Source organism: Streptomyces sp. NPDC005805, from assembly GCF_040630445.1.
In the GTDB taxonomy this organism is placed as follows: domain Bacteria; phylum Actinomycetota; class Actinomycetes; order Streptomycetales; family Streptomycetaceae; genus Streptomyces.
Window position 1 is genome coordinate 173015 of the sequence record NZ_JBEXXN010000002.1, and the last position, 55587, is coordinate 228601.

General features: G+C 72.6%; 54 protein-coding genes and 3 pseudogenes (2 of these 57 only partly in view). 24 read left to right on the forward strand and 33 right to left on the reverse strand.

The features are described from left to right. From ABZ457_RS02355 to ABZ457_RS02380, 6 genes are all read right to left on the reverse strand, one after another. A protein-coding gene (locus ABZ457_RS02355) for a carbohydrate-binding module family 20 domain-containing protein (protein ID WP_359152970.1) crosses the window boundary here: on the reverse strand, positions 1 to 75 show its beginning. Its footprint begins 1626 nt before the window's first position; the window shows 75 of its 1701 coding nt (coding positions 1-75); the start codon lies at positions 73 to 75; its stop codon lies off the left edge, out of view. A gap of 376 nt (positions 76 to 451) precedes the next feature. After that, positions 452 to 1510, reverse strand: a complete 1059-nt coding sequence (locus ABZ457_RS02360) for a LacI family DNA-binding transcriptional regulator (RefSeq protein WP_359152972.1) — start codon at positions 1508 to 1510, stop codon at positions 452 to 454. Further along, positions 1498 to 3147, reverse strand: a complete 1650-nt coding sequence (locus tag ABZ457_RS02365) for a glycoside hydrolase family 13 protein (protein WP_359152974.1) — start codon at positions 3145 to 3147, stop codon at positions 1498 to 1500. Before ABZ457_RS02365 ends, ABZ457_RS02360 begins: the two co-directional genes overlap by 13 nt. 103 nt (positions 3148 to 3250) lie before the next feature. After that, positions 3251 to 4135, reverse strand: a complete 885-nt coding sequence (locus tag ABZ457_RS02370) for a carbohydrate ABC transporter permease (protein WP_359152976.1) — start codon at positions 4133 to 4135, stop codon at positions 3251 to 3253. After that, on the reverse strand, positions 4132 to 5142 hold the full coding sequence (locus ABZ457_RS02375; protein ID WP_359152978.1) for a sugar ABC transporter permease: 1011 nt from the start codon (positions 5140 to 5142) through the stop codon (positions 4132 to 4134). Before ABZ457_RS02375 ends, ABZ457_RS02370 begins: the two co-directional genes overlap by 4 nt. 54 nt (positions 5143 to 5196) lie before the next feature. Beyond that, the gene (locus ABZ457_RS02380; protein ID WP_359152980.1) at positions 5197 to 6471 is read right to left on the reverse strand and encodes an extracellular solute-binding protein; all 1275 of its coding nucleotides are present in this window, start codon (positions 6469 to 6471) and stop codon (positions 5197 to 5199) included. Between the two features lie 433 nt (positions 6472 to 6904). On the opposite strand from ABZ457_RS02380, the gene ABZ457_RS02385 reads away from it, so the two are divergent. Further along, a complete protein-coding gene (locus tag ABZ457_RS02385; protein ID WP_359152982.1) occupies positions 6905 to 7927 on the forward strand; it encodes a LacI family DNA-binding transcriptional regulator in 1023 nt (340 codons plus the stop codon). Between the two features lie 66 nt (positions 7928 to 7993). Here ABZ457_RS02385 and ABZ457_RS02390 read toward each other — a convergent pair whose 3' ends face one another. The 5 genes from ABZ457_RS02390 to ABZ457_RS02410 form a co-directional block, all read right to left on the reverse strand. Then, positions 7994 to 10810: a hypothetical protein gene (locus ABZ457_RS02390; RefSeq protein ID WP_359152984.1), complete on the reverse strand. Its 2817-nt coding sequence runs from the start codon at positions 10808 to 10810 to the stop codon at positions 7994 to 7996. Beyond that, positions 10807 to 11931 carry an AAA family ATPase gene (locus tag ABZ457_RS02395; RefSeq protein ID WP_359152986.1) on the reverse strand — a complete coding sequence of 375 codons (1125 nt, stop codon included), beginning with the start codon at positions 11929 to 11931 and terminating at the stop codon, positions 10807 to 10809. The genes ABZ457_RS02390 and ABZ457_RS02395 overlap by 4 nt, the downstream gene beginning before the upstream one ends. 129 nt (positions 11932 to 12060) lie before the next feature. After that, positions 12061 to 13602 (reverse strand): VWA domain-containing protein, encoded by a 1542-nt coding sequence (locus tag ABZ457_RS02400; protein WP_359152988.1) that lies wholly within the window; start codon positions 13600 to 13602, stop codon positions 12061 to 12063. Further along, positions 13599 to 15029: a hypothetical protein gene (locus ABZ457_RS02405; protein WP_359152990.1), complete on the reverse strand. Its 1431-nt coding sequence runs from the start codon at positions 15027 to 15029 to the stop codon at positions 13599 to 13601. Before ABZ457_RS02405 ends, ABZ457_RS02400 begins: the two co-directional genes overlap by 4 nt. Continuing rightward, positions 14999 to 15514 (reverse strand): hypothetical protein, encoded by a 516-nt coding sequence (locus ABZ457_RS02410; RefSeq protein ID WP_359152992.1) that lies wholly within the window; start codon positions 15512 to 15514, stop codon positions 14999 to 15001. Before ABZ457_RS02410 ends, ABZ457_RS02405 begins: the two co-directional genes overlap by 31 nt. 244 nt (positions 15515 to 15758) lie before the next feature. On the opposite strand from ABZ457_RS02410, the gene ABZ457_RS02415 reads away from it, so the two are divergent. Beyond that, positions 15759 to 16295, forward strand: a complete 537-nt coding sequence (locus tag ABZ457_RS02415; RefSeq protein WP_359152994.1) for a hypothetical protein — start codon at positions 15759 to 15761, stop codon at positions 16293 to 16295. Between the two features lie 19 nt (positions 16296 to 16314). Here ABZ457_RS02415 and ABZ457_RS02420 read toward each other — a convergent pair whose 3' ends face one another. From ABZ457_RS02420 to ABZ457_RS02435, 4 genes are all read right to left on the reverse strand, one after another. Beyond that, complete coding sequence (locus tag ABZ457_RS02420) at positions 16315 to 17160, reverse strand: MBL fold metallo-hydrolase (protein WP_359152996.1); 846 nt, start codon at positions 17158 to 17160, stop codon at positions 16315 to 16317. A 112-nt stretch (positions 17161 to 17272) separates the two neighbouring features. Further along, complete coding sequence (locus tag ABZ457_RS02425; protein WP_359152998.1) at positions 17273 to 18217, reverse strand: carbohydrate ABC transporter permease; 945 nt, start codon at positions 18215 to 18217, stop codon at positions 17273 to 17275. Continuing rightward, positions 18214 to 19290, reverse strand: a complete 1077-nt coding sequence (locus tag ABZ457_RS02430) for a sugar ABC transporter permease (RefSeq protein ID WP_359153001.1) — start codon at positions 19288 to 19290, stop codon at positions 18214 to 18216. The genes ABZ457_RS02425 and ABZ457_RS02430 overlap by 4 nt, the downstream gene beginning before the upstream one ends. Before the next feature lie 91 nt (positions 19291 to 19381). Further along, a complete protein-coding gene (locus tag ABZ457_RS02435; protein WP_359153003.1) occupies positions 19382 to 20731 on the reverse strand; it encodes an ABC transporter substrate-binding protein in 1350 nt (449 codons plus the stop codon). A gap of 433 nt (positions 20732 to 21164) precedes the next feature. Here ABZ457_RS02435 and ABZ457_RS02440 point away from each other — a divergent pair, with 433 nt between their 5' ends. The 3 genes from ABZ457_RS02440 to ABZ457_RS02450 all read left to right on the forward strand — a co-directional run bounded on the left by ABZ457_RS02440 (position 21165) and on the right by ABZ457_RS02450 (position 25010). Continuing rightward, entirely contained in the window at positions 21165 to 22190 is a 1026-nt protein-coding gene (locus ABZ457_RS02440) for a LacI family DNA-binding transcriptional regulator (protein WP_359153005.1), read from the forward strand. 358 nt (positions 22191 to 22548) lie between these two features. Next, positions 22549 to 23964: a GH1 family beta-glucosidase gene (locus ABZ457_RS02445; RefSeq protein ID WP_359153007.1), complete on the forward strand. Its 1416-nt coding sequence runs from the start codon at positions 22549 to 22551 to the stop codon at positions 23962 to 23964. A gap of 146 nt (positions 23965 to 24110) precedes the next feature. Further along, on the forward strand, positions 24111 to 25010 hold the full coding sequence (locus ABZ457_RS02450; RefSeq protein ID WP_359153009.1) for an endo alpha-1,4 polygalactosaminidase: 900 nt from the start codon (positions 24111 to 24113) through the stop codon (positions 25008 to 25010). 24 nt (positions 25011 to 25034) lie between these two features. On the opposite strand, the gene gdhA is transcribed toward ABZ457_RS02450, so the two are convergent. Further along, positions 25035 to 26390, reverse strand: a complete 1356-nt coding sequence (gdhA, locus tag ABZ457_RS02455; protein ID WP_359153011.1) for an NADP-specific glutamate dehydrogenase — start codon at positions 26388 to 26390, stop codon at positions 25035 to 25037. Between the two features lie 300 nt (positions 26391 to 26690). Next, positions 26691 to 28352, reverse strand: coding sequence for an FAD-dependent monooxygenase (locus ABZ457_RS02460; RefSeq protein ID WP_359153013.1), 1662 nt, complete (start codon positions 28350 to 28352; stop codon positions 26691 to 26693). Positions 28353 to 28593: 241 nt separating this feature from the next. On the opposite strand from ABZ457_RS02460, the gene ABZ457_RS02465 reads away from it, so the two are divergent. The 7 genes from ABZ457_RS02465 (at position 28594) to ABZ457_RS02495 (ending at position 33966) form a co-directional block, all read left to right on the forward strand. Further along, entirely contained in the window at positions 28594 to 29715 is a 1122-nt protein-coding gene (locus ABZ457_RS02465) for a SchA/CurD-like domain-containing protein (protein ID WP_359153015.1), read from the forward strand. A gap of 134 nt (positions 29716 to 29849) precedes the next feature. Further along, positions 29850 to 30278, forward strand: coding sequence for a cupin domain-containing protein (locus ABZ457_RS02470; protein ID WP_018848005.1), 429 nt, complete (start codon positions 29850 to 29852; stop codon positions 30276 to 30278). Beyond that, positions 30275 to 31543: a beta-ketoacyl-[acyl-carrier-protein] synthase family protein gene (locus tag ABZ457_RS02475; RefSeq protein ID WP_359153018.1), complete on the forward strand. Its 1269-nt coding sequence runs from the start codon at positions 30275 to 30277 to the stop codon at positions 31541 to 31543. Before ABZ457_RS02470 ends, ABZ457_RS02475 begins: the two co-directional genes overlap by 4 nt. Further along, positions 31540 to 32790, forward strand: a complete 1251-nt coding sequence (locus tag ABZ457_RS02480; RefSeq protein WP_359153020.1) for a beta-ketoacyl synthase N-terminal-like domain-containing protein — start codon at positions 31540 to 31542, stop codon at positions 32788 to 32790. The genes ABZ457_RS02475 and ABZ457_RS02480 overlap by 4 nt, the downstream gene beginning before the upstream one ends. Before the next feature lie 51 nt (positions 32791 to 32841). Next, complete coding sequence (locus ABZ457_RS02485; protein WP_359153022.1) at positions 32842 to 33099, forward strand: acyl carrier protein; 258 nt, start codon at positions 32842 to 32844, stop codon at positions 33097 to 33099. 1 nt (position 33100) lies between these two features. Continuing rightward, the gene (locus ABZ457_RS02490) at positions 33101 to 33583 is read left to right on the forward strand and encodes an SRPBCC family protein (RefSeq protein WP_359153024.1); all 483 of its coding nucleotides are present in this window, start codon (positions 33101 to 33103) and stop codon (positions 33581 to 33583) included. A 47-nt stretch (positions 33584 to 33630) separates the two neighbouring features. Beyond that, on the forward strand, positions 33631 to 33966 hold the full coding sequence (locus ABZ457_RS02495; RefSeq protein WP_359153026.1) for a TcmI family type II polyketide cyclase: 336 nt from the start codon (positions 33631 to 33633) through the stop codon (positions 33964 to 33966). Positions 33967 to 34072: 106 nt separating this feature from the next. Here ABZ457_RS02495 and ABZ457_RS02500 read toward each other — a convergent pair whose 3' ends face one another. Both ABZ457_RS02500 and ABZ457_RS02505 read right to left on the reverse strand, forming a co-directional pair. Beyond that, entirely contained in the window at positions 34073 to 35101 is a 1029-nt protein-coding gene (locus ABZ457_RS02500) for a methyltransferase (RefSeq protein ID WP_359153028.1), read from the reverse strand. 23 nt (positions 35102 to 35124) lie between these two features. Beyond that, positions 35125 to 36210, reverse strand: a complete 1086-nt coding sequence (locus ABZ457_RS02505) for a right-handed parallel beta-helix repeat-containing protein (RefSeq protein WP_359153030.1) — start codon at positions 36208 to 36210, stop codon at positions 35125 to 35127. Positions 36211 to 36406: 196 nt separating this feature from the next. On the opposite strand from ABZ457_RS02505, the gene hemC reads away from it, so the two are divergent. Then, on the forward strand, positions 36407 to 37357 hold the full coding sequence (gene hemC, locus ABZ457_RS02510) for a hydroxymethylbilane synthase (protein ID WP_359153032.1): 951 nt from the start codon (positions 36407 to 36409) through the stop codon (positions 37355 to 37357). Between the two features lie 92 nt (positions 37358 to 37449). Here the strand turns inward: hemC and ABZ457_RS02515 are convergent, their stop codons facing one another. Together ABZ457_RS02515 and ABZ457_RS02520 are read right to left on the reverse strand one after the other, a co-directional pair. Further along, positions 37450 to 38016, reverse strand: coding sequence for a nuclear transport factor 2 family protein (locus tag ABZ457_RS02515; protein ID WP_359153034.1), 567 nt, complete (start codon positions 38014 to 38016; stop codon positions 37450 to 37452). 198 nt (positions 38017 to 38214) lie between these two features. Next, the gene (locus tag ABZ457_RS02520) at positions 38215 to 38802 is read right to left on the reverse strand and encodes a hypothetical protein (protein WP_359153036.1); all 588 of its coding nucleotides are present in this window, start codon (positions 38800 to 38802) and stop codon (positions 38215 to 38217) included. 191 nt (positions 38803 to 38993) lie between these two features. Between ABZ457_RS02520 and ABZ457_RS02525 the strand changes: the two genes are divergently transcribed. Beyond that, complete coding sequence (locus ABZ457_RS02525; protein ID WP_359153038.1) at positions 38994 to 39686, forward strand: 4'-phosphopantetheinyl transferase superfamily protein; 693 nt, start codon at positions 38994 to 38996, stop codon at positions 39684 to 39686. A gap of 83 nt (positions 39687 to 39769) precedes the next feature. Here the strand turns inward: ABZ457_RS02525 and ABZ457_RS02530 are convergent, their stop codons facing one another. Together ABZ457_RS02530 and ABZ457_RS02535 are read right to left on the reverse strand one after the other, a co-directional pair. After that, complete coding sequence (locus tag ABZ457_RS02530; protein ID WP_359153040.1) at positions 39770 to 40528, reverse strand: chitinase; 759 nt, start codon at positions 40526 to 40528, stop codon at positions 39770 to 39772. 140 nt (positions 40529 to 40668) lie between these two features. After that, on the reverse strand, positions 40669 to 40800 hold the full coding sequence (locus ABZ457_RS02535; protein ID WP_359153042.1) for a hypothetical protein: 132 nt from the start codon (positions 40798 to 40800) through the stop codon (positions 40669 to 40671). Positions 40801 to 41248: 448 nt separating this feature from the next. On the opposite strand from ABZ457_RS02535, the gene ABZ457_RS02540 reads away from it, so the two are divergent. Beyond that, positions 41249 to 41653: a PPOX class F420-dependent oxidoreductase gene (locus ABZ457_RS02540; protein WP_359153044.1), complete on the forward strand. Its 405-nt coding sequence runs from the start codon at positions 41249 to 41251 to the stop codon at positions 41651 to 41653. Between the two features lie 75 nt (positions 41654 to 41728). Here ABZ457_RS02540 and ABZ457_RS02545 read toward each other — a convergent pair whose 3' ends face one another. The 3 genes from ABZ457_RS02545 to ABZ457_RS02555 all read right to left on the reverse strand — a co-directional run bounded on the left by ABZ457_RS02545 (position 41729) and on the right by ABZ457_RS02555 (position 43708). After that, positions 41729 to 42169 (reverse strand): VOC family protein, encoded by a 441-nt coding sequence (locus tag ABZ457_RS02545; RefSeq protein WP_359153046.1) that lies wholly within the window; start codon positions 42167 to 42169, stop codon positions 41729 to 41731. A 341-nt stretch (positions 42170 to 42510) separates the two neighbouring features. Beyond that, a complete protein-coding gene (locus ABZ457_RS02550; RefSeq protein ID WP_359153048.1) occupies positions 42511 to 42990 on the reverse strand; it encodes a hypothetical protein in 480 nt (159 codons plus the stop codon). 199 nt (positions 42991 to 43189) lie between these two features. Then, complete coding sequence (locus tag ABZ457_RS02555) at positions 43190 to 43708, reverse strand: hypothetical protein (protein ID WP_359153050.1); 519 nt, start codon at positions 43706 to 43708, stop codon at positions 43190 to 43192. Between the two features lie 94 nt (positions 43709 to 43802). Here ABZ457_RS02555 and ABZ457_RS02560 point away from each other — a divergent pair, with 94 nt between their 5' ends. Further along, positions 43803 to 44144, forward strand: a complete 342-nt coding sequence (locus tag ABZ457_RS02560) for a helix-turn-helix transcriptional regulator (RefSeq protein WP_359153052.1) — start codon at positions 43803 to 43805, stop codon at positions 44142 to 44144. Then, positions 44141 to 44791 (forward strand): permease prefix domain 1-containing protein, encoded by a 651-nt coding sequence (locus ABZ457_RS02565; protein ID WP_359153054.1) that lies wholly within the window; start codon positions 44141 to 44143, stop codon positions 44789 to 44791. The genes ABZ457_RS02560 and ABZ457_RS02565 overlap by 4 nt, the downstream gene beginning before the upstream one ends. Positions 44792 to 44809: 18 nt before the next feature. Here ABZ457_RS02565 and ABZ457_RS02570 read toward each other — a convergent pair. After that, positions 44810 to 45244: pseudogene (locus tag ABZ457_RS02570) on the reverse strand (ATP-binding protein); the annotation flags it as partial. A 192-nt stretch (positions 45245 to 45436) separates the two neighbouring features. On the opposite strand from ABZ457_RS02570, the gene ABZ457_RS02575 reads away from it, so the two are divergent. Then, the gene (locus ABZ457_RS02575; protein ID WP_359153056.1) at positions 45437 to 46312 is read left to right on the forward strand and encodes a helix-turn-helix transcriptional regulator; all 876 of its coding nucleotides are present in this window, start codon (positions 45437 to 45439) and stop codon (positions 46310 to 46312) included. Beyond that, positions 46309 to 46506, forward strand: a complete 198-nt coding sequence (locus ABZ457_RS02580) for a DUF397 domain-containing protein (protein WP_359153058.1) — start codon at positions 46309 to 46311, stop codon at positions 46504 to 46506. The genes ABZ457_RS02575 and ABZ457_RS02580 overlap by 4 nt, the downstream gene beginning before the upstream one ends. Positions 46507 to 46586: 80 nt before the next feature. On the opposite strand, the gene ABZ457_RS02585 is transcribed toward ABZ457_RS02580, so the two are convergent. Together ABZ457_RS02585 and ABZ457_RS02590 are read right to left on the reverse strand one after the other, a co-directional pair. Then, on the reverse strand, positions 46587 to 47048 hold the full coding sequence (locus tag ABZ457_RS02585) for a hypothetical protein (protein ID WP_359153060.1): 462 nt from the start codon (positions 47046 to 47048) through the stop codon (positions 46587 to 46589). After that, positions 47045 to 47551: a hypothetical protein gene (locus ABZ457_RS02590; protein WP_359153062.1), complete on the reverse strand. Its 507-nt coding sequence runs from the start codon at positions 47549 to 47551 to the stop codon at positions 47045 to 47047. Before ABZ457_RS02590 ends, ABZ457_RS02585 begins: the two co-directional genes overlap by 4 nt. 365 nt (positions 47552 to 47916) lie before the next feature. On the opposite strand from ABZ457_RS02590, the gene ABZ457_RS02595 reads away from it, so the two are divergent. Further along, entirely contained in the window at positions 47917 to 48381 is a 465-nt protein-coding gene (locus ABZ457_RS02595; RefSeq protein WP_359153064.1) for a hypothetical protein, read from the forward strand. A gap of 69 nt (positions 48382 to 48450) precedes the next feature. Here the strand turns inward: ABZ457_RS02595 and ABZ457_RS02600 are convergent, their stop codons facing one another. Continuing rightward, positions 48451 to 48609, reverse strand: a complete 159-nt coding sequence (locus tag ABZ457_RS02600; protein ID WP_359153066.1) for a hypothetical protein — start codon at positions 48607 to 48609, stop codon at positions 48451 to 48453. A 73-nt stretch (positions 48610 to 48682) separates the two neighbouring features. On the opposite strand from ABZ457_RS02600, the pseudogene ABZ457_RS02605 reads away from it, so the two are divergent. Continuing rightward, positions 48683 to 48837: pseudogene (locus ABZ457_RS02605) on the forward strand (IS5/IS1182 family transposase); the annotation flags it as partial. Positions 48838 to 48988: 151 nt separating this feature from the next. On the opposite strand, the pseudogene ABZ457_RS02610 reads toward ABZ457_RS02605, so the two are convergent. Both ABZ457_RS02610 and ABZ457_RS02615 read right to left on the reverse strand, forming a co-directional pair. Continuing rightward, positions 48989 to 49851: pseudogene (locus ABZ457_RS02610) on the reverse strand (alpha/beta hydrolase). An 82-nt stretch (positions 49852 to 49933) separates the two neighbouring features. Continuing rightward, positions 49934 to 50269: a hypothetical protein gene (locus ABZ457_RS02615; protein WP_359153068.1), complete on the reverse strand. Its 336-nt coding sequence runs from the start codon at positions 50267 to 50269 to the stop codon at positions 49934 to 49936. 331 nt (positions 50270 to 50600) lie between these two features. Here ABZ457_RS02615 and ABZ457_RS02620 point away from each other — a divergent pair, with 331 nt between their 5' ends. After that, on the forward strand, positions 50601 to 51593 hold the full coding sequence (locus ABZ457_RS02620) for a hypothetical protein (protein WP_359153070.1): 993 nt from the start codon (positions 50601 to 50603) through the stop codon (positions 51591 to 51593). A 28-nt stretch (positions 51594 to 51621) separates the two neighbouring features. Here the strand turns inward: ABZ457_RS02620 and ABZ457_RS02625 are convergent, their stop codons facing one another. Then, on the reverse strand, positions 51622 to 53034 hold the full coding sequence (locus ABZ457_RS02625; protein ID WP_359153072.1) for a short-chain fatty acyl-CoA regulator family protein: 1413 nt from the start codon (positions 53032 to 53034) through the stop codon (positions 51622 to 51624). Positions 53035 to 53568: 534 nt separating this feature from the next. Between ABZ457_RS02625 and aceA the strand changes: the two genes are divergently transcribed. Both aceA and aceB read left to right on the forward strand, forming a co-directional pair. Further along, entirely contained in the window at positions 53569 to 54855 is a 1287-nt protein-coding gene (gene aceA, locus ABZ457_RS02630; protein ID WP_359153074.1) for an isocitrate lyase, read from the forward strand. A 379-nt stretch (positions 54856 to 55234) separates the two neighbouring features. Next, on the forward strand, positions 55235 to 55587 hold the beginning of the coding sequence (aceB, locus tag ABZ457_RS02635; protein WP_359153076.1) for a malate synthase A. It continues 1297 nt past the right edge of the window; the window shows 353 of its 1650 coding nt (coding positions 1-353); its start codon is at positions 55235 to 55237; the stop codon falls past the right edge of the window.

Consider the following 55587-nt stretch of genomic DNA (forward strand, 5'->3'; position numbering starts at 1 on the left):
GGGGGCGGGCGCGGTCACGGCGAGGGCGGCTCCTGCGGTGACGGCGAGTGCCACGGCCATGGTTCTGCTGGCCATTGTTTCCTCCTGCTGCGGGGGAGGTGCGGGTGACGTGTGGGGGGGGTGGGGGCAGCCTCGTGCGGCAACGCGCCATGCCCGCAAGGCCATTGAAGATGTTTTCGCAAGAAGTCTGAAACTTGTTGCGGTCGAGACCGTACGACCCGCCCGGGCCTCGGTCAAGCCTTCGAACCAAGCTTGGCCCAGGGCTTTGTGACGACGGGGAAACGTGGCCGTTCCGTGTCCGCAAACTCTTTCGCAAGTCATTGCAGCGGTGTTACGTTCAACCACGACTCCGGTCCGGTCGGCCGGTGGCGCCGGTCCGTACCGGCGCCTCACGCGCCCGGCCGGCCGGACCGGTCCCCCGGCAGGGCCCCACCGGGCCCCAGGGGGAACCTCAGTGGCGCGGCGCACCCGTGGAACCGCGCACCACCAGCTCCGGCTGGAAGACGAACTCCGTGCGCTGGACCGGGTTTCCGCCGATCTCCTCGATCAGGGCGTCCACCGCCGCCGTCGCCATCGCCTGCACCGGCTGGCGCACCGTCGTCAGCGGCGGGTCCGTGAACGCGATCAGCGGGGAGTCGTCGAAGCCGACCACCGACACGTCCGCCGGCACATCCAGCCCCCGGGCCCGCACCGCACGCACCGCGCCCAACGCCATCAGGTCGCTCGCGCAGACGATGCCCGTGCAGCCCTCGTCGAGCAGGGCGCCCGCGGCGACCTGGCCGCCCTCCACGCTGAACAGGGTGGACCTGACGAACCGTCCGGCCTCCTCGTGCGACAGCCCCGACTCGGCGTGCAGCGCGGCGAGGAAGCCCTCCGTCTTGCGCCGGGAGGGCACATACCGGGTGGGCCCGACGGCCAGCCCGATCCGCTCGTGCCCCAGGTCCGCCAGGTGCCGCACCGCCATCCGGGCCGCCGAGCGGTCGTCGGGCGAGACGAAGTGCGCGTCGATCCGCTCGTTGTAGCCGTTGATCAGCACGAACGGCACCCCGCGCGCGGACAGCCGGGCATAGCGCCCCGGATCCTCGGCGGTGTCCGCGTGCAGACCCGACATGAAGATGATGCCGGTGACCCCGCGCTCCTCCAGCTGCTCGACCAGCTCGTCCTCGGTGGCCCCGCCGGGCATCTGGGTGCACAGCACCGGCGTGTACCCGTGCCCGCCCAGGACCTGCTCGATGACCTGGGCGAACGCCGGGAAGATGGGGTTCGTCAGCTCGGGGATGACCAGGCCGACCAAGCCCGCGCTGCGCTGTTTCAGCCGCACGGGCCGCTCGTAGCCGAGGACGTCCAGGGCGGCCAGGACCCGGTGGCGGGTCGGCGCGGCGACGCCCGCCTTGCCGTTGAGCACCCGGCTGACGGTCGCCTCGCTGACCCCGGCCTGGAGCGCGAGGTCGGCCAGCCGCGGGACGGCGTGGGCGCCGTCCCGGGGCAGGGGGAGCGTCACACCGCCCACCAGACGGTGGTGTCCGCCGGCAGTTCGGCCTCGCCGCCGGTGATGTGCACCGTGTCGTTGGCGAGCAGCACCCGGCCGGGCGCCGGGACGCGCACCGGGGCGCCGGTGGTGTTGGCCGTGCACACGAAGCCGTCGCGGGCGAAGGAGAGCACACCCTCGGGCGCGTCCAGCCACTCGACGGACTCGCCCGCGCCCATGCCCGGCTGGACCCGGCGCACGGCGAGCGCGCTGCGGTACAGCTCCAGGGTGGAGCCGGGGTCGCCGGTCTGGGTCTCGACGCTCAGCTCGGCCCACTGCGCGGGCTGGGGCAGCCAGCTCCCGCCGCTGCCGAAGCCGTACGAGGAGCCCTCCGCCGTCCACGGGATCGGCACCCGGCAGCCGTCGCGGAAGCCGTCCTGGCCGCTGGCCCGCCCGAACGAGGGGTCCTGGCGGACCTCGTCCGGGAGGTCGGTGACGTCCGGGAGGCCGAGTTCCTCGCCCTGGTAGAGGTAGGCGGAGCCGGGCAGGGCCAGCATCAGCAGGGTCGCGGCACGGGCGCGGCGCAGGCCGAGTTCCCGGTCGCCCGCCTCGCGGAGCTGGGTGCCGAGGCCGGCCGGGTTGGCGAACCGGGTCGCGTGGCGGGTCACGTCGTGGTTGGAGAGCACCCAGGTGGTGGGGGCGCCGACCGGGCGCATCGCCTCCAGGGAGGCGTCGATGACCTTGCGCAGCTCGGCGGCGTCCCAGTGGGTGCCCAGGTACTGGAAGTTGAACGCCTGGTGCATCTCGTCGGGGCGCACATAGTTGGCGGTGCGCTCGACGGTGGGCGTCCACGCCTCGGCGACCAGGACGCGGTCGTCGCCGTACTCGGCGAGGACCCGGCGCCAGCTGCGGTAGACCTCGTGCACGCCGTCCTGGTCGAAGAAGGGCATGACATCGTTTCCGAGCAGCTTCAGCTGGTCGTGGCCGCCGATGTCGGGCAGCCCCTCGGCCTTGACCAGGCCGTGTGCCACGTCGACCCGGAAGCCGTCGACGCCCATGTCCAGCCAGAAGCGCAGGATCGAGCGGAACTCGTCGCGGACGGCCGGGTGCTCCCAGTTGAAGTCGGGCTGCTCCGGGGCGAACAGGTGGAGGTACCACTCGCCGTCGGCCACCCGGGTCCAGGCCGGACCGCCGAAGATGGACTCCCAGTCGTTGGGCGGCAGTTCGCCGCCCGCGCCCTTGCCGGGGCGGAAGTGGTAGCGCTCGCGCAGCGGGGAGCCGGGGCCCTCGGCCAGGGCGCGCTGGAACCACTCGTGCTGGTCGGAGGAGTGGTTGGGGACCAGGTCGACGATGATCCGCAGGCCGAGGCCGTGGGCCTCGCGGATGAGGGCGTCGGCGTCCAGCAGGCTGCCGAACATCGGGTCGATGGCGCGGTAGTCGGCGACGTCGTAGCCGGCGTCGGCCTGCGGGGAGGCGTAGAAGGGGCTCAGCCACACGGCGTCGACACCGAGGTCCCGCAGATACGGCAGCCGGCTGCGGATGCCCTCCAGATCGCCCATGCCGTCGCCGTTTCCGTCGGCGAAGCTGCGGGGGTAGACCTGGTAGATCACCGCGTCGCGCCACCAGCCGGTGTCCGTGCCGGAGGTGGGGGCGGCGGGGGCGGCAAGGTGCTGGGTCATGTCATCCCTGGAAGTCATGGGGTGGGGTGCGGCGCCGGCCCGGGGTACAGGCACGGACCGGCGCCGCGGCTTCATACGCGTGGTGGGCGCTCGGTGCCGCCGCTCAGCCCTTGACGGCGCCGGCGGACATGCCGGTCACCAGGTGGCGCTGGGCGAACAGGAACACGATCGCCGCGGGGACCGCGATGAGCACCGAGGCGGCGGTCATCGGGCCCCACTGGGCGCCGTACTGGTTGACGAACTTCTGGAGGCCGCCCGCGAGGGTGAGGTTCTCGTCGCCGATCATGAAGGCGGAGGCGTAGGCGACCTCGCCCCAGGCGGTGATGAAGGAGTAGAACGCGGTCACCGCGATGCCCGGCTTGGCGAGCGGGAGGATCAGCCGCCAGAAGGTGCCGAACGGGGTGAGGCCGTCGACCTGGCCCGACTCGTCGATCTCCGTCGGGATGGTGTCGAAGAAGCCCTTCATCATCCAGGCGCAGAACGGGACGGCGATGGTCAGATAGGTGATGACCAGGCCGGCGGGCTCGTTCAGCAGGCCCATCGACGACATGATGTTGTAGATCGGCACGATCAGGACGGCGACCGGGAACATCTGCGTGATCAGCAGGGTCCACATCAGGCCCCGCTTGCCCGGGAAGCGGAAGCGGCTGACCGCGTAGCCGGTCGTCGAGGCGACGAACACGCCGAGCACGGTCGTCAGCCCGGCGACCAGGAGCGAGTTCCCGAACCAGGTCAGGAACGGGGTGTCCGCCAGCAGCTTCGTGTAGTTCTCGAGGGTCGTCTCCTTCACGAAGTCGGTGGTGGTCGCGTACTGCGCCGGCTTCAGCGAGGTCAGCAGGACCCACAGCACCGGGAAGACGGCGATCACGGACGCCGTGATCAGCGTGGCGTGCAGCCCGAAGGAGGCGAGCGGCGAACGGGTGCCGCGGGGGCGGTGCTTCACGGGGGCGGGCTTCGCCCGCCGGGAGGTTCCGACAGCGGTGGTCACCAGACTTCTCCCTGCTTGCGGAGGACTCGCCGGTAGACCGCGGCGAAGACCATCAGGAGCACGAGGATCAGCACGCCCCAGGTGGAGGACTGCGCGAAGTCGCGCGGGCTGATCTCGAACGAGAACTTGTACGCCTGGGTCACGAGGATCTGTGTCGCCTCGCCCGGCCCGCCCCTGGTGAGCAGGAAGATCACCGGGAACATGTTGAACGTCCAGATGGTGCTCAGCAGGATCACGGTGGTGCTGACCGAGCGCAGCCCGGGGAGCGTGATGTTGCGGAACCGCTGCCAGGGGCCGGCGCCGTCCATCTCGGCGGCCTCGTACAGCTCGCCGGGTATGGACTGCAGACCGCCGAGCAGGGCGACCATCATGAAGGGCACGCCGAGCCAGACGTTGACGGCGATGACGGAGAACTTCGCCCAGGTGGGGTCGTTGAGCCAGGGCAGGGCGTCGATGCCGGCGCCGCCGAGCATCTGGTTGAGCAGGCCGCGGCGCTCGTCGTAGAGGAAGCGCCAGGCGAACACCGACACGAAGCCCGGTACCGCCCACGGCAGGATGAGGAACATCCGGTAGAAGGAGCGGCCGGCGATGCGCCGGTTGAGCATGTTGGCGAGGGCCATGCCGAGGGCGAAGGTGATCGCCACACAGGAGACCGTCCACACCAGTGTCCAGCCCAGGGTGTCCAGGAACTGCGAGCCGGTGAGCGCTTCCTTGTAGTTCTCCAGCCCCACGAACTCGTAGGTGGCCGGGATCTCGTTGACGCCGATGGACCGCGCGACGTTGCGCTCGTTCGCGTCGGTGAGCGACAGATAGACACCGCGCACCAGCGGGTATCCGATGATCACTCCCAGCACGACGACCACGGGGGCGACCATCGCCCACGCGTACCAGTGCGTGGAGAAGGAACGGCGGAGCTTGCGCTCGGGCCCGCCAGCACGGCGGCTCCGGCCGCGGGCGCTCTCGCCCGCGGCCTTCACCACCGACTGGCTGCTGGTGTCCACAGCCATCAGCCGGTCAACCTTCCTTGTTCTTCCTCGTACTTCCTGGCTTTCCGGTACCGGTTACTTCCAGTCCTTGAGGAGCTTGCGGTACTCCTCGGCCGTGGCCTTGGCACCCTTCTCCGGGGTGGTCTGGCCGGTGAGGACCTTGGTGTACTCGGTCACCAGCGGCGCGAAGAGGGAACCGGTCTCGGGGATCCAGGGGCGCTCGACCGCCTTGTCGACGACCGGGCGGAAGAAGCCGATGATCTCGTTGGAGGCGACACCGGGCTGCGAGTAGACCGAGTTGCGGGTCGGCAGCAGGCTGAGCTCCTTGGCGACCTTGGCCTGGGACTCGGCGGAGGTCATGTACTCGGTGAACGCGTAGGAGGCGTCCAGGTTCTTGGAGCCCGCGTACACGGCGAGGTTGTGGCCGCCCTGGGGAGCGCCCTGGCCGGCGGAGCCGGCGGGCACGGGGGCGATGCCGAGGTTGGCCTTGTCGGTGAACTCGGCGCCCGCGTAGGTGTCGGCGACGGCCCACGGGCCGTTGATCATCATGGCGACCTTGCCGTCCTTGAAGGACGCCTGCATGTTGTCCCAGCCGTTGGTCGCGTCGGTGATCGCGGTCTTGGAGTCGACCAGGTCCTTGACGGTCTCCAGGGCCTTGACGCCGGCCTCGCCGTCGATGGTGACCTTCTTCTCCTTGGCGTCGACCAGGTCGCCGCCCTCGCCGTAGAGGAAGGAGAGGAACCAGTAGGCGTCGTCGCCGCGGAGGTAGAGGCCGGTCTTGCCGGTCTTGTCCTTGATGGTGGCGGAGACGGTCTTCAGCTCGTCGATGGTCTTGGGGACCTCGACACCGGCCTCCTTGAAGATCTTCTTGTTGTAGAAGATGCCCATGGAGTCGATGACCTGGGGCACGGCGTAGGTCTTGCCGTCGTACTGGGTGGAGGCGGCGGCCTGCTTGAGGAAGTCGTCCTCGTTCTTCAGCGCGGCGGTGCCGTCGAGGGGGGCCAGGTAGCCGAGGTCCGCGAACTCGGGGGTCCAGGCGACCTCGGAGCGGATGACGTCGGGAGCGCCGGAGCCGGACTGGGCGGCGTTCTTGAACTTGTTCTGCGCCTCACCGAACGGCACGTTGACGTAGTTGACCTTCACCTTGGGGTGGAGCTTGGTGAAGTCCTGCGCGAGCTTCTTGAAGACCTTGTCCTCGCTGCCGACGCTGGAGGTGTCCCACCAGGTCACGGTGCCGCTGAGCTCGCCCGAGCCCTTGCTGCCACCGTTGCCGCCGTCGTCCCCGCCGCACGCCGTCGCCGACACGGCCAGTGCCGCGACCAGAGCGGTGGCCGCTATGCCACGCCGCATGTGAACTCCTTCAGTGAAGCCCGGAAGGGCGGAGGCACAGCTCTCGGCCTCCCGCCGTCCGCTCCCTCGCGGTGCCGGGTTGCCAGGAACGTAACAGGGCTGAAAACCATCGGAAAGACCTTGCGGCAAATTTCTGCAAGGACGGGTGATCGTTACATCCGCGTGTCCGGAGAGTTGCCGACGCATCGCTTGACACCGGCACCGGTACAGGGTGCCCGCTGCTGCAAGCGTGCGGCAAGGCGCTCGCAAGACTTTGCAGGAGGTGTGACGCGGGTTACGGGTGCGGAGGTCTTCGGCCAGGCCCGACGGGGGCCCGGGTGCGAGCCCGGCGGGGGCCGGGCGCGGGCTCGGCCGGGCAGGCTCCGGGGGGGGCGGACCCACCGGGGCCCCACCTGGTGGGCAATCCCCGGCACGCCCGGTACAGTCCCCTTCCATGACCGCGCGGCTCGCCGACATCGCAGCCCAGGCGGGGGTCAGTGAAGCCACAGTCAGTCGCGTGCTCAACGGCAAGCCGGGTGTGGCCGCGGCCACCCGCGAATCCGTCCTCGCCGCACTCGACGTGCTCGGCTACGAACGGCCGGTACGGCTGCGCCGCAGCAGCGCCGGGCTGGTCGGCCTGATAACTCCGGAACTGGACAACCCGATCTTCCCCGCGCTCGCGCAGGTGATCGGCCAGGCCCTCACGCGCCAGGGGTACACCCCGGTCCTCGCGACGCAGACCCCGGGCGGGTCCACCGAGGACGAACTGACCGAGATGCTCGTGGACCGCGGTGTGGCCGGGATCATCTTCGTCTCCGGCCTGCACGCGGACACCACGGCCGACACCGAACGCTACGACCGGCTGCGCGCGCAGGGCGTCCCGCACGTCCTCGTCAACGGCTTCTCCCCCAGGGTCCAGGCGCCGTTCGTCTCCCCCGACGACCGGGCCGCGATGCACCTGGCGGTGACGCACCTGGTCTCCCTCGGCCACACCCGCATCGGCCTCGCTCTCGGCCCGCGCCGCTTCGTCCCGGTGCTGCGCAAGATCGAGGGCTTCCAGCAGGCGGTCGCGGAACGCCTCGGGCTGGAGGCGGAGCAGTCGCGGGAGCTGATCCAGCACTCCCTCTATTCCCTGGAGGGCGGCCAGGCGGCGGCCTCCGAGCTGATCGCCCGGGGCTGCACGGCGGTCGTCTGCGCCAGCGACATGATGGCGCTGGGCGCGATCCGCGCGGCACGGCAGCGGGGCCTGCACGTCCCGAAGGACGTCTCGGTCGTCGGCTTCGACGACTCCCCGCTCATAGCGTTCACCGACCCGCCCCTGACCACCATCCGCCAGCCCGTCCAGGCCATGGGCCAGGCCACCGTCCGCGCCCTCCTGGAGGACATAGGCGGCACCCCGGCCCCGCACAGCGAGTTCGTCTTCCTCCCGGAACTGGTCGTCCGGGGGTCCACGGCGGCGTGCGCTTCGGTGGCATAGACCGGCTCCGGCCTCCGGCCCCGGCGCGCAGCCGGGGCCGGGGCCGGGGCGGTGGCCGGAGCGCGTTCACGCCCCCGACAGCAGCGCCTCCAGTGCCGTGGCCGGCTCCGGGTGGCGGGTGAGCAGGGTCGCGCCCGGGGACGCGGGGGCGGCCGGGGCCCACTCCCCCGCGCAGCCCAGCAGGGTCGCGAGCCCGTCGCAGGTCGCCGGGTGGGCGGCGAGGAGTGACGCGCCGCGCGGGGCGGCAAGAGCGGCACGGCGGGCCGGCGGTGCCGCGGGGGCGCGCCACGGCGGGACCCAGGTGTCCAGGGCCGGGAGGCGCGCCGGGAACACCCGGCCCGCCTCGCGGATCAGGAGCGGGGCCAGCTCCGAGGCGGTCGACCGCAGGGTGGTGATCAGGGTCGGCAGCCACGGCAGCAGGACCGGGTCCGGGAGGCGGGCGAACGCGTTGGAGACCGCCTCGACGACCACGTCCGCCAGCCCCGGCACCGGCTCCAGCGCGTGGACGAAGCCGCTGAGGTAGCGCGGGTACGCGGGGACCACCAGCGGGTTGGCCAGCAGCTCGTCGCAACGCGCCCGCAGTTCGGCCCGGGAGAGCGTGCCGAGCTGGACCTGCGCCGCCCACAGCAGTGCCGTCTTCGCCGGGTCCTCGGGGTGCGACTGCGCGACGGCCAGCTCCAGTTGCGCCCGGTCGCAGCCCAGCGACAGCGCCAGGCCCTCCATGCTGAAGAGGAAGCCCAGCATCGCCGCGACCTGGCCCACCGTCGCGTCCTCGTCCCGGAACGCGGTCGGCAGCAGGGTGCAGTAGTGCGCGTACCCCGTCTTGACGAAGGACTCGATCCACGGCGGCAGCACCGGCTCGGCGGTCCGGTAGTACGCCAGCAGCCGGCGGACCCGGCGCAGGACCTCCGGCGCGCCGTCCACGGAGCGTTCGGCGGCCAGGACCTCCAGCGCGCGGGTGCCCAGTTCGTCGGCGAGGCGGCGGCTGCCCAGGTAGAGGGTGGCGTCCTCGACCGCGCCGAGGACGACCGCCGTCGTGGCCCGCGCCCCGTACGCCTCGCGCCGCAGCCGCTGTTCCAGGACCTGTTCGATGCAGACGCCCTCGTAGCCGAGTTCGATCAGGGCCCGCTGGTGGGTGCCGAGGGCCAGGTCCCAGGACTCCTGGGTGGAGCGCTCGCCCAGGGTCCGTTCGCCCATGATGGGCCGGGCCGCGCCCTGCGGCATCAGACGGCGCAGCATCCACAGCACGTCCGAGCAAGCCCGCAGCTCCGGCTGGGCGTTCATGTCCAGCAGCGCCCGCCGCACGCCCCGCTGCTGGAGTTTGAGCCCCAGCGGCGCGAGCCGGTCGTGGACGTCGCGGGCGAGCGGCGGCAGGGCCTCGTAGCCGACCTGGCCGATCCGGTCGCCGCCCATCATGATCTCGACGAGCCGGCCGATGTCCCGGCGCCCGGGCACCGAGTCCTTCTCGATGCAGGTGACCGCCGCGTCCTGGAAGTCGTACGGCGTGGGCTTGGCCCGGTCCCGCATCCCGGCGAGCAGGATGGACGTCTCGAAGACGGCGATCGCGTCGGCGGTGGAGGCGAGGTAGCCGTTGCGGCGGGCCGCGCGGACGATCTCCACGGACCAGCCGAGGAGTTCGGCCTCGTCCAGGGTGTCGAGGACCGGCGGCCTGCGCAGGAAGCCGGAGAGCTGGTCCTCGGCCGGGGGCGCGGGCGGGGCCGGGGGCGCGGGCGTCGGGACGGCCGGGGCAGGGGCGGTCTTCTTCGCCCGGGACTTCTTCGTGCCCGCCTGCCCCTCCAGCCGGTACGGCTTCACCCGGGTGCGCTTGAGGTTCTTCGCCCACTCCGTCGCCGCGATGGACACCGAACCGGCGGCGAGCCCGAACTGCGCCTCGATCGCGGCGTGGCTGGACGGGATCAGCCCGTACTGCCAGGTCGTGGCGGTGCGCGGGGTGAGCTCGAAGCCGTCGCCGCCGTGCACGCCGAACTCCTCGACGCGGCTGGCCGCGTGGAAGGCGCCGCAGACGTACAGGCACTCCCCCGGGTCCGTGCCGCTCGCCGCCAGGTGCTCGCGCATCCGGGTCCACATGTACCGCTCGCGGTCCTCGTCGATCCGGACGCGGTCCCCGTCCCCGGGGGCGAGGCGCCGGAAGAGGCTGCCGATGAGGAACATGACCTGGCGGTAGGTGTCGTGGTCGCCGCCGCCGAGGGGCACCTCGACGTACTGGTGCCACCACTCGGACCAGTGCCGCACCTTGCCGTGGCGCAGCAGGTGCTCCTCCAGTTCGGCGAAGCGCGGGCGCAGGTCGCCGATCTCGACGCCGACGGCCTCGCCGTGCAGCGCGGCCTCCTCCTCGGCGGGCCGGCCCACGGCGGGCGGCTGCTCCGGGGAGCGCTCGCGCCGCGCGTCCCACTGGAAGACATGGTCCGATGACCGGTCCACCAGCACCAGTTCGACGCCCGGGGTGTCCAGGGCGTACGCGATGGCCTGGTACTCGGCGGACGCCTCCGTGATCGGCGCGACCACCGACAGCGGCGCCCACTCGGCGGGGAAGCCGTCGATCTCCCCGGCGAACGCCTGCACCGCCACCGGAAGCCGGCAGTTGCGCAGCTCGGTGAGGAGTGGCGCCATGTCCTCGCACAGCTCCAGGTACACCACCTTGGGCTGCTTCTCGCGCAGGCGGCGGGCCATCGCGAGAGCGGAGGCGGGCGAGTGGTGGCAGACGGGGAAGATCTCCAGCGGCTCGCGGAGCGCGCGGTCCACGTCGTCGACCATGCCGAGGAGCATGCCCTCCAGGGCGTCCGGCCCGCCCGCGAACGTGGCCGCCGCCTCGTGGAGTTGGCCGCGCAGAGCGCCGAACGGGGTCTCGTCGGGCCCGCTCATGACAGCGTGGCGATCGCGTCGCGGCCGCCCTCCAGGAACTCCGGCCAGGAGCCGCCCTCCTCCTTGCTGCGCGGCTCGACGACCCCGTGCAGGTACTTGTTGAGGATGGCCAGGTCCTCCGGCTCACGGCGGGTGAGGGAGCCGACCAGCGAGGAGGCCAGGGTACGCGCGGTCAGGGCGCGCTCACCGAAGAAGTTGCCGTGCAGGACCGCGTCCTCCAGGACGCCGATCTGCTCGGCGGTGGAGAGCGCGGACTCCAGCTTCTCGTCGTCGCTGCCGGCCGCGGCGGCGGAGGCGCGCAGGTCGGCGAAGCTCTGGAGGAGGACGTCGAGGAGGGTCGGCGGCACGTCCAGCTCGATGGAGTGGCGGCGCAGCAGTTCCTCGGTGCGGAAGCGGACGATCTCCGCCTCGCTCTTCTTGTTCGTCACCACCGGGATGCGGACGAAGTTGAACCGGCGCTTCAGCGCGGAGGACAGGTCGTTGACGCCCCGGTCCCGGCTGTTGGCGGTGGCGATGATCGAGAAGCCGGGCTTGGCGAAGACGATGTTGTCGCCGCCGCCGTCGCTCTCCAGCTCCGGGACCGAGATGTACTTCTCGGAGAGGATCGAGATCAGCGCGTCCTGCACATCGCTGGTGGAACGGGTCAGCTCCTCGAAGCGGCCGATGGAGCCGGCCTCCATCGCGGTCATGATCGGCGAGGGGATCATCGACTCCCGCGACTGGCCCTTGGCGATCACCATGGACACGTTCCACGAGTACTTGATGTGGTCCTCGGTGGTACCGGCCGTGCCCTGGACGACCAGGGTGGAGTTCCGGCTGATCGCGGCGGACAGCAGCTCGGCCAGCCAGCTCTTGCCGGTGCCCGGGTCGCCGATGAGCAGCAGGCCGCGGTCGGAGGCGAGGGTGACGATGGAGCGCTCGACGAAGCTGCGGTCGCCGAACCACTTCTGCTGGACCTCGCGGTCCAGGCCGTCGGCGCGCTCGGAGCCGAGGATGAAGAGACGGACCATCTTCGGGGAGAGGCGCCAGGAGAACGGCTTGGGACCGTCGTCGATCGACTCCAGCCAGTCGAGTTCCTCGGCGTACTTGATCTCGGCGGGGGCGCGCAGCAGATCGGACATGGGTGTGGGCCTTTCGCGTTCAGGTTCGCGTTCGCGTCGGCATTCGGGTTCGCGTTCGCGTGCGGGCGCGGGTCGTGTGCGGGGTTCGCGTTCGCGTGACGTTCGGGGTTCGCGTTCGGGGTTGCGGGCTCAGGTCAGGAAGGTCTTGAGTTCGTGCACGAGCTTCTTGATGTGGCCGGAGATCACCGGGGTGCCGAGGTCCTTGAAGCGCTCCCGGAACCACGGGTTCACGCTGCCGCGCCCGGAGCTGGTCACCGACCCGACGGGGATGAACTTCGCGCCCGAGCGGTGGACGGCGGCCATGCTCTCGAAGAGCTCCTCGGTGCGCCATTCGTAGAAGTCGGAGATCCACACCACCACGGTGTTGCGCGGTTCGGCGATCTTCGGCTGGGCGAGCGCCATGGCGACGGTGCCGTCCGTGCCGCCGCCGAGCTTGGTGCGCAGCAGGGTCTCGAACGGGTCGTGCGCCCAGGGCGTGAGGTCCAGCGCCTGGGTGTCGTAGGCGATGAGATGGACGTCGACCTTCGGCAGCCCGGCGAAGATGGAGGCCAGGATGGTGCAGTTGACCATCGAGTCGACCATGGAACCGGACTGGTCCACCACGACGATCAGCCGCTGGGGCGTCGTCTTGCGGGAGGTGTGCCGGTAGTAGAGGCGGTCGACGTAGAGCCGCTCCTCCTCCGGGCTCCAGTTGGTGAGGTTCTTCCAGATGGTGCGGTCGAGATCGAGGTTCCGGAAGACGCGCTTCGGCGGGACGGAGCGGTCCAGCTCGCCGACCGTGGCCTTCTCCACCTGGGTCCGCAGCACGGCGGCGACCTCGTCGACATAGCGCCGGATCAGCGACTTGGCGTTCGCCAGGGCCGTGCCGGACAGGTTGTCCTTGTCGCGCAGCAGCTGCTCGATCAGGGACATGCTCGGGGTGAGCCGGGCGGCGAGCTGCGGGTCGGCCAGCACTTCGCGCAGATGCATGCGCTTGACGAGACCGGCCTCGATGGACCCGAGTTCGGGGCCGATCTCGGGGATCAGCCGGCCGAGGTCGGGGGTACGGCCGCCGCCGGTGCCGGTGGGGCCGACGCCGCCGGCGCCACCCGGCCCGGGGACCGGGGCGCCGGTGCCGCGTCCGCCCCGGAAGGCGCCGGGCGGGCAGCCGAAGGCGCGCTCCAGCCAGCCCGCGTCCGCCTGCCAGCGGGCGAGCTGCTCGGCGGTGACGGTGCCGGAGCCGGTGCTGAAGACGTTGAGCAGCACCTTCGACGCGAGGGCCGCACGGCGCACCTCGGCCGCCCGGTCACGGGCGCCGTCCGCCTCGGGTTCCGGCGTCATCAGGCCGTCGAACTCGGCGTCCAGCCCGGGGTGGCGCTGGACGACGGAGTCGACGGACGCACCCGGGTCGAGGAGTGCGGACGGCAGTCCGATGTCCTCGACGACGGCGAGGCTCGCGGATTCCAGCGCGGGCTGCTCCTCGGGGTCGAAGAGCCGCGCGAGGAGGCGCCAGTACAGGACCTGACGGCGGTTGTCGTACGGGTCGGGCCCGGCCTCGTCGGGCACGGCCAGGGACTCGGCGCGCGCCTCACCCACCGGCTCGGCGACGGTCTCGGACACCTCGGCGGCCACGCCCTCGGCACGCTCGATGCCCTCGGTGCGCCCGGCGCCCTCGGTGCGGGATCCGGTCATTTGCGCAGCAGCCTTCCCGCTCGTTCCCTCAGCACCGCGACCGCGTCCGTCGCCGCCTTCTCCGCGCGCGCCCCCGCCTTGTCGGTGGTGCCACCGGCCCACGCCCCCGCATGGACGGCCACGCTCTTCTTCCGGACGGTCGCCTCCACGGCCAGCGGCTGGAGCCGGAACTCCCCCGCGTCCCAGCGCAGCAGCCCGATGCAGGCCCCGGACGCGGCGACCGTGTCGGGGGTGAGCGGACCGGCCGCCGGGAGGCGGTCCGCGTCGACGGCGAGGGCCTGGCCGGCGAGTTCGAACACCGTCGAGCCGTCCTCGTCCTGCCGCGCCGCATAGCCCTCGACGAGGACGGGCACGGCGATACGGACGGGGTGGCGGTCCAGGGGCGCGGCCACCGGGGAGGTCGCGGCGGGCAGGGCGACCCGGGCCGTGGCGAACGCGTCGGCCGGCTCACCGGGCCGGGCCCGGGCGTCGTCCCAGATCAGGTCCCCCTCGTCGGTGACGGGCATGGCGTCCAGGTCCATCGAACGCCCCTCCCCGACGGCGGTGAGCAGGGACAGATACGGGCGGAGCAGTTGCCAGAGCCCCGCGCCGACGACGGTGTCGGGCTTGGGCGCCGCAGCACCGGCCCGCACCAGCCGGGGCGGACCCCCGTCCGCGGGCTCGAACACCGCGTGGACCTGGGCCTGGACGGCGGTGGCGTGCTCCTGCACATCGACGCCGAGGGGCAGCAGCCGGCCGGTGGCCGTGCCGGAGGCGGGCGCGGCGGCCGCGCCCGGGAGTGTCAGCAGCAGGGCGCGGGACCAGAGGTCGGCCCAGCGGCGCAGCGGGATGTGCTCCAGAGTCGCGCCCGGGCAGGACGCGGCGAGTTCGGCGGCGAACCCGTCGAGCAGCACAGCCTGCCGACGCAGCGCCGGGTCGGGGAGCATCGCGGAGACGACGGACGCGGCCCCGGCGACGAGTTCGTGGTCGATGCCCTGCCAGCCGGTCCGCGCGAGGTCGCAGAGCCAGCTCCGGGCGGCGGCGAGGAGGTTCGCCGCGTGCCCGGCGTCCCCCTCCGCCGTGCCGGCCCCCGGCCCCTCGGCGCGAGGGCGGCCGGTGGCCGCGTCGATCCGGGCCGTGAGCGCGTCGTGCACGGAGCCGAGGAGGGCGCTGCGGGCGGCGGCGAGGGCGAGGAAGTGGTCCTCGCCGGCCGCTCCGGCCGCCGCCTTCTCGGCCGCCTCGGCGACCCGGGCGGCCAGCGGCGACCCCGCGACGGCGTCGGCGAGTCCGGCGAGCGCGTCGGCCTGGGCGGGCCCGGGCCGGAGCAGTCCGGCGAGGAGCGCGCCGTCGAACGCGTCCACGGCGGCCAAGGCCTCGTCCAGGCCCTCGACCGGATCGGTGAGGAGATCGGTACGCATCAGGCCACCGCCCTCGTCGTCGGGAACCACTGCATCTCGGGCAACGGCGCGGTCGTCGGCGCCAGTTCGAGGTACGCCAGGTGGCGCAGGAACCGGCTGAACACGGGCGCGGCGGCGGAGGTGTCACCCTGCGCCGGCCTGGTCGAGGTCATGGCCATCACGAGGGCGTAGGTCTCCGGCTCCCCGTCGACGTCCACCTTGAGGTAGCGGGCCACCCGCTCGCCGCCGTACTGGAGCACCGCCTCACCGACGAGGGCGCGGATGTGGTTGCAGAAGGTACCGCGCGCCCCGCCGCAGGGGCGGTTGTTGTTGGTGCTGCACGCGAACGCGTACGTCCCGGCGGCGACCGAGGACACATACACGCGCCCGATGTCCGACCCGCTGGACACGACCCCCTGCAACCGTCCGTCGGCCAGCTCGACGAACGGCACCTTGGCCAACTTCCGCACCCGCGCGGGCGCCACGACCCGCACCGTGCTCGACTTCTCCCGGACCGACAACGCACCAGCTCCCATGCATGCGAAAGGGGACGTTCTCGCCAGGTCGGCGGAACACAACCGAACCTATCGGCGACCACTGACAGCGCGTCCGACGAGGGACAGGCAAGGGGGACGGGAGCGGCGGCGACCCGGCCGGGGACGGGCGCGCATCCCGTCGTCCGGCCGGCCTCAATACGCCAAGCGGCCCCGCCCGCCGCCGCGTATGACTACGCTACGAATACGCCGCATCGCCCAACGCAGCCATCGAGAGGGAACCCCCGTGACTTCGCCCTGCTCTCCCCAGTTCGCCCCCGTCGGTGACGTCGGCACCGCGCTGATGATGATCGACTCCCGGCTCAAGAGCATCCACGACACCGAGGGCACGAGCGACCCCGAACAGCAGGCGCTGCTGGAGCAGTTCACCGCGTCGATGGGGCCCGAGGAGGCCGACGACGTGCTGGACGGGGCGTGCACGCTCATCTACATGTTCATGATGTGGCTGCGGCAGGCGCACGAGGAGCACGACAAGGACGTCGTCGAGTACGTGGTGCCCAACCTCGTGGCCACGATGCGCATGATGCCCAAGAGCATCCGGCCCGAGGCCATCCCCACCATGGCCGGTCTGGTCATCGCCGCGGGCACCGGGCTGAGCCCGACCCTGTGGCGCAAGCAGTACGGGGAGTGGACGGACGTGGAGATGAACCCGCTGGAGGCCACCGCCTTTCTGCTCGCGGAGCACATCAACCGCATCGCGGGCGACAAGGACTTCGCCACCCGCATGATCGCCGAGGCGCTCTCCGTCTCGGACGAGGCGTAGCACGCGCAACGGACACGGCCTAACGGCCGGCGAACTCCCACGGGTCGTGCGCGCTGAAGACGGTGACCTGGTCCGCGTGGTCCCGGTGGAGAGCGCGCAGGCGGTCGCGCGTGGTGGTGCGCGAGGCCGGGTCGATCTGGGCTCCCCGCTGGACCGGTTCGAAGACCGGGTGCTCCCGGGGCGGGGTGTGCGCGATCTCGCCGTGGTACATGTACGCGTCGCCCGCGTGCAGCAGCCACCGCCCGTCGGCGTCCCGCACCGCGACACCCGCGTGCCCCGCCGAGTGACCGGGCAGCGGGACCACCAGCAGCTCGCAGCCGAGGCCGCGCGGGCGCGTCACCCCGGGAAAGCCGAACCACTCCGCGCCGGGGTCCGCGTCCGCCGGGGTCAGCAGCGGGCCGTGCGCCCGGTGGGCCGGCATGAAGCGGTCCAGGGTGTGCCGGTGGTGGGCCGCGGCGGGGTCGGTGACCGTCCGGTACTCCTCGGGGTGCAGATGCACCCGGGCGTGCGGGAAGTCCGGCAGCCCTCCCGTGTGGTCGCGGTGCAGATGCGTGAGGACGATGTGCCGTACGTCCCCCGGCGCGTACCCGAGCCGGACGAGCTGACGCAGCGCCGTCTCCTCCGGATCCAGGACGGGTTGGACGTGGGCGATCCACTCCGCGCCCAGGGACTGCTCGGGCTGCCGGACGTCGGCGGTGCCGAGGCCGCTGTCGACGAGGATCAGCCCGTCCGTGTCCGTCTCCACCAGCAGGCAGCGGCTGACGGCGGCCCGTTCCCCCGGACCACCGTCCTCCGCCGCCGTGGACTCGCCGCCGACCGGCGCGATCGTCCGGAGCGAACCGCAGTTGAGATGGTGGATGCGCACAAGGCCCCCTGGAGACGCATGGGTTGTCGCTGGTCACAGCCGACCCTAGGCGGGGCCCTCCTGACGCATCAAACGGTTGGCCCGGTACCGGTCGATGACGGGCGCGTCGGCGTCAGTTCTTCACCGCCCCCGAGGTGATGCCCCCGACGATGTGCTTGCCGAGGAACGCGAAGACGAGCAGCAGCGGCAGCGTCGCGATCATCGCGCCCGTCAGCACGATCGCGTGGTTCACCGTGTGATTGCCCGCGCCCAGACCGGCCAGGGCCACCTGGAGGGTCGGAGAGCCGTCCGGGGTGAGGGCGATGAACGGCCAGAAGAAGTCGTTCCACGCCTGGACGAAGATCAGCATGCCGAGGACCGCCATCGCCGGCCGGGCGACCGGGAAGACCACATGCCAGATGATCCGCAGACTGTGCGCGCCGTCCATCCGGGCCGCCTCGATCAGTTCGACGGGCAGCGCCTCCAGCAGATACTGCCGCATGAAGAACACCCCGAACGCGGCGACCAGGCTCGGCAGGATCACCGACTGGAGCTGGTTGACCCAGCCGAACTCGGTGATCAGCTGGTAGAGCGGGATCACGCTGAGCTGCGGCGGCACGGTCATGGTCGCCACCACGATCGTCAGCAGCACATTGCGGCCCTTGAACCGCAGCTTGGCGAAGGCGAATCCGGCGACGGTCGCGAAGAGGACCGTGCTCAGCGCGACCGCGCTCGCCACGATCGTGGTGTTGACGAGGGCCACGCCCATGTCGACCTGGTTCCAGGCGATGGAGAGGTTGTTGATCAGCTCCCGGCCGGGCAGCAAGGGGCTCGGCGCCTGGACGACGCGTTCGCCGGTGTGGGAGGCGGCGACCAGGTTCCAGTAGAGCGGGAACAGCGAGACCAGGGCGGCGAAGCCGAGCAGCAGATAGGTGAACGGCCCGGCGTGGTGCTGGCGTCCGGCCCGTGCGGCGCCGCCGAACCGCCGGCGCGGGCCGCGCTGGGGGCCGCCGGGCCGGGGACCGGGCTGCGTGGGGCGCCGGGGACTGCGCCGCGTGGTGTCGATCGCGTGTGTCATGAGCGGACCGCTCCGTCCTTCGTCTTCCGTCCGGCGGAGGGCTTCCGTCCGGCGGAGGGCTTCCGTCCGCCGGAACGCCGGCCGAGCAGATACCGCACGAGCCCGATGAACAGCAGCAGAAGCAGCATCACCCAGGCGATGGCGGCCGCCTGCCCGAGCGCGCCCGTGACCCAGCCCTTCTCGTACATCAGCAGGCTGAGCGTCTGGTACTGGTTCCCGCTGCCGCCGCCGATGCCGAGGCTGCCGCCGAAGAGAAGCGGCTCACCGAAGAGCTGGGTGGCGCCGATCGTGGAGACGACGATCGTGAACAGGATCGTCGGCTTGATCGAGGGGATGGTGATGCTGATGAACTGCCGGAAGCGGGAGGCCCCGTCGAGGGCCGCCGCCTCGTAGAGGTCGTTCGGGACGGCCTGCATGGCGGCCAGGTAGATCAGCGCGTTGTAGCCGGTCCACCGCCAGGTCACGATCGTGGAGATGGCGATCTGCGCCGGCCACTTCTCCGTCTCCCAGTTGACCGGGTCGAGGCCGATGTAGCCGAGGAGCTGGTTGATCAGCCCGTAGTCGGTGTTGAAGAGCTGCGCGAAGACCAGGGCCGCGGCCGCGATCGAGGTGGCGTACGGGGCGAGGACGGCGACCCGGTAGAAGCCCCGGCCCCGGATGCGGTAGTTGAGCAGGTGCGCGAGGCCGAGGGCCATCAGCAGCTGCGGCACGGTGGAGATGACGCCGATGGTGAAGGTGTTGGCCAGGGCGTTCCAGAAGAAGTCGCTGTCCCAGAGCCGGGTGTAGTTCTCCAGGCCGCGCCACTCGGCCTCGCCGCCGAGTTCCACCTTCTGGAGGGAGAGCCAGCCCGTGTAGAGGAGGGGGAACAGGCCGAAGGCGGCGAACACGAGGAAGAACGGGGCGACATAGACATAGGGCGTCGCCTTCAGGTCGAGCCGGTAGAGGCGGCTGCGCCAGCCGTCGGGGTCTCGGGGCGGGGCGGCAGCGGCCCCGGGGGTGGTGGAGGGGCGGGGCCCGGGCGGGGGCCCGGCGGGCGGTGCCGGGTCCTGGCCGGGCTGGAGGGAGGTGGCCATCAGGCGCCCTTTCCCTGGTGCGTCATGAGTCGGGGATGGTCACGGAGTGCGCCGGCCGCCCGGGGAGGACGGGCGGCCGGCGCCGGGCGGGCTACTGGTCGATCTTGTCCTCGATCAGCTTCTTGACGTTGTTCCAGGCCGCGTCGGGCGCGGTGCCCCGGGTCTCGATGTCGAGGATCCCGTTGTCCGTCAGGAAGGTCTTGACCTGGCCGTCGTGGCGGCCGATGGGTGCCGGGGAGATCTTCCGGGCCGCCTCGGAGTAGATGGTGCCGACGGGGACGCCGGGGAAGTACTCGGGCTGGGCGTTCTGCACGGTGTCGGAGGCCAGACCGGCGGTCGTGGACGGGATGTTGCCGTTCACCGCGAAGACCTTGGCCTGCTGCTCGGGCGCGGTCAGCCAGGCGGCCAGCTTGGCGGCCTCCGCCGTGTGCTTGCCCGCCTTGGGAACGGCGAGGAAGGAGCCGCCCCAGTTGGCCGGGACGGGCGCCTGGGCGATGTCCCACTTGCCCTTGTTGGCGGGCCCGGCCTGGTCCTTGATGATGCCGGTCATCCAGCTCGGGCAGGCGACGGTGGCGAAGCGGGAGTTCTTGAAGGCCGCGTTCCAGGTGCCCTTCTCGTCGAACTGCCGCAGTTTGGCGGTCAGTCCGCCCTCCGCCGCCTTCACCGCGAGGTCCCAGGCCCTGGCGACGCCGGGGCTGCCCTCCCAGTGGAGCTTGCCGCTCCCGTCCGAGTACTGGTCGGGCTCGCTGGAGATCACCGCGTTGAACAGGCCGCTCGCCGAGTCGTGGAACGCGGTGCCGGCCGGGGCCTTGGCCTTGTACTTCTCGCCCTGCTCCAGGAACTTGGCCCAGTCCCCCGCCCACAGCGCGCCGACCTTCTCGCGGTCGGTCGGCAGGCCCGCCTTCTCGAAGAGGTCCTTGCGGTAGCAGATGCCCATGGGGCCGATGTCGGTGCCGAGGGCGACGACCTGACCGCCCCGGGTGGTGGCCTGCTTGACCTTCCAGTCGAGGAACGCGGAGGTGTCGACACCCTCGGCCTCGCGCAGGTCCACGAACTTGCCGGCCATCGCCTCGCCGGTGGCCTCCGCGATGTAGCCGACCTCGACGGCCTGGATGTCGGCGAGCCCGCTGCCCTGGGAGAGCCGCAGCTTGAGCGCGTCCCAGTACTTCTGACCGTCGGCGACGTTCGTCTCGACGATCGTGATGTGCGGGTTCTGCTTCTCGTACTCGGCGTAGAGCTTGGCGCCGGTCTTGTCGTCGAAGCCGAAGGACCCGAAGGTGCCGACGCGGAGGGTGGTCTTCCCGTCCCCGGCGCCGTCCTCGGCGGTGCCGCCGCCACCGGCCGAACAGCCGGAGAGGACGAGCGCCAGGGCGGCCAGGCCGGCGGCGGTGAGGGTGATCGCCCGGGTTCCGGGCCGGGCGACACCGGTGGATATGCGCATCTGATGCTCCTACGACGACGACTGATTCGGCTGACGGCGGCAGGGACCGGTCACGGCGGGGGGAGGGGTGGGGAAGCGGTGCACGAACAGCCCGGGCGGGGCGCCGGGACCCTATGGGAGCGCTCCCACTTCTGCCTGGTTCGAAGCTTCCCGGCGCCGCCACGCACTGTCAAGGCCGGACAGCAGAGCTTTATTGCTCCGAGATGTCGGGAGTGTGAGAACTGGGTTCGCCCCGAACGGCAGTTGGCGGCGCGCGGTCCGCTCCCGCTTCCCGCCCGGCCCCTCCCCCGAACTGCGCGGAAACGCCCGCGAACGGGAGCGCTCCCGATCACTCTGACACCATGGCCTCCCGGGGACGGTCCGGACGGTCCGGAGACACGGCAGTCCGGGGACAATCGAGCACGACCACCACCGCGCACCGGAGGACACGCACATGGCAGTACGCGGACGCCAGGGCCCGCCCACGCTGGAGCAGGTCGCCGCACGCGCGGGAGTGGGGCGGGGCACCGTGTCCCGGGTGATCAACAACTCCCCCGGGGTGCGCGACTCGACCCGCCTCGCGGTCGAACGGGCCATCGCCGAGCTGGGCTACGTCCCGAACCACGCGGCCCGGGCCCTGGCCGGGAGCCGTACGGACGCCGTGGCCCTGGTCGTCCCCGAGACGGAGAAGCGGTTCTTCACGGAGCCGTACTTCTCCGAGATCATCCACGGCGTCGGGATGGGGCTGGCCGACACCGAGCTCCAGCTCCTGCTGACCCTGGTCCGCACCGAGCGCGAGCGCACCCGCTTCCTCCAGTACGCGAAGGCCCGCCGCATCGACGGCGTGCTCCTGGTCTCCGTGCACCGCAGCGACCCCCTGCCGGACCTCCTCGCCGAGATGGACATGCCCACCGTCCTGGGCGGCCGGCGCACCGCCGACGAGACGGTGTCGTACGTGGACTCCGACAACGCGGGCGGCGCGCGGCTCGCGGTGCGCCATCTGCTCGCGACCGGCCGGCGGAAGATCGTCACCATCACCGGGCCCGGTGACATGTACGTCGCGCAGTGCCGGCTGCGGGGGTACGAGGAGGCCGTGCGCGCGGCCTGCCCGGACCACGAGGCGTCCCGGGTGGCGCACGGCGACTTCACCGAGGAGAGCGGCCGGCACGCCATGACCGAGCTGCTGCGCCGCCACCCCGACCTGGACGCGGTCTTCGCCGCCTCGGACGTCATGGCGGCGGGCGCCCTGCACGCCCTGCGCGCCGCCGGGCGGCGGGTGCCCGAGGACGTGGCGGTGATCGGCTTCGACGACTCGCCGCTCGCGCAGCACACGGACCCGCAGCTGACCACGGTCCGCCAGCCGGTGGAGGAGATGGGCCGGACGATGGCGGGCGTCCTCGTCGACCAGATCGCCGATCCGGGCGCGGCCTGGCGGAACGTGATCGTCCGTACGGAGCTGGTGCGGCGCGGCACGGCCTGACGGCACGTCCGGACCGGCACACGGATCCCGCGCGGACCGGCACACGGGTCCCGCGCCGGGCGCCCCGGCCCGGCGGACCACCCTTGACAAGCTCCGCCCTCTGCGACCAGTCTCATGGGAGCGCTCCCATTCCCCGTCCACCCGATGCGCTCCGCCCATCAGCCTGCCCCGCGCAGAGCCACCGGGCCGGGGAACGGGAGCGCTTCCCCCGCCCTGCGCCGGGATTCCCACGCCCGGTCCGGGCCCCGCCCGGCATCACACGCCCGGCGCCACACGCCCGGCCGCCCCGACGCACCCCGGAACGGGCAGCACCCGCGCCCCCGTGTGCCCACCCGCCCCATCCACCCCGAGGACGACGATGACCGCAGAGCACGATCCGGCCCCCCGCACCCTCCCCCAGGCGCCCGGCGGCGGCGCCGAGTTCCCGCCGGGGTTCCTGTGGGGAGTGGCCACCTCCGCCTACCAGATCGAAGGCGCGGCCGACCGGGACGGCCGGGGCGCCTCCATCTGGGACACCTTCGCGCACACCCCCGGCAAGGTGGCCCACGGCCACACCGGTGACACGGCCGCCGACCACTACAACCGCTCCGAGCAGGACGTCGCCCTGATGTCCGAACTCGGCATCGGCGCCTACCGGTTCTCCGTCGCCTGGCCCCGCATCCAGCCGGACGGCCGCGGCCCGGCCGACCCCCGCGGCCTGGACTTCTACCGCCGACTGGTCGACAGCCTGCACGAGCACGGCATCGAGCCCGCGCTCACCCTCTACCACTGGGACCTCCCGCAGGCCCTGGAGGACGCGGGCGGCTGGCGCAGCCGGGACACGGCGTACCGTTTCGCCGAGTACGCGCACCTGGTGAGCGAGGCGCTCGGCGACCGCGTGCGGATCTGGGGGACGCTCAACGAGCCCTGGTGCGCCGCCTTCCTGGGCTACGCGAGCGGAATCCACGCCCCCGGTGTCACCGACCCCGCCGGCTCCCTGGTCGCCGCGCACCACCTCCTGCTGGGGCACGGGCTCGCGGTGCCGGCGATCCGCGCGGCGGCGCCCGCGGCCGAGGTCGGTATCACCCTCAACTTCTATCCCGTGCAGGCCGATTCGGAGAGCGCGGCCGACCGGGACGCGGCGCACCGTATCGACCTGCTCCAGAACCGGCTCTTCCTGGACCCGGTGGTACGGGGCGCCTACCCGGACGACATCCGGGAGCACCTGGACCGGGTCAGCGGCACCGCGTACCTCCGCCCCGGGGACGAGAAGGTGATCGGCGCGCCGGTCGACTTCCTGGGCGTCAACTACTACTCCTCGTACCGGGTCGCGGGCGGCGGCGAGCCGTCCGGGCCGTCGCCCTGGCCGGGCGCGGAGGATGTGCGCTTCGTCGACCGGGGGCTGCCGCGCACGGACATCGGCTGGGAGATCGACGCCGACGGGCTGCGCCGCCAGCTGCTCCGGATCGCCCGCGAGCACCCCGGCCTGACCATGTACATCACGGAGAACGGCGCCGCCTTCGACGATGTCCCGGACGCGGACGGCCGGGTGCGGGACGACGCGCGGACCGCGTACATCGAGTCCCATCTGCGGGCGGTGCACGAGGCGGTGGCGGCGGGCGCCGAGGTCGGCGGGTACTTCCTGTGGTCGCTGCTGGACAACTTCGAGTGGGCCGAGGGGTACGGCATGCGCTTCGGCATCGTCCGGGTGGACTTCGACACCCAGGTCCGCACGCCCAAGCAGAGCGCGCTCTGGTACGGGGACGTGGCCCTGCGCAACCGGCTCCCGGGCTGACCGGGCCGACCCTCAACCAGACACGTACACACGCCACTTGACGGGAGGCCGGGTCGGGAAGGCACCGGGACGCGTGCCACCATGGGCCCACGGGACGGACCACGAGACCCGCCCCGTGCCCACCGGACCGAGCGAGGTACCCGCCCGTGACCAAGCCGACCGCCCACGGCCACCGCGCCCCGCGCGAACCGGTGCGCCTCCTGGCCCGCACCGCGCGCGGGGCCGCCGCCGGCGCCGCGGCCGCGCTCCTGCTGCTGGTCGTCGCGTGCACCACGGGCGGCGGCGCCCAGCCGCGCCCCTCGGCGCAGGGGGCGAGCGGCCCGGCGGTCCGGCCGCCCGAGCCTGGCGCGGTCTTCGACTACCAGATCGGCGGCCCCTACCGCCCGGCGAAGACGGTGGCCGCCGTCGCCCGGGACCGGAGCGCCGACCCCGCCGACGGCCTCTACAACATCTGCTACGTCAACGCCTACCAGGCCCAGCCCGGCGCGGAGACCGACTGGTGGCACAAGCACCACCCGGAGCTGCTGCTCCGGGGTGTCGACGGCGGGCTGGTGATCGACGAGGACTGGGACGAGCCGCTGCTCGACATCTCCACCCCCGCCCGGCGCGCGGCCCTGATGAAGGTGGTCGGCCCCTGGATCGACGGCTGCGCCGAGTCGGGCTACGACGCGGTCGAGCCCGACAACCTCGACTCCTGGACCCGGTCGGAGGGGCAGCTCACGGCGGACGACGCGGTCGCCTTCGCCCGGCTGCTGACCGACCGGGGCCACGCCCGGGGCCTGGCCGTCGCCCAGAAGAACACGGCCGAACTCCTGGACGCGCGCGACCGGACCGGTTTCGACTTCGCGGTGGCCGAGGAGTGCGCCCGCTACGACGAGTGCGCGGCCTACCTGACGGCGTACCAGGGGCGGGTGTTCGCGGTCGAGTACCGGGGGCGCGACTTCACGGCGGCCTGCCGGGCCTGGGCCGGGAAGCTGTCCGTCACCCTGCGGGACCGGGAGGTGCGCCCCGCGGGCGAGCAGGGCCACCTCCGCCGCACCTGCTGAGAGCGCACCCCCCGCGCCCCCTTGCTACACGACCCCCTGCGCCAGCATCGCGTCCGCGACCCGTTCGAAGCCCGCGATATTGGCGCCCGTCACATAGTCGCCCGGCGCGCCGTAGCGTTCGGCGGTCTCGTGGCAGACGCGGTGGATGTCGGCCATGATCCGGGCCAGTTCGCCCGCCACGTGCTCCTCGGTCCAGGAGTCGCGCGCCGCGTTCTGCCGCATCTCCAGGGCGCTCACCGCGACCCCGCCCGCGTTGGCCGCCTTGCCGGGGCCGAAGGCGACGCCCGCCTCCTGGAAGACGCGGACCGCCTCCGGGGTGCAGGGCATGTTGGCGCCCTCGGAGACGGCGCGGACCCCGCCGCGCACCAGCTCCCGGGCGGCGTCCGCGTCGAGTTCGTTCTGGGTGGCGGAGGGGAAGGCGATGTCGGCGGTCACGTCCCAGACCCGGCCGCCGGGCACGAAGCGGGCGGAGGAGCCGCGCCGCTCGGCGTAGTCGCTCACCCGGCCGCGCTCCACCTCCTTGACCTGGCGCAGCAGTTCGGTGTCGACGCCCTTCTCGTCCACCACATAGCCCTGCGAGTCGGAGCAGGTGACGGGGTGGGCGCCGAGGGCGGCGAGCTTCTCGATGGTGTGCACGGCGACGTTCCCGGAGCCGGAGACCACGGCGGTGAGCCCGGCCAGGTCCTCGCCGCGCCGGGCCAGCATCTCGGCGGCGAACAGCACACTGCCGTGGCCGGTGGCGGCGGCGCGGCCCTGGGAGCCGCCCCAGGCGGTGCCCTTGCCGGTGAGGACGCCGGCCTCCCAGCGGTTGGTGATCCGCCGGTACTGGCCGAAGAGGTAGCCGATCTCCCGGCCGCCGACGCCGATGTCCCCGGCGGGCACATCGGTGTGTTCGCCGATGTGGCGGTGGAGTTCGGTCATGAAGGACTGGCAGAAGCGCATGACCTCGTGGTCGGAGCGGCCGCGCGGGTCGAAGTCGCTGCCGCCCTTGCCGCCGCCGATGCCGAGCCCGGTCAGCGCGTTCTTGAAGATCTGCTCGAAGCCGAGGAACTTGACCACCCCGAGGTCGACCGAGGGGTGGAAGCGCAGGCCGCCCTTGTAGGGGCCGAGGGCGCTGTTGAACTCCACCCGGAAGCCGCGGTTGACGTGCACCGTGCCCCGGTCGTCCTGCCAGGGCACCCGGAAGACGATCTGCCGCTCGGGTTCGACGAGGCGTTCGACGAGGCCGGGCTCCGCGTACTCGGGGCGTGCCTCGAAGACCGGGCCGAGGCTTTCGATCACCTCGTGGGCGGCCTGGTGGAACTCCGGTTCGCCGGGGTTGCGGCGCACCAGCTCCGCGTACAGTCCGGCCAGGCGCTCCCTCGGGGCTGCGTTTGCCACGGCGTCTCCCTTCCCGCCGGCGGCCGGCTCGCTGCCGGGTCCGGGCGGTGCTCGGTGGTCGGTCGTCCGGGTGCGGTCGCCGGCGGGGAGTACGGCGCGCCCGTCCCCCGCGTTCACCTGCCCGTCCCGCGCGGCGGCCACCTCCGCGTACCGCATGGTGGTCACCGCGCCGCCCCCGTGCGTGCCCGCCACGCACCGAGGGAGAGGCGGCCCGGGCCGCCTCTCCCGGGCCGTGTCTGACACATCCCGCCGGGCGGGATGTGTCAGACACGGCCTCGGACGCTACCAGCCGCTCCGGGCTCAGCCCCGGGCGCCCGCCTCGCGGTGCAGGAGTGCGGTCAGCACCCCGGTCAGCTCCCGGGCCGGGTCGGCGACGGGGCCCTGGGCACGCCAGGCGACGAAGCCGTCGGGGCGCACCAGCAGGGCGCCGTCCCCGGTGACGCCGTGCGCCTCGGCCCAGTCGGCGCCGTCCTCGGTGACCAGGTCGGCGTCCTCGCCGGTGCCGAGGGAGTGGACGGCGAGGGGGACGCCGAGCCGGCGGGCGGCCTCGGCGCCCCCGTTCTGCCAGTCGGCCGCGGCCGTCGTGCCGGTGCCGGTCAGCAGGACGAGTTCGCGCTCGTACAGGTCGAGGGTGGACAGCGGGCGCTGCTGGCCGGGGCGGCGGAGCCACAGGTGCGGGGCCCGGCTGCCGGGCTCGCCGCGCAGTTCGGACTCCTCGGGCACCACGGGGAGCGCGGGGTCGGTGCCGAGCACGGCGCCGTCGCGGTAGCGGTAGCCGACGGCCACGGCGAGCATGCCGCGCTGCTTGCCGCCGCCGCCCGGCCCGGGGGCGTAGCCGGGGTGGCTGTGCTCGCGGGAGCGGGCGGAGGCGCGGGCGCTGGTGGCCACGGCGACGGGCCGGCGTTCGCGTTCATAGGTGCCGAGCAGTCCGGGCCCGGCCGTGCCGGCGAGGACGGCGGCGAGCTTCCAGGCGAGGTTGTGGGCGTCCTGGATGCCGGTGTTGGAGCCGAAGGCGCCGGTCGGGGACATCTCGTGGGCCGAGTCGCCGGCGAGGAAGACCCGGCCGTCGGCGTAGCGGTCGGCGACGCGTTCGGCGGCGTGCCAGGGCGAGCGGCCGGTGATCTCGACGTCGAGGCCGGGGTCGCCGGCGGCCCGGCGGATGTGCGCGACGAGGCGTTCGTCGGTGAAGTCCTCCAGCTTCTCGCCCTGTTCGGGCTGCCAGGGGGCGTGGAAGACCCACTGCTCGGCGTTGTCGACGGGCAGCAGGGCACCGTCGCCGCCGGGCTCGGTGAGGTAGCAGACGATGAACCGCCGGTCCCCCACGATCGCGGCCATCCCCCGGGAGCGGAAGGTGACGCTGACGTTGTGGAAGAGGTCGCCGGGGCCGGAGTGGCCGATGCCCAGCTGCTCGCGGACGGGGCTGCGCGGGCCGTCGGCGGCGACCAGGTAGTCGGCGCGCACGACGAGGTGCCGGCCGCTCTCCCGGTCCTCGACGACGGCGGTGACGCCGTCGGCGTCCTGTTCGAAGGAGAGCAGCTCGGTGGCGAAGCGAAGGTCGCCGCCGAGCTTGCGGGCGTGGTCGAGGAGGACGGGCTCCAGGTCGTTCTGGCTGCACACGCACCAGGCGGCGGGGCTGACCCGGGCGGAGCCGTCGGCGGTCTGGACGCCCTGGACGAGCCATTCGTCGTCGCCCGCGGTCAGGGTCCGGGCCTGGAGGATGCCGTGGTTGCCGGTGAGGAGATGGGCCGCGTCGAGGATCGCGTCGTCGATACCGGCGGTACGGAACAGCTCCATGGTGCGGAGGTTGTTGCCGCGGCCGCGCGGATGGCGCGAGGTGCTCGCGTGGCGTTCGACGAGCAGGTGCTCGACACCGAGTCTGCCGAGGAAGAGAGAGGTGGACAGGCCCACCAGGGAGCCGCCCACCACCAGGACCGGAACACGTACGTCGGGGGCTTGCTGCATCTGTGGCTCCTGACGGGCCGCGGGGAGGGGGAACGACGTTTCCATGCCCCCGCACGGGGCGTTCCCTCGCCTCTTCACCCGGCTGGTTCACACATCTCGCGCCACCCGTGGTAGCGGCCGAGGATCGGATACGGACCGCCACAGTGCGTGCACGCGACAACGGCCCGTGCGCAGCCGCTCAGGACCGGGTTCGTTCTCCGACCCGGGTGGCGACACCTCACAGTCTAGGAGAGGCGTGACCATGACGACGCTGTCCGAACGCATATCCCAGTCCGCCTTCGACGGCTCCCGGCTGCGCGTGGTGCTGCTGCTGGACCTCCACGACGGCGCGCAGCAGGAGTTCCTCGACGCCTACGAGCACATGCGCCACCAGGTGGCCTCGATCCCCGGTCACATCAGCGACCAGCTCTGCCAGTCCATCGAGAACCCCTCGCAGTGGCTGATCACCAGCGAGTGGGAGAGCGCCCCGCCGTTCCTCGCCTGGGTGAACAGCGAGGCGCACCTGGACACGGTCAAGCCGCTGCACAACTGCGTGCGCGACACCCGTTCCTTCCGCTACAGCGTGCTCCGCGAGACGGACGGGGTGAACGCCCCGGCCCCGGACCACCGGCGTCCGGCCCTGCAGGCCGAGCCCCGGGTCGGTGACGGTGTGGTGCGCCACGCGCTCACCTTCACCGTGAAGCCCGGCAGCGAGTCGCAGGTCGCCCAGATCCTCGCGCACTACGCGTCCCCCGCCGCCCGGGTCGACGAGACGACCCGGCTGCGCCGCACCTCCCTGTTCATGCACGGCAACCGGGTCGTGCGGACGGTCGAGGTGCAGGGCGACCTGATGGCCGCGCTGCGGCACGTCGCCCGGCAGCCCGAGGTGCGGGCGGTCGAGGAGGCCCTGAACCCCTTCCTGGAGCAGGACCGCGACCTCGACGACCCGCAGTCGGCGCGGACCTTCTTCACCCGCGCGGCCCTGCCCTCCGTGCACCATCTGGCGACGCACGGCACCCCCCGCCGGGAGGTCGAGCGGCACGCGCTGTTCTACCCGGCCAAGGAGGGCTGCGGCATGGCGCTCGCCAGGCTGCTGGCCCGTCAGGACGAGGCGGCCGCGGACGACCCGAGCGGTCTCGTCGACAGCAGCACGGTCTTCCACCGCGACGACATCGTGGTGCGCCTGGTCGACGCCCGCGGTCCGCTGGACGCCGACCCGCTGCTCGCCGTCGGGGCGCGCGGCCCCCGCAAGGCGGCCGTACTGGCCCGTCTGATCGACCTCGGCGCGCTCGGCCTGGACGCCTCGGCGGCCGGCGCCGACCTGGCGGCGCGGCTGCTGCGCTCCGCCGACATGCGGCTGGTCACCGACCGCCGCGCCGTCTGACCGTCCCCTCGGGGTGCGCGGCCCCTGATCCGCCGCACACCCCCTCGCCGCACCGCCGCGTTCCGCCGCCGTGCGCCCGCGCGGGCCGCCGCGCGCCGTTCGAGGCCCCACCGCCCTTCACGGAGGAAACAGTCATGAGCACCAAGCACCGCATCGTCGACCTCGGCGAGACCGAGCCCAACCGCAGGCGCGGAGGCGACCTGCGCGCCCTGCTCACGCCCACCGCCGTGGGCGCGACCAGCGGCTTCATGGGCCTCGCGCTCGTCGAGCCCGGCGACCGGATCGGCGAGCACTACCACCCGTACTCCGAGGAGTTCGTGTACGTGGTCGCCGGGGAGCTGGAGGTCGACCTGGACGGGGAGACCCATGCGATCCGCACCGACCAGGGCCTGCTGATCCCGCCGTATGTGCGGCACCGGTTCCGCAACGTCGGCTCGACCGAGGCCCGGATGGTCTTCCACCTCGGCCCGCTCGCGCCGCGTCCGGAGCTGGGGCACGTCGACACCGAGGAGACCGTCCGGCCCGAGGACGCGGCGGCCCAGCCCACGGGGGCGGTTTCGTGAACCGACGTGTGGCGGTGACCGGCGTCGGCATCGTCGCACCCGGTGGCGTGGGTGCCCCGGCGTTCTGGGACCTGCTCGCGGCCGGCCGGACCGCGACGCGGGGCATCACCCTCTTCGATCCGGCCGGATTCCGCTCCCGGATCGCCGCCGAGGTCGACTTCGACCCCGCGGTGCACGGACTGGAGGCGCAGACCCTCCAACGGGCCGACCGCTATGTGCAGTTCGCCATGGTCGCCGCCCGCGAGGCGCTGGCCGACGCGGGACTGGACATGGAGCGCGAGGACCCGTGGCGGGTCGGGGTGTCGATGGGCACCGCGGTCGGCGGGACGACCCGGCTGGAGCAGGACTACGTGAAGGTGAGCGCCTCCGGGCGGCGCTGGGACGTGGACCACAGCGAGGCCGCGCCGCATCTGCACCGCGCGTTCTCGCCCAGCGCCCTCGCCTCCGAGGTGGCCGAGCAGACCGGGGCGCACGGCCCGGTGCAGACCGTCTCCACGGGCTGCACCTCGGGGCTGGACGCCATCGGGTACGCCTTCCAGGCCATCGAGGACGGCCGGGTGGACGTGTGCGTCGCCGGCGCCTCGGACTCGCCGATCTCGCCCATCACCGTGGCGTGCTTCGACGCGATCCGGGCGACCTCGGCGAACAACGACGACCCCGAGCACGCCTCCCGGCCCTTCGACGCCCGGCGCGACGGCTTCGTGATGGGCGAGGGCGGCGCGGTCCTGGTGCTGGAGGAGCTGGAGCACGCCCGGGCGCGCGGCGCCACGGTGTACTGCGAGATCGGCGGCTACGCCACCTTCGGCAACGCGCACCACATGACCGGTCTGACCCGTGAGGGCCTGGAGATGGCCCGCGCGATCGACCACGCGCTGGACCACGCCCGTCTCGACGGGTCGGACGTCGACTACGTCAACGCCCACGGCTCCGGCACCCAGCAGAACGACCGGCACGAGACGGCCGCCGTCAAGCGGTCCCTCGGGCAGCACGCCTACGACGTCCCGATGAGCTCCATCAAGTCCATGGTGGGGCACTCGCTGGGCGCGATCGGCGCCATCGAGATCGTCGCCTGTGTGCTGGCGCTGGCCCACCAGGCGGTGCCGCCGACGGCGAACTACGAGAAGCCCGACCCGGAGTGCGACCTCGACTACGTGCCGGGCGCCGCGCGGGCGGCGAAGCTGCGGAACGTGCTGTCCGTGGGCAGCGGCTTCGGCGGCTTCCAGTCCGCGGTGGTGCTGACCCGACCAGGTGGGAGTAGCGCATGAGCACCGAGGAGAACCGTCGTCCGGTGGTGACCGGCATCGGTGTCGTCGCCCCCGGCGGCATCGGTACGGACGCCTTCTGGAAGGCCGCCGTGGAGGGTGTCAGCTCGCTGGACCGGGTGACCCGCGAGGGCTGCGGGCATCTGCCGCTGCGGGTCGCGGGTGAGGTCCGCGGCTTCGACGCCGAGTCGCTGGTCGAGGAGCGGTACCTGGTCCAGACGGACCGGTTCAGCCACTTCGCGATGGCCGCGGCCGACATGGCGCTGGCGGACGCCCGCGTCCCGGCGGCCACGGACGCCTCCGATCCGTACGCGGTGGGCGTGGTGACCGCGGCCGGCTCCGGGGGCGGCGAGTTCGGCCAGCGGGAGCTGCAGCGCCTGTGGGGTCAGGGCTCCACCTATGTGGGCCCGTACCAGTCGATCGCCTGGTTCTACGCGGCGAGCACCGGCCAGATCTCCATCCGGGGCGGCTTCAAGGGCCCCTGCGGGGTGGTCGCGAGCGACGAGGCGGGCGGTCTGGACGCCCTCGCGCACGCGGCGTCGGCGGTGCGCCGGGGCACGGACACGGTGGTCGTCGGCTCGGCGGAGGCGCCCCTCGCGCCGTACTCGGTCGTCTGCCAGCTCGGCTACCGCGAGCTGAGCTGCGTCGAGGAGCCCGAGCGCGCCTACCGGCCGTTCACGGCGCACGCCTGCGGCTTCGTGCCCGCCGAGGGCGGGGCGATGCTGGTCGTCGAGGCCGAGGCGGCGGCCCGCCGGCGGGGCGCGCAGGTGCGGGCCGAACTGGCCGGGCACGCGGCCACGTTCACCGGCGCCTCCCGCTGGGAGGAGTCCCGCGAGGGCCTGGCCCACGCGATCCGGGGGGCCCTGCGGGCGGCCCGCTGCGCGCCAGAGGAGATCGACGTGGTCTTCGCGGACGCCCTCGGACTGCCGGACGCGGACCGGGCCGAGGCCCTGGCCCTGACCGACGCGCTGGGCCCGCGCGGCTCCCGGGTGCCGGTCACGGCGCCCAAGACGGGCACCGGCCGGGCCTACTGCGGCGCCCCGGTGCTGGACACCGCGGCCGCGGTGCTGGCGCTGGAGCACGGCGTCGTCCCGCCGACCCCGCATGTGCACGAGGTCTGCCACGACATCGACCTGGTCACCGGTTCGGCGCGCCCCGCCGAGCTGCGCACGGCCCTGGTGCTCAGCCGGGGGCTGATGGGCTCCAACGCGGCGCTCGTGGTGCGCCGCGCGGACGCGCCGGCCACCTGAGAACGACTCCCGCCGGGGCGCGTGCCCCGGCGGGCGGACAAGGAGGACCCCATGACCGAACGACTCACCGTCACCGAACTGTCGGCCCTGATGAAGAAGGGCGCCGGCATCACCGTCGACGCGGCCGTGATGGACCGCGACCCCGACACCCCCTTCGAGGTCTACGGCCTCGACTCGCTGGGGCTGCTCGGCATCGTCGGCGAACTGGAGAACCGGTACGGCCGGGCGCTGCCGCCCGACGCCGACCGCTGCAAGACCCCCCGCGAGTTCCTCGACCTCGTGAACGACTCTCTGATGGCAGGAGCCTGACATGTCCGGGCACACCGAGAACGAGATCCTCATCGACGCCCCCCTGGACCTGGTCTGGGACGTCACCAACGACATCGACAACTGGCCGCAGCTCTTCACCGAGTACGCCTCGGTGGAGGTGCTGGAGCGGGACGGCGACCGGACGGTGTTCCGGCTGACCATGTACCCGGACGAGAACGGCAAGGTCTGGAGCTGGGTCTCCGAGCGCGAGGCCGACCGGGCCGCCCTGAGCGTCCGCGCCAAGCGCGTCGAGACCGGTCCCTTCCAGTACATGAACATCCGCTGGACGTACACCGAGACGCCCGAGGGCGTGCGGATGCACTGGACGCAGGACTTCGCGATGAAGCCGGACGCGCCCGTCGACGACGAGTGGATGACCGACAACATCAACCGCAACTCGCGCGTGCAGATGGGTCTCATCCGCGACCGCATCGAGCAGCAGGCCCGCAGCGGCCGCGAGACCGCCCCGGTGAGCCGGGGCTGAATCGCACCCGATCCGCCCCGATCCGACGGCCCCGAAGGGACGCCCCGATGCACCACGCACTGATCGTCGCCCGTATGGCACCCGGTTCGGCACCGGACATCGCCCAGGTCTTCGCCGACTCCGACAGCGGTGAGCTGCCGCACCTCGTCGGGGTCCGGCGGCGGAGCCTGTTCCACTTCGGCGACGACCTGTACATGCACCTGATCGAGTCGGACCGGCCGCCCGGCCCGGCCATCGCCAAGGTGACCGAGCACATCGCCTTCCGCGACGTCAGCGAACGGCTCGCGGCCTACGTCAGCCCGTACGACCCTCAGACCTGGCGGAGTCCGAAGGACGCGATGGCCACGCAGTTCTACAGCTGGCAGAGCGAACCGGGCCGCTGACCCCGGTCAGGGAGCACGGCACGGCAGCACGAGCACGGCACGGCAGACGACGGAGGCCGGACCCGCAGGGCGCGGGTCCGGCCTCCGCCGTCGGTGCGCGCATCCGTCAGGCGGGGACGGTGCTCTCGAAGGCGTGCAGATAGGCGTTGACCGGGCGGACCTCGCCGAGCACCAGGCCCGCCTCGGTCATCCGGGCGGCCATGCTCGCCCGGGTGTGCTTGGCGCCGCCCACGTTCAGCAGCAGCATCAGGTCCATCGCGGTGGTGAACCGCATCGACGGGGAGTCGTCGACCAGGTTCTCGATGACGACCACGCGGGCGCCGGGGCGGGCGGCCGCGATGACGTTGCCCAGGGTCCGGCGGGTGGACTCGTCGTCCCACTCCAGGATGTTCTTGATGATGTACACATCGGCCTCGACGGGGACCTCGCGGCGGCAGTCGCCGGCGACGATCCGCGCGCGGTCGGCGAGCGCCCCGCCCTCGCGCAGCCGGGGGTCGGCGTTCTGCGCGACGCCCGGCAGGTCGAGGAGGGTGCCGCGCAGGCCGGGGTGCTTCTCCAGCAGGCTGGCGAGCACATGGCCCTGGCCGCCGCCGATGTCGGCGACGGTGGCCGCGCCGGTGAGGTCCAGGAGGTCGGCGACGTCCCGGGCGGACTGGACGCTGGAGGTGGTCATCGCGCGGTTGAAGACGTGCGCGGACTCGGGGGCGTCCTCGTGGAGGTAGGGGAAGAACTCCTTCCCGAACAGGCCCTCGAAGACACTGTCGCCGGTGCGCACGGCCTCGTCCAGCTTGGGCCAGGCCGCCCAGGTCCACGGCTCGGTGCACCAGAGCGCGATCGCGCGGAGGCTGTGGGGGTCGTCCTCGCGGAGCCGGCGGGACATGTCGGTGTGGACGAAGCGCCCGTCGGGCTCCTCGGCGAAGACGCCGTAGCAGGTCAGGGCCCGCAGCAGGCGGCGCAGGGCTCTGGGGTCGGCCTTCACGGCGGCGCCGAGGGCCTCGGCGTCCTGGGGGGTGTCCTCCAGGGCGTCGGCGACGCCGAGGCGGGCGGCGGCGCGCACGGCGGCGGCGCAGGCGGCCCCGAAGACCAGTTCGCGCAGGCGCATGGCGTCACGGGGCGGGGTGGTTGCGGTGGTCATGCCGTCTCGTTTCTGGTTGTCGGTCAGCACAGGCCGGCGGGCTCGGAGACGTTGCACACATTGGCGTCGAAGCGGTTGCCGGTACCGGCCGTGTCGCGGTTGGCGAGGTCGGCGGAGCCGTTGCCGAGGACCACGTTGCCGCGGACGACGTTGCCGGTGCCGGGGACGCCGACGACGCTCTTGAACAGGACGACACCGCCGGAGAACGGGGAGTCGCCGACGTTGTTCCAGATCGTGTTGGACTCGACGAGGGTGTCCTCGGTGCCGGTCAGCACGATGCCCGCGCCCTGGATCCGGGGCAGCCGCGCGGTGGCCGGGCAGGAGCGGTTGTTGGCGACGATCCGGTTGTCACGGACCGTCAGGGCGCCCGCGCGGGGCTTGGACTCGTCGCCGACCAGGAAGAGGCCCGCGCAGTTGTCGGTGATGTGGTTGTCCTCGACGGTCAGGTTCCGCACCCGGCGCACGGTGGCGCCGATCCGGTTGCCCGACATGTCGTTGCCGCGGACGCGGGTGCCGAGGGTGTCGGTGGCGCCGGCCTCCTCGGTGACGGTGTTGGCGACGAAGATGCCCGCGTCGCCGTTGCCGCTCACCGAGTTGCCGGACAGGTCGGAGCGGGTGGAGCGCTCCTGGGCGATGCCCCAGGTCCCGTTGTCGTCCGAGCTGACCTGGCGGACCGCCAGGCGGTCCGTCCACAGCGCCCAGACGCCGCTCTTGGCGTACCCGGACAGTGACAGGGAGCGCAGGGTCACTCCCTCGACCGGCTCGGCCTCGGTGCCCTGGACGCAGATGCCGTTGCCGGCCGCGGCGCAGGAGTCGGCGGCGGCCTTCCCCGTCTTGGTCGGCGCGCCCGGGGCGGGCAGCAGCTTGGTGGCCTCGCCCGCGCCGCGCAGGGTGATGCCCGAGGTGGTGATGCGGACGCTCTCCCGGTAGGTGCCGGGCGCGATCCGGACGGTGTCGCCGGGCTTCGCCGCGTCCACGGCCGCCTGGATGGAGTCGCCAGGGGCCACGTGGAGGGTGGTGGCGGCGGATGCGGCGGGGGCGGTCAGGCCGAGGCCGGAGGCGGCGAGGAGGACTGCGCAACCGAGCAGGGGGATTTGTCGTTTCGTCATAATCCGAAGCTATGTGCCGGATCGGGTGATTCGCACTGAAGCGCCGCGTGTGCGGTGTCGTGTCGCCCGCGACGCGTCCCCGGGCAGCGCAATGCCCGTCCGCCTCCCGGGGGCGTCGCCGGGGCTCTCCGCGGGGCTCTCCGCCCCCGGGGCGACTCGTCCGGGGCACGAGTCCCGAGGACCTATCGTGTACGCCATGACTGCCGCGCCGACTGCCGCGCCCGAGCGGATCCGCATCGTCTCCCGCTCCTCCCCCATGGCCCTCGCCCAAGTGGAGCGCGTCCGCGCCGAACTGGCGGCCCGTCACCCCGGCATCGCCACGGAGGTCGTCCCGGTGACGACCACCGGGGACCGCTGGATGGGCGACCTGTCGCTGGTCGAGGGCAAGGGCGCGTTCACCAAGGAGGTGGACGCGGCGCTGCTGGCGGGCGAGGCGGACCTCGCGGTGCACTGCGTCAAGGACATCCCGGCCGACCGCCCGCTGCCGGCCGGCACGGTGTTCGCCGCGTTCCTGAAGCGGGACGACATCCGGGACGCCCTCGTCCACCCGGGCGGGCTGACCCTGGACGAGCTGCCCGCCGGCTCCCGGATCGGCACCTCCTCCGTCCGCCGCAGCGCCCAGCTCGCCGCCTCGCACCCGCACCTGGAGTGCGTGCCGATGCGGGGCAACGCCAACCGCCGCTTGGAGAAGCTGGCGGCGGGCGAGGCGGACGCGCTGCTGCTGGCGGTCTCCGGCCTCGAACGCATCGGCCGGACGGATGTGATCAGCCAGGTGCTGCCGGTGGAGACGATGTGCCCGCCGATCGGCGCGGGCGTCCTCGCCCTCCAGTGCCGCGCGGGCGACGAGGCGGTGATCGACGTGGTCAGCGGTCTCGGCGATCCGGACACCTACCGCGAGACGACGGCCGAGCGGATGTTCCTGCACGTCCTCCAGGGCCACTGCAACAGCCCGATCGCCGGCTACGCGCGGGCCGAGGGCAACGGCGACCTGTCCCTGCGGGCGAAGGTCTTCACCCCGGACGGCAAGACGGTCCTCAACGCCCACGAGTGGGCGGGCCGCCTCGACCCGGCCACCCTGGGCACCTCGGTGGCGGTGGCCCTGCTGCGGCAGGGGGCACGCGAGCTGATCGACGGGATCGCGCACTAGGGAGTGTCCGGCGGGTCAGGGCCGGGTTCCGCCCGAAAGGGGGGCGGACGAGTCCGACCCGAGCAGACGAGCACGGCCGATCCGGCCGGACCTCACGACAAACGGTTGCCCCTGTCCACCAACTGGTTGAGGGGACCGTCCGTCAGGGTCGCGTGCTGGTCCGTCACGACGGGCAACCGGGACAGCGCCGCAGGCTCGATGAGTTGCGTTTGGCCGAGGACCGCCGCCTGGTCCCAGTAGATGTGCTCGCTCGCAATCAGGGAGCCCTCGAAAGTCACGACGGCGATCACGGCGACGCCGACGGGACGCCCGGTCGGGTCCACCCCCGGAAGGATCCAGGGCACGTGGGAGTCGTGGGTGAAGGTGACCAGCATCTCATCGACGATGCGGTCGCGTCCTGTGGTGCGGCTCAGCGATGTGATCGCCAGGTCCCGGGGATTGTGTCCTACGAACAGTCGGGCGTAGAAGTCCTGGACGGCCGGCCTGCCGCGGGCACCCATGGCGGTGGGCACATGGAGCACCTCGGGTGAGTCGGTCATCGTGGCCATGGTCGCGTCGACATCGAGCGTGACGAACTCGTTGCTGGTGTGGAGCTCCCAGATGCGCTCCCGGTCCTGGGCGGCGGTCATGAGCAGCCTCCTCGAGGTCAGATCGCTCACCGCCGATCCTTCACCGTCCCGGCGCCCCGCACGACTGGAACGCGCCGGGCGGAGCCGACCGTGTCGAGCGGATCACCCGGCGCGGCCCGCGCCCGCCGGTCCCGACCCGGCCAACAGACTCCGGACGATGTGAGCGGCCCGGCCCGGACGGCGGTTGGTGGTCACCGGCCGGTCCGGACCGTGGTCCTACTGCCGCTCCTACTCCTCGAAGTAGGCGTCGAGGACGGCGTCGAGCCCGGTCTCCCACTCCTGGAGACGGCTCCGGGAGTCCGCCTGGACCTCCGCGTTGAACCAGCGGGCGGCCGCGACGTGGACGGTCACGGTGAAGCGGCGGCCGAAGCGGGGCAGCGAGATCTCGACGGCGCGGACCTCGTCCCAGCGGAAGTCGGCCTCCTGGTCGTCGAGGCGGAAGACGATGCCGGCGCGGTCGGCGGTGATCGAGCCGCGCCGGTCGCGGGCCTCGAAGGACGGGCCGTCGGCGGCGGACTCCCCGTCGCCGTCGTCCGCGCCGTCCGCGGATTCCCCGGCGGGCTCGCCCGAGTCCTCGCGATCCTCGGCGTCCGGGGCGGCGTCGTCCGTCACCTCGTCGCCGTCCGCCGGCTCGGGGAGGGAGTCGGCCTCCGCCAGGTCCTTGTCGGCCGTGCCGGCCTTCTCGGACTGCTCGGCCCCCTCGGCCTTCTCGGCGGTCGGCTTCGCGGCCGTCGGCATGCCGACGAGGGGCACGAACGACGGGTCCGTACCGGCGGCGAACTCGGGCTGGGCGTTCGGTTCTATGCGCTGCTCCACGGCGGGCAGTATGGACGACGAACCTGTCAGAGGCCAATGAGGCGACCGCCCCTCGGCGGGCCGCGCCGCCGCTACCGGTGGCCGGGGTGGGGCGGGTGGTGGGGCGCGGATACCGTGGGTGGGTGCGGGGCCGTGGCGTACCCGCTGGTCAACGCCGTAGCGCTGAGCGTCGTCGCCCTGGAGGGACCCCCGTGATCGAGACCGTGCTGCCCGCCGGGGTGCGCTGGGCCGAGGCGTTCGACGACGCGGTGGCGCCGGACTGGTTCCCCGAGGAGGAGGCACTGGTCGCGCGGGCGGTGGCCCTGCGGCGCGGGGAGTTCGCCACGGTCCGCCGCTGCGCCCGGCAGGCGCTCGCGGAACTGGGCGTGCCCCGGGTGCCGTTGCTGCGCGGGCCGCGCGGGGCGCCGCGCTGGCCGGGCGGGATCGTGGGGAGCATGACCCACTGCGCCGGGTACCGGGGGGCGGCGGTGGCGCGGCAGGAGGAGTTCGCCGCGCTGGGGATCGACGCGGAGACCGATGAGCCGGTGCCGGACGAGGTGTGGGACATGGTGGCGCTCCCGGCGGAACGGGAGCAGGCACTGCGCGCCCTCGGCGTACGGGACCGGACGGACGGCGCGGGCCCGGGGCCGTGTCCGGACAAGCTGCTGTTCAGCGCCAAGGAGGCGGTGTTCAAGGCGTGGTATCCGCTCACCCGGGAGGAGTTGGAGTTCCACGAGGCGTCGGTCCGCTTCACGTACGCGACCGCGCGCTCGGGTTCCTTCGAGGCGCGGCTGCTGGTGCCGGGCCCGGTGGTGGGCGGCCGGCGGCTGGACGTCTTCGCGGGTCGCTGGACGTCCGGGCGGGGGCTGATCCTCACGGCGGTCGCGCTGCCGGTCACCGGCTGAGCCGGCCGGGCTCTGGCGGAGCCCGGCCCCCGCCGGAGCCCGGCCGCCCGGGGGCCGGCGTACCCCCGGGCGGCCGGTGCGGGTCAGCAGCTCAGGTTGCCCCCGGGCTCGACGCCGAGGAGCTGGGTGAAGCGCTGGTAGAGGTCGATCCGGCTCTGGACCTGGTGCGGATTGCCGCCGTTGCACTCCAGGGTGCCGTTGATGGCGCGGATGGTCTCGCCGAAGCCGTGGCCGCCCACCATCGCGTCGTGCGGGGTCATCGTGCCGGGCCCGGACTGGGTGTTCCAGTACCAGAGCCCGGTCTTCCAGGCGACGGAGGCGTCGTTCTGGACCAGGTCGGGGTTGTTGAGGAGGTCGATGCCGAGGGCGTCGCCCGCCGCCTTGTAGTTGAAGTTCCAGCTCAGCTGGACGGGCCCGCGGCCGTAGTACTTGTCGTTGCCGGCCGGGCAGCCGTAGGGCTGGCTGGTGTCGCAGTAGTGCGGGTAGTTGGCCTGGTTCTGCTCGACGATGTGGACCAGACCGCCGGTCTCGTGGCTGACGTTGGCGAGGAAGGCCGCGGCCTCCTGCTTCTTGACCGTCTCGCTTCCGGTGTTGGTGAAGCCGGGGTACGCGTCCAGCGCGGCGGTGAGGCCCTGGTACGTGTAGAACGCGTTCCGGTTCGGGAACATCTCGTTGAACTGCGCCTCGCTGACCAGGAATTCGGCCGCGGTGGTGTCGGCTCCGGTGCTGATTCCGGTGCCGGTTCCGGCCTTCTGGGCGGAGGCCGTGGGGGCGAGGGTCAGGGCGCAGAGGGTGGCGGCCGCGCCGGTGGCGGCGAGCATACCGAGGATGCGGGAACGCACGGTGTGGACTCCTGAGGGGTGGGGGTGGTGTGCGGGCGGGCGCGCGGCGGAGTGGGGCCGCCGTGGAGTGCGCGCCGGTGGGGCCGTGGCGGTGCCCGGCGGGCGGGCCGGCCCGCGCGGGGCCGGCCCGAGTGGGCGGGTCAGCCGCCGACGTTGACGTCGAGTTCGAAGAAGCGGCTGTTGCCGCTCGCCGTCCCGGCGGGGAGGCTCACGGCGATGACCGGGGCGAGGGCGGCGCCGACGAGGGCAGCCGTCTTCCTGCTGGCGTGCATGGGGAACTCCTTCACCGTCAGGCCGTTCCGGCTGCGCGCGGCCGTGTGGGGGACCGCGCGCGACGGGCGGGCCTCTCGTGGGTGGGGCCAAGAGGCGCGAAGGTCACGCGCTCCCGCCGTCCGGGCAGGGGGGACTGCTCCCCCGCGAGGGGTCAACTCCCCAAACGGAGCGGCGAGTTCTGCTGGCCTAGACCATACAAGTGGTCGTGAGCGTGTCAAGGGTCTGGACCATTGCCCCAGGCCGCACGCGGGGGAAGCCGGTGCTTGACGTGCGGGCTGAGGCCCGCGTGCGGGGCTGAGCGTGGTCGCGGGCGCGCGGGGGTGGGTGCCGCGCGTCGGACGGCTGGGCGGGGCCGGCCGGGGCAGGATCAGGACCGACGCGCCCCGGCGCGCCGGGTCCGGCCCGGGCCCGGCACCGGGGCGGCCGCCCGAACGGAAGGAGCCCCCTATGAGCGCCCACCTGTCCGAACGCCTCCAGGAGTTGCTGGACGGACCCACCTTCGTCACGCTCGCCACGATCCAGCCCGACGGAAGCCCGCAGGTGACGCCCGTCTGGGCGAAGCGCGACGGGCACGACGTGCTGATCTCCACCACCGTGGACCGGCGCAAGGAGCGCAACCTCCGCCGCGACCCGCGCGCCACGGTGGTCGTCCAGCCCTTCGACGACCCGTACAGCTACGCCGAGATCCGCGGCGAGGTCTCCCTGACGACGGAGGGCGGCCAGGAGCTGATCGACGAACTGTCGCTGAAGTACACCGGCAAGCCCTACGCGGAGTTCAACCCGGCGGCGGGCGAGGACGCGCCGCGGGTGGTGGTGCGGCTCACGCCGCGCAAGGTCGTCGGCCGGGTCTGACGGGGTCACGGGCTCCCGGCCCGGGCGGGGCAGCCGACCGGGCCGGCTGCACGGGCCCGGGCGGGCCGCCGGGCGTCAGGTCCGGGCGTAAGGGCGGGTCATGATCTCCATGTTGTGGCCCGACGGGTCGTCGAAGTACGCCCCGCGCCCGCCGAAGAGGCGGTTGATCCGACCGGGCTCGGTGTGGGACGGGTCGGCGTAGTACGTCACCCCGACCGCCTCCAGCCGGGCGATCATGCCGTCGAAGGCGTCGTCCGGCACCAGGAAGGCGTAGTGCTGCGACTGGACGGGCTCGTCGCGCTGCTCGTAGTAGTCGAGGGTGACGCCGTTGCCGAGGTCGACGGGGAGGAACGGCCCGAAGGGCGCGTCGACCGTCAGCCCCAGGATCGTCGCGAGGAACTCGGCGGACAGCCGCCGGTCCTTCGCGTACACCACGGTGTGGTTGAGATGGACGGTGCCGACGGGCAGTTCGGGTGCCGTCGGCGTGGGCGTGGGGGACTGTTCGTCTGCGGGCATGGGGATACGACTCTCCGGTCTGGGCTTCGAGGAGGGGCGCACGCGCGACGTGCGCGCGGGCCCGGGACTCTGGAAACGGAACACGGAGTACGCCGGCGGACCTCTGGCCCGCCCCGCGCTCACGCCGAGGCCGGGCGCCTCACTCGTGTATGGCCCATGGCCGACCCGGCAGTCACGTGTCCCACGCTACGCGGTGGGCCGGGCACGGGACAACGCGGTTTCCGGCCGCCGGGTCGGGGCCGGGGGCCGGGTCGGGGCCGGGGGCCGGGTCGGGGCCGGGGGCCGCCCGGGCCCGGGGCCGCCCGGGCCCGGCGTCAGGGTCAGGCGTCAGGCGTCAGGCGTCAGGCGACGAGCCGGTTGTTCCCCGCGCAGCCGAACATGGCGGCTTCCATACAGGCCGTGATGGCGACGCGCGTGCCTTCGGCGATGTTGAAGGTCGACGTCAGGGAGGTACCGGAGTCGACCCGCCAGCTCTTGTGCTTCTTCCAGCCGTCCGAGGTGCGGATGTGCAGTGTGAACACCCCCTTCCAGGCCCGCCAGGTGTTGCGCATGATCACCTTCTCGCCCTTGGCCTGGAATTCGACCCGGGCGTACTCCCCCGTGGTCGTCGTGAGGCGGACGGCCCCGCTGACACCGCCGGCGTCGCCGTCGTCCACGTTCCGGGTACAGCTCGGGGTCACGTCCGAGGACGTCGTGTTCGACGTACAGGTGATGGGCACCGGGGCGGCCTGCGCGGGACCGGCCAGCGCGAGCGGCGCGGCGAGCGTGACGGCGGCCGTGGCGAGAACGGCGCTCTTCCTGATCCTGGAACTCACAGTCATGGCGCGGAGCGCAGGCGGGGGCCACCGCCGCACCACGGACCGCGACCGGCCCGCTGACGGCCGGTCGGACACCCTGAGCTGCGGCGACGCACCGGCCCACGCCGTAGGGGCGGGGCACAGGACGGCGCGGAGAGTCACGCTGCTCGGCGCGCGTCGTCATGAGCCCTCCCGCCCGTGCCCCCGGCCCGGGGCGCCACGTTCAGGCGCTGGTCGTCGAGCCCGGACGGACGATCATCAGGACCACGACCACGGCCCACAGCAGGTTGAACACGCCCGTGAGCATGGCGAGTCGGGCGGCGGCGGCGCGGGGCGAGACCGGCGCCGGGGTCGGGGCCGGGCCTTCACCGTCCCCGTCCGCGTCCCCGTCCGCGTCCGCCGTCGCGAGCAGGCGCTCCTGGCCGGGCAGGATGGCCGCGCCCAGCACCACGGCCGCGGCCGTGGTCAGCACGAGGGACACGAGCAGCCACGCGTCCGTGAGCACCCCGAGCTGCGCGCCGGTGGCGATGCCGAAGACCGGGACGGTCACGCCGACGACCGCGTAGACCCGGCAGATCCGGTGCAGGAACGCGGCGGTGACCCAGCCGCCGAGCCCCGGACTCCCGCCGTCCTCCGTCTCCGTCTCCTTGACCACGCGCGGGAAGAGCGAGGCCGCGACCGCGACCGGACCGATCGCGAGGATCGCCGCCAGAACGTGTATCGACAGCAGGAACTTGGTCACCGCGGAACCTCCGGAGACGAGCGGAATGACTGACCGACATATTGGCTGCCAATACATAGCACGCCAAGACAAGACATGTGTAGGCTGGCTACCCATGAGAGGCGACCATGTACGAGGACATCTCGACGGCCTGCTGCTCGCCGCCCTGGAATCGGGGCCGAAGCACGGGTACGCGATCATCACGGCCGTCCAGGAACGCAGCGGCGGCGCGCTGGAGTTGCGCACCGGCACGACGTACCCGGCGCTCAACCGGCTGGAGCGGACCGGGCTGCTCAGCAGCAGGTGGGAATCGGTCGGCGAGCGGCGCCGACGCTGCTACGAGCTGACCGACGCGGGGCGTGCGGCGCTGACCGAGGAGCGCACGTCCTGGCGGGAGTTCACCGCCGCGATCGGCTCGGTGCTGGACCCGCGCCCGCTGCCGGGAGCGGCGACGTGACCGGGCGTACGGGGCGGATCGCCGACGACACCGTCGAGCGGCACCTCGCGGCCCTCGCCACCGGGCTCCACGGGCCCGAGAAGGTCCGCGCCCGGCTGCTGCGCGAGGCCCACGACGGGCTCACCGACGCGGTCGCGGACCTGGTGGACCAGGGCGTCCCCGCGGACCGCGCGGCCGAACGCGCCGTCCGGGACTTCGGCCCCGCCGACGAGGTGCGGCCCGCCTTCCAGCGCGAACTGGGCGTCGCCCAGGCCCGCCGGACCGCGCTGCTGCTCGCGGCCGGCCTGCCGGCGCTGATCGCCTGCTGGTACCTGGCGGGCACCGCCGTCCCCCCGGCGCTGCTGCTCGCGTTCGGCGGTCTCGCGGCGGCGACCGCACTCCTCGCCGCCGGGGCGGCCGTCCTCACCGGCCCCCTGGGGCGGCGCGTCCCCGTCCCGGCCCGGCTGCCCGACGCGGTCGCCTGGACCGCGACCTGCACGAGCGTCGCGCTCGCGGTCGGCGCGCTCTCCCTCACCGCGGTGTCGGTCGCGGCCGGGGACTGGGCGGCCGCGGCGGTCGCCGGGTCGCTCACCCTGGCCGTCCACGCCCGCCTCGGCTCCTCGGCCCGCGCCTGCCGCCACTGCGCGGGGCTCACCACCGCGTCCTGACGGCGGGGTGCGCCCGAGGGCGCACTCCGCCCAGACCGTCTTCCCCGGCCCGCACCGGTCGTCGACGCCCCAGGCCGATGCGAGCGCCTCGACGAGGAGCAGCCCGCGCCCGTGCTCGTCGGCCGGCGCGGGTGCCGCCCCGGCCGGTCGCGGCAGCGGGCGCGCGGGGTGGGTGTCGGCGACCTCGACCCGGACGGTGGCGCGCTCCGCGTCGTACGCGAGCCGCAGGGCGAAGTCCCGCCCGGGGACGCGGCCGTGGCGGACGGCATTGGCGGCGAGTTCTGCGACCACGAGCACCACGGCGTCATGCGCCTCGGTCCCGCGCGGGTGCCCCCACTCGGTGAGCTGATGCGCCGCCAGCAGCCGCGCCAGGCGGGCGCCCCGGCGGGTGGCGGAGAGCCGCTGCGTGAACGTGCTTGCGGGGGCGGATGTTCCGGTTTCCTGTGTGCGCATACCCCACACCCTGGGGCGAAGTGACGGGTCGTCGGCAGGGCCGCCACTGGTACAGATCCAGGTGTATGGGTTCACCCGCTGGACCGGGCGGGTCACTGTACGTGAGCATGGACGGCGCCGGAGCGTGGCGCAGCGCGGACGGCTTTCGGTATGCGGACGGGCCCGGGGCCCGGCACGGAAAGGGCGGCTGCGGTGACGAAGGCGAAGGCGAACGGCGACGGGGAGGCCGGTACGAACTCCGGGGGTGGCGGAGGCGAACCGGAACCGTCGGACAGCCTGCGGACCTTCGGCGCGGTCCTCAAGGCGTTACGGGAGGAAGCCCGTTACACCCAGGAGCAGTTCGCCCCGCTGGTGCGGTACTCGGCGGCGTACATCGCCAAGATCGAGCAGGGGAAGCGGTTCCCTCCGACGGAACTGCTCGACCGCTGCGAGGAGGTCCTCGGCCCGGCCGCCGCGCGCGTCCTCACTGCGGCGGCACGCAGCCTGACGCGACGGGCGGGGCTGGCGAGCTGGTTCCTGGAGTGGGCGGCGATCGAGGAGAAGGCGACATCCCTGTGCACCTACGAGTGCCGCGCCGTACCGGGGTTGCTGCAACCGGAACCCTACGTCCGCGCCCTGTTCGAGCGCAGGCTGCCACCGCTGACGGAGGACCAGTTCGAGCAGCGCGTCGAGGGCCGGTTGGACCGGCAGCGGTTGCTGGTGGAGCGTCCCGGCACGGCCTTCGCCTTCATCATCGAACAGGCGCTCCTCGACCGGGGGCTGGGTGGTCGAGAGGTGACGCGCGCGCTGCTCGACCACCTTCTGGACACCGGACGTCTGCGGAACGTCGAGATCCAGGTGATGCCGCGGACGCAGGAGGAACACGCCGGTTCGACCGGCCCGTTGAGCGTGGCGGAAAGGCAGGACGGCCGCTGGGTCGGCTATGTGGAAGCCCACGATCACAGCATCCTGATCACTGACCCGAAAGCGGTCAGCGCCATGCAGCAGCGCTATGGGAAGATGCGCTCGCAGGCCCTGAGCCACCAGGCGACCGTCGGCCTGCTGGAGCAGATGCGAGGAGCGCTATGAGCACCACCGGGCCCGCATGGTTCAAGAGCAGCTACAGCGACGACGGCGGCGGCAACTGCATCGAGGTCGCCGTGACGACCGGCTCCGTCCTGGTCCGCGACTCCAAGGACACCAGCCGCACACCCCTCGCCCTCTCGCCTGCGGCCTGGACCGCGTTCACCGGCCACGCGCGGGGCGGGGTCGAGACGGGCTGACGGCCTGCGCACGAGAAAGCACCCGGCTACGGCCCCTCCGAAATCGGAGGGGCCGTAGCCGCCGCCATCACAGGATCAGGTCACTTGGACACCTGGAGACTGGCGCTCCATCGAATGCGCTTGTCGGCCTCGATGTGGAAGCGTCCCTTGCGACTCTCGGCCAGGTCCAACTGGTTGACGCTGATCCGGGCTTCCGTGCTCGGGCAGTCGACCGTGAATTCTCCCACGGTGTCGATGGCGATGACGAGCTTGCCCGTACCGGAGTCTGCGACGCAGTTGACGTTCACCCACGAAACCCCCTTGGTGAGCGTGACGGCACCGAGGTCCCACGCACCACGTCGAGGCCCGTCCGCAGCCACCTGCCGATAGCCTGGCTGAATCTCCGGCGGTGTCAGCTTCACGTCCGATACCGGCTTCGACGGCGAGCCCGAGGGGGCGGGCGGAAGTGGCTCGGTCTTGTCCGTCTTCGTGCAGCCGACAACCGTGACTACGGTCGCGATGACGATCGCTGCAGTCGCGGCAGCGCGCGATAGTGAAATCACGAACGGGTCTCCCAATAGCGGAATCCAACAGCCTTGTTGACGACCTTGACGCCACCGCTCGTCCGCTGAGACTTACGGCAATTGGGGAGTTCGTAGTACTTCTCCCACGTTGCCGAGTGCCCCCAGGAGCCGTACTGGGTATTTCCGTACCTGCCGCTTGCCACATTGCGCCGGTACTGGTGATCGGTGCTCCAGCTGACTTCCCTCGCAGACTCCTTGCTGATTTCCGCCTTCGCCTGAGCGACGGCGTAGTCCACCGTCACTCCCGCGGTTCCGGTGACGGACGAGCCCACCTTTTCCGCAGTGGTCCTCGTGATCACCATCGTCCCACCGGGGCCGTCCTTGTAGACGGGCCCCTTGCCAATATGGGTGGCCTTGTAGCAGTACACATTCTTGCGCCAACCGCCGGAGCAGACTTCCGCGGGGGCAGGGTCGGGGCCGCCGTCAGCGGCGAACGCTGCGCCGGGAGTCACGACGGAAGCAGCGATCGCGATCGAGGCCATGACCGCAGAGGATATTCGCATACGCACCATAAAAAGAAGACTCTCCCCGTTTCAACTGTGAAATTTTCTTCGACCCGTGGTCAGCGGGTCGAAAACAGCCAAGCACATGGCGACAAATTCGCTGCGCAGCACCGAAAATCGGTTACCGGACCGTGATCATTTGACAGGAATTTGAGATTCAGGGGTGTGCGATCGCGCCACCGCATCGTGGACTCGACGCGAAATAGCCTTGCTGGAAAACCGTTCACCGTCTTCATTGCGCTGCGAACCGCTCGACCTGCTTCCGCCTCGATCTGGCCTGTGGCTGTGGGCCGTGCGCGCCTACGATCATGGTGAATCGATACGAGACGGCCAAGGAGCTGGGGATGGCACACCTGGTGCAGCGGCTGGTTCTTCCGGCGGACGTGGGCTACCACGCCTTTGCGCTGCAGGAGTCCGACGACGGCGATCTGCCGGTGCCTTTCCCGGACGACTACGAGCAGGGTGTGTTCCTGAACGCGTTCCCGGGCCGACTCGACTTCTACAGTGGCGGGCACACGCATACCGCCGCGCTGACGGTGGAAATGTGGGACGGACCTGCCCAGCCCGAGGATGCCGCCCGCTGGGACGAGCAGGCGGAGGCGGACTTCCGGTCGAGCAGCGGCGAGGTGGCTGTGTGGTCGATGAATCCGGGCCGGACGGAGGAGGTCTTCACGCTCGGCTCGCCGGGACGCTGGCGTGTGCGCGCCCACTGCGCGGGCCGGGCCGAGGCCGCGGCCCTGTCCGAGGGCGAGGGCACCGGCGAGGGCGTGGAGGAGTACCTGCTGCAGTTCTGGCCGTTCAACGGCTGAACCCGCGCCCGGCTTGCGGATCCACTCCGTGGCTCGTGTGCAGAGCCGGCCGCGGGCCATTGCCCCCTGTCAGGTGCGGATCTTCACGACGAAGCCGTCGTTCTCCCCGTCGATGAGGCGGTTCTTGGCGTAGAAGCTGTCTGCGGGGGCGCACGAGAGCAGCGACAGGCCGTGCCTGCCGGCGTTACCGACTTGTTCCGCCGATGGCAGCGAAACGGCACCTGGCACCGGGTCTTCAGCCGACTCCAGTCCCTGGCTGATGCGAAGGGTGCGATCATGTGGGATCTGAGCGTCGATTCCGCGTGCCCCGCATCGGGCCGACCGCGCTTCCGTCCCGATCGGGTGTGTGCTGATAGGGCGTACGCCTCCCGCAAGAACCGCGCATACCCGCGTCGCCGAGGGATCCGCTGCACCATCCCGGACAAGGTCGACCAGGCGCGCCACCGCAAACAGGAAAATACTTCCGATACGCGCCCTAGTTCGAGCCCTGTTGACAGCTCATCCCTTCAGGCGGCGAGCGCCTGGAGGGATGAGCTGTCGAGTACCCAGAAGGCGAGTGGTTCGCGGGCGAACATCGCATCCGATCCGTAGAGGTGCGCTGCCCGGTTCAGGCCGGCAGCGCCGCCAGGTCCGCGAGGAGGCGGGCCGCCTCGGACGGGGCGGTGAGCCACTTGAGGTGGCTGCCGGGGAGGGTGCGGACGTCGTAGGGGTTGTCCGGGGTCAGCTCGTTGCCCTCGCGGATCAGGCGGTCCTGGAGTGCGAGGGGCAGGCTGGCGTCGTCGGCGAGGCGGACATAGGTCTTCGGGATGCGGCCCCAGGTCGCGGCCTGGGCGCGGTCGGCGGAGGTGCCGACGTCGAGGTTCTCGTCGGGCTGGAAGGTGTTGAGGAAGGTCAGGAGCTCCTCGTCGGTGCCGTCCGCGAGGAAGGCGGCCTTGAAGGCGGCGAGGGCCACCGGGTCCGCGGTGCGGAAGTTGACGCGGATCACGCCGAGTTCGGCCGGGTTGGCGCAGGCCGCCAGGCCAGGGACGCGGGGTCGACCGTGGCCATCTCCGGCTCCGCGTAGTAGTCGCCGACGTCGAGGGCGACCGGGCACCAGGCGGAGACGTAGACGATCCGGTCGATCAGGTCCGGCCGCGCGTTGGCCGCCGCGGTGGCCGTGATGCCGCCACGGCTGTGCGAGACCAGGACGACCGGGCCGTTCTCCTTGGCCCGCTCCAGGACCCGGATCAGGTGCGCCGCGTTGTCCGCGAGGGTGACGCCCTTGAGCGCACCGGGCGCGGTGGCCAGCTCGGCCGGGTCCTTCGGGGTCTGGTACGCGTGCAGATAGGTCGCGGCGAAGCCGTGGCCGGGCAGGTCGACGGCGACCGAACGGTGTCCCAGCAGGCCGAGTTCGGCCTGAAGCGGCGCGAAGGAGAAGGAGTTCGCGAACGCTCCGTGGACCAGGACGAAGGTGGGCTGCGCTTGCTGCATAAAGAGCGACTCGCTTTCAGGTCGGTAGGCCGGTAAGTCGACAGGTCGATGGGCTGTGCCGCAGCCGGGCGGCCGGGGGCGGTCACGGGACCGGAGGGAACACCGTCCGCGCGAGCGCCGCGAGGACGATCACGACCGGGAGCACGTACCACCCGCGCCGCAGGTTCACCAGGGCGACGAAGGCCGCCGTGGCGGCCGCGGCCAGGAGTTCGGTGGCCACGGCGAGCACGGCCATGAGCCGCGCGGTGCCGGTGACGGTCGAGTCCCACGGGCCTTCGGCCTCGGTGAGCAGGGCGTTCAGCAGGAAGAATCCGCCGACCGCGTGCAGCACGAGCAGCACCCCGACGCACAGCGCCTTGGCGACGCCCCCGGCGACCGGGCGGCGGGAGGATCGCGTGGTGACGGGGTCAGCCGGCACGGGCCGAACAGCAGTCGTCGTTCCCCGCCATGTTCCGGTCCCCCCTCACGTGATCATGTCAGCGTGATCCTAGGGGCAACACCGTTGCCGGTCACGTGGGTTCACACGCCGGGGGCACCGCCGGTACCGGATCGCGGACAGGACGAAGGTGCTGCCGTTGCCGTCGGGGGGCGCGCCGGCGCGCACCCCTTCTCGATCCCGTGTGCGACGCCTCGATAGCGTGTGGGGGCGAACACCGCAGACGGGCAAGCGCGCCGAAGCCGAGAGCACCGCGGCCGTAGCAAGCCTCACCGGCGATGGATGACGGCTCGGCCCTCACAGGAAGGCGCTGATGAACAGCAGCAGGGCGAAGGCAGCCGTGGCCGCGGCGGCGGTGGGCGCCCTCGTGGCAACCGGAGTGGTGGTGCTCACCGTGGCGCGCGGGGAGGAGCCGGCTCCCCCGCAGACCTCCTTCTGCTGGGGCACGCTGACGTCGGACGACGTGTCCGCACTCGGCGTCGAGCCACGGCAGGAGTACACCTCGCGGGAGGTCGCCCTGAGGGACTCCGCACGGCCCTACTGCGACGTGGCGGACGAGTTCACGCTCACGGTCGACTCGGTGATCTCGGCAACCGACGTGTGGCGCACGGCCGACGAGGTGGCAGCCGAGTCTCCCTTCCGCGCACCGATCGCCGGGGTGCCCGGTTGGGTGAACAGGTCGTACGCCGGCGTCCTGCTTCCGGCTGCCTGCGGCAGGGAGCTGGGACAGGCGGGCGCTCCGTACCTTCAGCTGGATGCCACCAACGACCAGGAGGACGTGTGGAAGGACGGGGTTCTGCAGAAGCGCATGACCGACGTCCTGATGAAGGCGGCCGTCGGACTGACCAAGGAACTCGGCTGCGCGGCGGGGAACTTCGCCTCGCCTCGTACGGCACCGCGGCTGCTCCGGAATGACGGCCTGGATGACGGGAACGCCTGCGGTCTCCGCGGCTTCTCACCGCTCTCGAACGGGCCGTCCGGGCCCACAGCCATTCAATACGCCACGGCGCCCGATGACTTCCGCCTCTGGAGTTGCGCGATCGGCTCCTCGGACGACCCATGGAAGGGGATCGTCCACTTCACGGCCACCCAGGACCCCCGACTGGTCGGCCTCTACGGAGCCGACAGCGGCGGCAAGGAACCCCGGGCGCTTCTGACCTGCGAGGGGAAGCCGACTCTGCTGGAGATGGGCCACTTCTTCGGTGGGGCCGACGCACCCGCGCGCGGCATCCTGCGCGAGGACATGGATCTCTTCGAGGGCTTCGTCGAGGCCGTGACGGACCAGGCGGGGTGCGAGCGGCCCTGACCGCTCCCGTCCAGCCCGGCCGCACGTGTCACCCCGCCCCCGGTTCGCGGACCGCGTACGGGACGAAGGTGCTGCGGTTCTCGTCGACGGCGAGGGGGCGGCCGAGGGGTGGGACCGAGCGCTGGGGGCAGTCGAGGCGTTCGCAGACGCGGCAGCCCATGCCGATCGGGGTCGCGGCGGCCGCGTTGTCCAGGTCGAGGCCGTCGGAGTAGACGAGGCGGGAGGCGTGGCGGATCTCGCAGCCGAGGCCGATGGCGAAGGTCTTGCCCGGTTCGCCCCAGCCGCCCCGGTGGCGGGTGACCGTGCGCGCGGTCCACAGGTAGCGGCGGCCGTCCGGCATGGCGGCGATCTGGACGTGGATGCGGCCGGGTGAGGCGAACGCCTCGTAGACGTTCCACAGCGGGCAGGTGCCGCCCGCTCGGGAGAAGTGGAACGCGGTCGCGGACTGGCGCTTGGACATGTTGCCCGCGCGGTCGACGCGGACGAAGGAGAACGGCACCCCGCGCAGCCGGGGCCGCTGGAGGGTGCTCAGGCGGTGGCACACCGTCTCGTAGCCGAGGCCGAAGCGGTCGGTCAGGCGCTCGATGTCGTAGCGGACCTCCTCGGCCGCCGCGTGGAAGTCCCGGTACGGGAGGATCAGCGCGGCGGCGAAGTAGTTGGCGATGCCGATCCGGGCCAGGGACCAGACGGTCGAGCCCTCGTCGTAGTCCTCGGAGGCGAGGGCGGAGATGCCGTCGGCGTGCTCCAGCAGGGCGAGCTGGGTGGCCATGCGGAACGCCTGCTGGCCCGGGCGCAGTTGGCCGCCCAGGCGCAGGATGCGGTCGCCGGCGTCGTACTGGTGCAGGGCGTCGCCGCCGGTGGCGACGCGGACGCCGTGGCGGTCGGCCAGCCGGGCGGAGAGGGTCCGCAGGACCTCGCCGGGGCGCAGGCCGATGGTCCGGGCCAGCTCCTCGGCGGCGAGGTCGGTCTCGTGGAGGTAGTTCTGGCGGCGGTAGAAGAACTCGCGGATCTCCTCGTGCGGGGAGCGCGGCGCGTCCGGCGGCGGGGCCGCGCCCCGGCCCTCGGCGGCCTCGGCGAGCCGTTCGGCCAGGGCGTGGCCCCGGCGGCCGAGGTCGAGGAGGACGCCCGCGACCGCCGGCATCCGGGAGGCCAGCTCGGCGAGGTCGGCGGCGGAGACGCGGCCGGCCTCGACCTCGCCCGCGAGGGCCTCGCGGAGGTCGGCGACCATACGGGTGGTGTCCCGTTCGGAGAAGAAGCCCGGGTCGACCCCGAAGACCTCGGTCAGGCGGAGCAGCACCGGCACGGTCAGCGGGCGGGCGTCGTGTTCCATCTGGTTGAGGTAGCTCGGGGAGATGGCGAGCATCCGGGCCAGTTCCGCCTGGCCGAGGCGGCGCTCCTCGCGGAGCCGGCGCAGCCGTGCCCCGGCGTAGGTCTTGCTCACGTCCGCCTCGTCTCCCTCGTGCCGGTCCCGTCCGGCCCCGTCCGGCTCTGGCTCGTCCCGTCCGGCTCCTGTCGGGCTCTGGCTCGCCCGGTCCGGCCGACTCGCGCGCGAACCGGTTCCGCGGCCACCGGGGCCCGGCGCCGGGCCCATCCGATCGTAGGCCCGATCCGGCCACCCCGACCATTGGCAAAGTTGGCAAAACACCGCTCCCGCCTTCACAGAAGTTGGCAGAGGTCCACGGTTGATGGCACTCAGTGCCAGTGCCAGAGTCGTACTGCGGCCCGCCGGACCCGGTTGCCGAGCCGGTCGGGAAGACAGCGATTTCATGCCCTGACGTCGCCTTCCCGACCTCTCCCAACGGACACCGGCGCACATTGCTCACCTCTCCGCGCCTCGGGACCGGGGCCGGGGAGCCTCCCGGCGGGTCGCGCTGACGACAGACACAGCGGCACTGCACGGCACTCAGTGACATCACGTGACACCCATCCGCTCCGTTCACAAAAGCGAGCGGTTCACACGACCCGGGAGACGGTCATGGCACAGGCAGACACGACGACGGCGGCCCAGGACCTGGCACGGCGGTGGGCCGAGGACCCGCGCTGGGCGGGCATCGAGCGCACCTACGGCGCCGAGGACGTGATCCGGCTGTCCGGCAGCGTCCGCGAGGAGCACACCCTCGCCCGCCGGGGCGCCGAGCGCCTGTGGCGCCAGCTCCACTCCCAGGACTACATCCACGCCCTCGGCGCGCTCACCGGCGGCCAGGCCGTGCAGATGGTCAAGGCGGGCCTCCAGGCCATCTACCTCTCCGGCTGGCAGGTCGCCGCCGACGCCAACCAGGCCGGTCACACCTACCCGGACCAGAGCCTCTACCCGGTCAACTCGGTGCCGCAGGTCGTCCGCCGGATCAACAACGCGCTGCTGCGCGCCGACCAGATCGCCACGGCCGAGGGCGGCACCGACACCACCGACTGGCTGGCGCCGATCGTCGCCGACGCCGAGGCCGGCTTCGGCGGCCCGCTGAACGCCTTCGAGCTGACCAAGGCGATGATCGCGGCGGGCGCCGCGGGCATCCACTACGAGGACCAGCTCGCCTCCGAGAAGAAGTGCGGCCACCTCGGCGGCAAGGTCCTCGTGCCGACCTCGCAGCACATCCGCACCCTCAACGCGGCCCGCCTCGCCGCCGACATCGCCGATGTGCCCACCCTGATCGTGGCCCGCACCGACGCCCTCGCCGCCAACCTGATCACCAGCGACGTGGACGAGCGCGACGCGCGGTTCGTCACCGGCGAGCGCACCTCCGAGGGCTTCTACCGGGTCCGCGGCGGCATGGAGCCCGTCATCGCGCGCGGTCTCGCCTACGCGCCCTACGCCGACCTGATCTGGGTCGAGACCGGCACCCCGGACCTCGCGCAGGCCCGCGAGTTCGCCGAGGCGATCCACGCGCAGTACCCGGACCAGATGCTCGCCTACAACTGCTCGCCGTCCTTCAACTGGAAGGCCGCGCTGGACGACGACCAGATCGCCAAGTTCCAGCGTGAGCTGGGCGCGATGGGCTACCGCTTCCAGTTCATCACCCTGGCCGGCTTCCACTCCCTCAACCACGGCATGTTCGACCTGGCGCGCGGCTACGCGGAGCACGGCATGACCGCCTATGTCGACCTCCAGGAGCGCGAGTTCGCCGCGCAGGCGCAGGGCTTCACGGCCGTCCGCCACCAGCGGGAGGTCGGCACCGGCTACTTCGACCAGATCTCCACGGCCGTCAACCCGGCCTCCTCGACCACCGCGCTGACCGGCTCCACCGAGGAGGAGCAGTTCCACTGACCGACGCGTGACGGGCGCGTGACCGGCCGCCCGGCCGGTCCACCGCGCGGGAGGCGCCCGGCCCGGTCCGCCGACCCCGCCGACGCCCTCCCGGCGCCGTCCGGCGTCGCCGCGCCGCGCCGGACCGCAGATCCCCGGGGTGCCCGGCACCGTCCCGCCGGCACCCCGGGAACCGGACGACCGTCCGCCGCACGCTCCCCGGCACCGGGCCGGGCGGGCCGGCGGACCCGGCCCACGCCCCGACCCCCGACCCCCGACCGGGACGCCCTCGTACCGGATGCCCCCGGTTCCGGCCTCGTACCGGACGCCGAGCGTCCACCGTGGCCCGCGGCCCCGCCTCCCGGCGCGGCCCCCGTGCTCTTCCCCTCAGGAGTACCGCATGTCCACCAGCACCGTTCCCGCCCCCGTCCCCGCGCCCGAGCCCCTCGCCGCCGCGCCCGCCCCGCACGTCCAGGTGCTCGCCGCGCCCGGCGAGCGGCACGAGGAGATCCTCACGCCCGAGGCGCTGGACTTCGTGGGCGCCCTGGTCGGCGCGTTCGCCGAACGCCGCACCGAACTCCTCGGGGAGCGCCGGCGCCGGGCGTCCCGCCTCGCCTCCGGGTCGCCGTTCGAGTTCCCGATCGCGACCTCGGCCGTCCGCGCGGACGACTCCTGGCGGGTCGCGCCGCCCGCGCCCGGACTCACCGACCGCCGGGTGGAGATCACCGGGCCCCCCGAGCGCGGGATGGCGGT

Bases quoted from the DNA above. Each gene is read 5' to 3' on its own strand.
- ABZ457_RS02395 (WP_359152986.1), bottom strand. From the start codon at position 11,931: ATGTCCGATCTGCTGCGCGCCCCCGCCGAGATCAAGTACGCCGAGGAA.
- ABZ457_RS02440 (WP_359153005.1), top strand. From the start codon at position 21,165: ATGGCAGTACGCGGACGCCAGGGCCCGCCCACGCTGGAGCAGGTCGCC.
- ABZ457_RS02590 (WP_359153062.1), bottom strand. From the start codon at position 47,551: ATGGCCTCGATCGCGATCGCTGCTTCCGTCGTGACTCCCGGCGCAGCG.
- ABZ457_RS02485 (WP_359153022.1), top strand. From the start codon at position 32,842: ATGACCGAACGACTCACCGTCACCGAACTGTCGGCCCTGATGAAGAAG.
- ABZ457_RS02500 (WP_359153028.1), bottom strand. From the start codon at position 35,101: ATGACCACCGCAACCACCCCGCCCCGTGACGCCATGCGCCTGCGCGAA.
- ABZ457_RS02400 (WP_359152988.1), bottom strand. From the start codon at position 13,602: ATGACCGGATCCCGCACCGAGGGCGCCGGGCGCACCGAGGGCATCGAG.
- hemC (WP_359153032.1), top strand. From the start codon at position 36,407: ATGACTGCCGCGCCGACTGCCGCGCCCGAGCGGATCCGCATCGTCTCC.
- ABZ457_RS02460 (WP_359153013.1), bottom strand. From the start codon at position 28,352: ATGCAGCAAGCCCCCGACGTACGTGTTCCGGTCCTGGTGGTGGGCGGC.
- ABZ457_RS02505 (WP_359153030.1), bottom strand. From the start codon at position 36,210: ATGACGAAACGACAAATCCCCCTGCTCGGTTGCGCAGTCCTCCTCGCC.
- ABZ457_RS02390 (WP_359152984.1), bottom strand. From the start codon at position 10,810: ATGAGCGGGCCCGACGAGACCCCGTTCGGCGCTCTGCGCGGCCAACTC.
- ABZ457_RS02445 (WP_359153007.1), top strand. From the start codon at position 22,549: ATGACCGCAGAGCACGATCCGGCCCCCCGCACCCTCCCCCAGGCGCCC.
- ABZ457_RS02550 (WP_359153048.1), bottom strand. From the start codon at position 42,990: ATGACTGTGAGTTCCAGGATCAGGAAGAGCGCCGTTCTCGCCACGGCC.
- ABZ457_RS02545 (WP_359153046.1), bottom strand. From the start codon at position 42,169: ATGCCCGCAGACGAACAGTCCCCCACGCCCACGCCGACGGCACCCGAA.
- ABZ457_RS02560 (WP_359153052.1), top strand. From the start codon at position 43,803: ATGAGAGGCGACCATGTACGAGGACATCTCGACGGCCTGCTGCTCGCC.
- aceA (WP_359153074.1), top strand. From the start codon at position 53,569: ATGGCACAGGCAGACACGACGACGGCGGCCCAGGACCTGGCACGGCGG.
- ABZ457_RS02595 (WP_359153064.1), top strand. From the start codon at position 47,917: ATGGCACACCTGGTGCAGCGGCTGGTTCTTCCGGCGGACGTGGGCTAC.
- ABZ457_RS02490 (WP_359153024.1), top strand. From the start codon at position 33,101: ATGTCCGGGCACACCGAGAACGAGATCCTCATCGACGCCCCCCTGGAC.
- ABZ457_RS02365 (WP_359152974.1), bottom strand. From the start codon at position 3,147: ATGACCCAGCACCTTGCCGCCCCCGCCGCCCCCACCTCCGGCACGGAC.
- ABZ457_RS02375 (WP_359152978.1), bottom strand. From the start codon at position 5,142: ATGGCTGTGGACACCAGCAGCCAGTCGGTGGTGAAGGCCGCGGGCGAG.
- ABZ457_RS02430 (WP_359153001.1), bottom strand. From the start codon at position 19,290: ATGGCCACCTCCCTCCAGCCCGGCCAGGACCCGGCACCGCCCGCCGGG.
- ABZ457_RS02465 (WP_359153015.1), top strand. From the start codon at position 28,594: ATGACGACGCTGTCCGAACGCATATCCCAGTCCGCCTTCGACGGCTCC.
- ABZ457_RS02435 (WP_359153003.1), bottom strand. From the start codon at position 20,731: ATGCGCATATCCACCGGTGTCGCCCGGCCCGGAACCCGGGCGATCACC.
- ABZ457_RS02425 (WP_359152998.1), bottom strand. From the start codon at position 18,217: ATGACACACGCGATCGACACCACGCGGCGCAGTCCCCGGCGCCCCACG.
- ABZ457_RS02385 (WP_359152982.1), top strand. From the start codon at position 6,905: ATGACCGCGCGGCTCGCCGACATCGCAGCCCAGGCGGGGGTCAGTGAA.
- ABZ457_RS02495 (WP_359153026.1), top strand. From the start codon at position 33,631: ATGCACCACGCACTGATCGTCGCCCGTATGGCACCCGGTTCGGCACCG.
- ABZ457_RS02470 (WP_018848005.1), top strand. From the start codon at position 29,850: ATGAGCACCAAGCACCGCATCGTCGACCTCGGCGAGACCGAGCCCAAC.
- ABZ457_RS02540 (WP_359153044.1), top strand. From the start codon at position 41,249: ATGAGCGCCCACCTGTCCGAACGCCTCCAGGAGTTGCTGGACGGACCC.
- ABZ457_RS02620 (WP_359153070.1), top strand. From the start codon at position 50,601: ATGAACAGCAGCAGGGCGAAGGCAGCCGTGGCCGCGGCGGCGGTGGGC.
- ABZ457_RS02480 (WP_359153020.1), top strand. From the start codon at position 31,540: ATGAGCACCGAGGAGAACCGTCGTCCGGTGGTGACCGGCATCGGTGTC.
- ABZ457_RS02580 (WP_359153058.1), top strand. From the start codon at position 46,309: ATGAGCACCACCGGGCCCGCATGGTTCAAGAGCAGCTACAGCGACGAC.
- ABZ457_RS02535 (WP_359153042.1), bottom strand. From the start codon at position 40,800: ATGCACGCCAGCAGGAAGACGGCTGCCCTCGTCGGCGCCGCCCTCGCC.
- ABZ457_RS02410 (WP_359152992.1), bottom strand. From the start codon at position 15,514: ATGGGAGCTGGTGCGTTGTCGGTCCGGGAGAAGTCGAGCACGGTGCGG.
- ABZ457_RS02380 (WP_359152980.1), bottom strand. From the start codon at position 6,471: ATGCGGCGTGGCATAGCGGCCACCGCTCTGGTCGCGGCACTGGCCGTG.